Source organism: Pseudomonas sp. NEEL19 (genome assembly GCF_028751975.1).
Lineage (GTDB): Bacteria > Pseudomonadota > Gammaproteobacteria > Pseudomonadales > Pseudomonadaceae > Aquipseudomonas > Aquipseudomonas juntendi.
Genome location: NZ_CP081491.1, coordinates 5275317 through 5332987 on the forward strand (window position 1 = coordinate 5275317; position 57671 = coordinate 5332987).

Consider the following 57671-nt stretch of genomic DNA (forward strand, 5'->3'; position numbering starts at 1 on the left):
TCGGCCCGCAGTATCTGCTGATCATCAGCCAGTGCCTGGTTCCTGGCGAACTTGATGAACCAGTGACGCCGGGCACGTTCATCCGCCAGCACCGCGTCGGGATACAACAGGCCGTTTTCTGCCTCGGTCATCAACAGCTTTGGCGCCTCCCCACCGGCGCCTGTCGCGCCACCAATGGCCGCACCTCGCTCATAGGCGTATTCGAGAAACCGTTGATCGCGGGTGATCACATCCTGACGGGCAAACCCGATGGGGTCGGCATAATCCAGTAGTTCAGCCGACTCCTTGATGCGCAGGTTGCCGATTGGCGCCGGAGTGGACCGCCCCAGGAGAAACAGGTCATCCCCCATGCCTTCTGGTTTCTCACGGCCGATATGCCGGAGCAGGAAGCGCTTGGCGGCACCGGCGGGCGCGATGTCGTAAAGGAACGCGGGAGCATGCTGCAGACGATGAGAACCAAAATCCACCGGCAGCCTCGCGCTTGCCGCCTGGCAGAACAGGCTGTCGTATGCCTCCAGATGGGTTTTGACGTACTCGGAGGTATAGCCGAACTCGCAGGGGCTGGAGAGGCCCTTTTCAGGCTCGACAAAGGCGATGGCAACAGCATCATGCCACTGCGCCTGATCATGGAGTTGAAGCGTGAGTCTGTACATGGTTCACCTGCAATTTACAGCATGCGGACAACCGACTCGGTCGATGAATCTGCATCATAGTGCAGTTTCCTTGATGTTTCAGTTTAAATTCTGCAATTTAATGCAGATATGGCCCAAGATTCACGCTATTCCTGCATTAAAATGCATATTCAACCCCAAAAAAAGGGGAGCATCCGCTCCCCAGAGGTAAACCGCTTGTAGATGAGGGCCTGTATCAGCCCTCGATCTCGATCAGGATCTCGCCCGGTGTAACGCGATCGCCCTTGGCCACGTGGATGGCCACGACCTTGCCGGCGATGGCCGCCTGCACTTCGGTCTCCATCTTCATGGCCTCGGTGATCAGCACCGCCTGGCCGGCCTTGACCATGTCACCTTCCTTGACCAGCACATCGACGATGTTGCCGGGCATGGTGGTGCTGACGTGGCCTGGGGCACTGGCCTGCTTGCGCTTGCTGCTGCCGCCGCCGACAAACTCGTTGAGCGGCTCGAACACCACCTCTTCCGGCATGCCATCGATCGACAGGTAGAAGTGGCGTTTGCCTTCGGCCTTCACACCCACACCGGTGATGTCGACGCGGTAGGTTTCACCGTGCACATCGATGACGAACTCGGTCGGTACGCCTTCACCGCTTGGGGCGGCAGCCACACCGGCTTCCGGAATCGGCAGCAGGGCTTCCGGGGTCAGGGTGCCGGCTTCGCGCTCTTCGAGGAATTTGCGCCCGATATCCGGGAACATGGCGAAGGTCAGCACGTCTTCTTCGCACCGGGCCAAGGCACCGATATCGCCACGCAGCTTGGTCATCTCCGGCTTGAGCAGATCGGCCGGGCGCACGTCGATCACCTCTTCGCTGCCGATGGCCTGGCGGCGCAACTGCTCGTTGACCACGCCCGGGGCCTTGCCGTAGCCACCCTGCAGGTAAAGCTTCACCTCGTTGGTGATGGTCTTGTAACGCTCGCCGGCCAGCACGTTGAAGAACGCCTGGGTACCGACAATCTGCGAGGTCGGGGTGACCAGCGGCGGGAAGCCAAGGTCTTCGCGGACCCGGGGAATCTCGGCCAGCACTTCGTTCATGCGGTTGAGGGCGCCCTGCTCCTTGAGCTGGTTGGCCAGGTTGGAAATCATCCCGCCGGGAACCTGGTTGACCTGCACGCGAGTGTCCACCGCGGTGAATTCGCTTTCGAACTGGTGGTATTTCTTGCGCACCGCGTAGAAGTACAGGCCGATTTCCTGCAACAGCTCCAAGTCCAGGCCGGTGTCGAACTCACTGCCCTTGAGCGCAGCGACCATCGATTCGGTACCTGGGTGGCTGGTGCCCCAGGCGAAGCTGGAAATGGCGGTGTCGATGTGATCGGCGCCGTTTTCCACTGCCTTGAGCTGGCACATGGCAGCCAGGCCAGCCGTGTCGTGGGAGTGGATGAACACCGGCAGCGACTGCTCGGCCTTCAGGGCCTTGACCAGTTCACCGGTGGCGAACGGCGTCAGCAAGCCGGCCATGTCCTTGATCGCGATCGAGTCGCAACCCATGGCCTCCATCTGCTTGGCCTGGTTCACGAAGGCTTCGATGGTGTGCACCGGGCTGACGGTGTAGGCAATGGTGCCCTGGGCGTGCTTGCCAGCGGCCTTGACCGCTTCGATGGCCACGCGCAGGTTACGCACATCGTTCATGGCGTCGAAAATACGGAATACATCGATGCCGTTGACCGCCGCCTTGGCCACGAAGGCCCTGACCACGTCGTCGCTGTAGTGGCGGTAGCCCAGCAGGTTCTGGCCGCGCAGGAGCATTTGCAGGCGGGTGTTGGGCAGCGCGGCGCGCAGCTTGCGCAGGCGCTCCCACGGGTCTTCCTTGAGGAAGCGCACGCAGGCGTCGAACGTGGCACCGCCCCACACTTCCAGCGACCAGTAGCCGACCTTGTCGAGCTTTTCGCAGATCGGCAGCATGTCTTCGGTACGCATGCGGGTGGCCAGCAAGGACTGGTGGGCGTCGCGCAGGATCGTGTCGGTTACGTGAATTTTCTTGGACATTGTTATCTCCTCGTAGCGGCAAGCTTGAAGCTACAAGCTGCAAGAAAAAGCTGATCTGCTTCTACTTGCAGCTTGCCGCTTACAGCTTGCTGCTGCATTCATAGGCCTGCGTGGGCGGCGATGGCGGCGGCGATGGCCAGGGCCAGCTCTTCGGGTTTGCGCTTGATCGAGTAGTTGGTCAGTTCAGGGTGGCTTTCGACGAAGCTGGTGTTGAACTGGCCGCTACGGAATTCCGGGTTACGCAAAATTTCCTGGTAGTACGCAGCGGTGGTCTTCACCCCTTGTACACGCATGTCATCCAGGGCCCGCAGGCCGCGGTCCATGGCTTCTTCCCAGGTCAGCGCCCAGACCACCAGTTTCAGGCACATGGAGTCGTAGAACGGTGGAATGGTGTAGCCGGTATAAATCGCCGTGTCGGTGCGCACGCCCGGGCCGCCAGGGGCGTAGTACCGGGTGATCTTGCCGAAGCTGGGCAGGAAGTTGTTTTTCGGGTCCTCGGCGTTGATACGGAACTGCAACGCGTAGCCGCGGTGGTGGATGTCTTCCTGCTTCACCGACAACGGCAAGCCTGAAGCAATGCGGATCTGTTCACGAACGATGTCGATGCCGGTGATTTCCTCGGTGATGGTGTGCTCCACCTGCACCCGGGTGTTCATTTCCATGAAGTACACCTCGCCATCGGCGAGCAGGAACTCCACGGTGCCGGCGTTTTCGTAGTCCACTGCCTTGGCAGCGCGCACCGCCAGGTCGCCGATATAGGCGCGCTGCTCGGGGGTGAGCTGTGGGCTTGGGGCGATTTCGATGAGCTTCTGGTTGCGGCGCTGGATCGAGCAGTCGCGCTCGAACAGGTGCACCACATTGCCGAAGCTGTCACCGAGAATCTGCGCCTCGATGTGCTTGGGGTTGACGATGCACTTTTCCAGGAACACTTCGGCCGAGCCAAATGCCTTGGTTGCCTCGGAAATGACCCGCGGGAAGTTCTGCTCCAGTTCTTCACGGCTGTTGCAACGGCGGATACCCCGGCCACCGCCACCCGAAGTGGCCTTGAGCATGACCGGGTAACCGATGCGGTCACCTTCGCTCAGGGCTTCATGGATATCGGCAACGTTACCTTCGGTGCCCGGGGTTACCGGCACACCGGCGGCGATCATGGTACGGCGTGCTTCGGTCTTGTCGCCCATGCGGCGAATCACGTCGGCGGCCGGGCCAATGAACTTGATCCCGCGTTCGGCGCAAATTTCCGCCAGCTCGGCATTTTCCGACAGGAAGCCATAGCCCGGGTGCAGGGCATCGCAACCGGTTTCCACCGCCAGGTTCACCAGTTTGCGCGGGTTCAGGTACCCGGCCAGCGGCTCGGCACCAATGCTGTGCGCCTCGTCGGCACGCTTGACGTGCAGGGCGTGGCGGTCGGCGTCGGAATAGATCGCAACCGAGCGAATGCCCATCTCGGCGCATGCACGCACGATCCGAACTGCGATTTCACCTCGGTTGGCGATCAGGATTTTTTTTATCACTGGAGTCTTCCCAAAGCCGTAGGAACAGTCGAGCCGGTTCTACCGGTCGGCGCGTGACCAGACGTTGCTGGCCAGTCGCGTATTCACCCTAGCGCCATGGGTTGATAAACAAAAATCAATATTTGTTAGGGGCTGTATTAGCAAAAGCTTATAGTTGGGTAACAAGGTATTGCCGATGAGCTCAAGACTATGCGTAAGTCCTTGATGCGTATGACTTTACGACAATTGCAGATCTTCAACGAAGTGTGTGATTTGCGTTCGTACAGCCGCGCTGCGGAAGAAATGGCGCTCACACAACCCGCCGTTAGTCTACAGATCCGGCAGCTCGAAGAGCTGATAGGCCAGCCACTGTTCGAGTACGTTGGCAAGAAGCTCTACCTGACCGAAGCAGCCGAGGCCCTGCAGCGTGCCAGCCGGGATATCTTCGGCCGGCTGGAGAGCCTGGACATGCAGCTGTCGGACATGCAGGGCTCATTGCAAGGTCAGTTGAAGCTGGCGGTCGAGTCCAGTGCCAAGTACTTCGTTCCGCACTTGTTCGCGGCCTTCAAGCAACGTCACCCGGAGGTCAACCTGACCTTGACGGTGGTCAACCGTGCCCAGGCCATTCGGCGGCTTTCCGACAACCGCGATGACCTGATCATCATGTCCATGGTGCCGCAGGACATGGGCCTGGAGTTTCTGCCCTTCCTCAACAACCCGATCGTGGCCGTGGCGCCGCCACAGCATCCGCTGTGCAAGCTGGAACAGCTGCGCCTGCAGGATCTGGAACCTCATACCCTGCTGGTCCGCGAGCAAGGCTCAGGGACGCGCAAGGCCTGCGAGGAGTATTTCAAGGACAAGCGTGTGCATTTCACCCAGACCCTGGAAGTGGCGTCGGCCGATGCCCAACGCGAATGCGTGATCGCAGGTCTCGGGGTGGCGTTGCTGACCCGCCACGCGGTGAACCTGGAACTGGCCACCGGCGTGCTGACCGAACTGCCGGTGGAAGAGCTGCCCCTGTACCGCAGCTGGTGCGTGGTGCAGGCCAAAGCCAAGCGCCAGTCGCCGGTGGCCTTGGCGTTTCTGGCGTTCATCCGCGGCGAACGTGCGCTGATCAGCGGGCTTGTTGAACGTTTTTCGGGGAGGCTGCCGCAGACGCCTGCCACACCGTGAGCGCTTGCAGGTCTGGGTAGTCCGCCAGCTCGCGGAGCAATTGACGCTGGTCGCAATAGCTTTCGATCGCCCGCCGATATTCCATGCGGCGCTGATCCTTTTCCAGCTGCTTGCGAGCCTTGGCGTTGGGTTGGTACGTACCGTCGAAGTCACGAGCCATTGCCTGTCTCCCAGATAGGATGCGGGAGTTTCAGACTGGCCTGGCAGGTTTACGGTTTAGCGGTGAAATGGTGACAAAACAGTGAAATCTGCTTTGCCGGTGCCGGCCCCTTCGCGGGCTTGCCCGCTCCCACAGGCATTGCGCCCATTGCAAAAGGTGCACATTACCTGTGGGAACGGGCAAGCCCGCGAAGGGGCCGGCACAGACTGAATTCAGTCGTCTGTAGCCTTGATCGACTTGGGCGACAAACGCAGGCTGCGCAAACTGCGTTTCACGCTTTTCAGGTGGTTGACCAGGCTCGGCCCACGCGCCATGGCCACACCCATGGCCAGCACGTCGATCACCACCAGGTGGGCAATGCGCGAGGTCAACGGGGTATAGATTTCGGTGTCTTCATGCACATCGATCGCCAGGTTGACCGTCGACAACTCGGCCAGCGGTGTCTGGCTGGGGCACAGGGTAATCAGGTTGGCCCCGCTCTCGCGTACCAGGTTGGCGGTGATCAGCAGGTCCTTGGAGCGGCCGGACTGGGAGATACACACGGCCACATCGCCCGGCTTCAAGGTCACCGCCGACATGGCCTGCATGTGCGGGTCGGAATACGCCGCCGCGCTCAGCAGCAGGCGAAAGAACTTGTGCTGGGCATCTGCCGCTACAGCCCCCGAGGCACCAAAGCCGTAGAACTCCACACGCTGGGCCTGCGCCATGGCGCTCACCGCCTGCTGCAGCGCCAGCGGGTCGAGGTGCTCGCGCACCTCCATCAGGGTGTGCAGGGTAGTGTCGAAGATTTTCAGGCTGTAGTCGGCGACCGAGTCGTCTTCGTGGATGGCGAACTGGCCGAAGCTGGCCCCGGCGGCCAGGCTCTGAGCCAGCTTCAGCTTGAGGTCCTGAAAGCCCGTGCAACCGATGGCCCTGCAGAAACGCACGATGGTGGGTTCGCTGATACCTACGCTGTGCGCCAGGTCGGCCATGGAGCTGTGCATGACGGCAGCCGGGTCGAGCAGCACGTGGTCGGCCACTTTCAGTTCCGATTTGCGCAGCAGGTGGCGCGATTGGGCGATATGTTGCAACAGATTCACGGGCTGGACTCGGTTATGATCGGCTGGCCGGGTTGTAGCTTTCTTGTAGTTATACTACATGGACGCCAACCCGCCCAGTTAAACGAACGTGGAGAGTGGTGGTTTGACTATTCCTTGCGACATTCTGGTATTCGGCGGCACCGGCGATCTGGCCCTGCACAAACTGCTTCCGGCGCTCTACCACCTGTTCCGCGAGGCCCGCCTCAACCCTGCAGTACGCGTCATCGCACTGGCCCGCCGCAACCTGCCACGCAATGACTACCTGAAGCTCGCCGAGCGCCACTGCCGGGCACAGGTTGCCCGCACCGACTTTGACGAAGAAGTGTGGCAGCGTTTTTCCGCACGCCTCGACTACTTCCCCATGGACGCGTCGCAGAGCGCCGATTTCGGCCGCCTCGCCCGCTACCTGGGCGAACCCGGCGGGCTCACGCGCATCTTTTACCTGGCCACCGCACCCAAGCTGTTCGTCCCCATTGCCAACCACCTGCACACGGCCGGCCTGGCCGATGGCGAAGCGCGCATCGTGCTGGAGAAGCCGATCGGCCACTCGCTGGAATCGGCCACCGCCATCAACGAGGCGATTGGCGCGGTGTTCGAAGAATTCCAGGTATTTCGTATCGACCACTACCTGGGCAAGGAAACCGTGCAGAACCTGATGGCGCTGCGTTTTGCCAACGCCCTGCTGGAGCCGGTGTGGCGCAACAACCAGGTCGATCACGTGCAGATCAGCGTGTGCGAAACCCTGGGTATAGAGAACCGGGGCGGCTATTACGACAAGGCTGGCGCGATCCGCGACATGCTGCAAAATCACTTGCTGCAGTTGCTGTGCCTGGTGGCGATGGAGCCACCCGCGCAGTTCGAGGCCGAAGCGGTACGCGATGAAAAAGTGAAAATACTGCGCGCGCTCAAGCCGATCACTGGCCAGGACGTGCAGGACAAGACGGTCCGTGGCCAATACGGCCCGGGGCGCATCGGCGGCCAGGAAGTGCCGGCCTATTACTTCGAAAAAGACGTCGACAATGACAGCGACACCGAAACATTCATCGCCATCGAGGCACACATCGACAACTGGCGCTGGGCTGGCGTGCCGTTTTACCTGCGCACGGGCAAGCGCATGGCACGGCGCTCGTCGCAAATCGTCATTCAGTTCAAGCCGGTGCCCCATGAACTGTTCAACGGCGGCCAGGTGAACCAGCTGCTGATCCAGTTGCAACCAGAGGAACGCATCAGCCTGCGCATGATGACCAAAAGCCCTGGCAAGGGCATGCGCCTTGAGCCGGTCGACCTCGACCTGAACCTGGCCCAGGTTTTCAGCCAGACGCGCCGCTGGGAGGCTTACGAGCGCCTGTTACTGGATGTACTGGAGGGCGACTCCACGCTGTTCATGCGCCGTGATGAAGTAGAAGCCGCCTGGGCCTGGATCGACCCCGTGATCAAGGGCTGTGAAGAACACTTCCAGGCCCCACGCCCGTATGCGGCTGGCAGCAACGGGCCAGAGCAGGCTACCAGCCTGCTGGCACGCCATGGCAGGGTCTGGCATAGCTGAAAAGTTTCATGCTGTGGCTGGGCTGGGGCTTGTTGCACGCTCTGGTCGGAAGGCGCATTTCGCCCTTCGCACGAATGGAGCTGCAGACATGATCAACAGCAAGAACTGGAAAGCCCAACATGACAGAATGCCCCCAGGGGCGCGTGTGCGGGTTGCAGGTACCGTCACCGTCGCCAACCCTGGCGTCGACCCCGTGCTGGTCAAGCGCGACGGGCAACCGGGTACCCTGGCCCTGGACCTGGAATTGAAATCGGAAGGCGGCAGTTTCATCCAGGTGTTGTGTGACAAGGAGGTGCATTTCGAGATGCCAACCGGCACTGAAGCCATCGCCAGCGTGGAAATTTTCCACGAAGGCACGCTGCTTGCCGAGATCGACGAAATCCTGATCACCGCTTGATTTCGCTGACAACCGCCACGTCGGCTTGCACGCCCGGCGCGGCGGCCTTGCGCATGCACCGTTCGGCGCTTGGGCAGGTGAGTATTTATACAGTACCATTTACCCCTTCCCTGCCGCGCCCTAGAATGGTCGGATGCACACAGACGACCTCTCCCTCCTGCTGAACTCCCTCAACGATGCCCAACGCCAGGCCGTAGCGGCCGCGCTCGGGCGTCAACTGGTGCTTGCCGGCGCCGGTTCCGGTAAAACCCGCGTGCTGGTGCACCGTATCGCCTGGCTGATCCAGGTAGAGCAGGCCTCGCCGCACTCAATCCTGTCGGTGACCTTCACCAACAAGGCCGCCGCGGAAATGCGCCAGCGGATCGAGCAATTGCTGGGCATCAACCCAGCTGGCATGTGGGTCGGCACCTTCCACGGCCTGGCCCATCGCCTGCTGCGGGCACACTGGCAGGAAGCGCGGCTGGTGCAGAACTTCCAGATCCTCGACAGCGACGACCAACAGCGCCTCATCAAGCGGGTAATGCGCGAGCTGGGCCTGGATGAACAGAAGTGGCCGGCCCGCCAGGCCCAATGGTTCATCAACGGCCAGAAGGACGAGGGGCTGCGCCCGCAACATATCCAGGCCGGTGGCGATCTGTTCCTGGCCACCATGCGCGAGGTGTATACCGCCTACGAGCAGGCCTGCGAACGCGCCGGGGTCATCGACTTTTCCGAGCTGCTGTTGCGCGCACTGGACCTGTGGCGTGACCACCCGGGCCTGCTGGAGCATTACCAGCGGCGCTTCCAGCACGTGCTGGTCGATGAGTTCCAGGACACCAACGCCGTGCAGTACGCCTGGCTGCGCCTGTTGGCGCGCGGTGGCGCCAGCCTGATGGCGGTGGGCGATGACGACCAGTCGATCTACGGCTGGCGCGGCGCCAAGATCGAGAACATCCACCAGTACACCGCCGACTTCCCCGACGCCGAAATGATCCGCCTGGAGCAGAACTACCGCTCCACCGGCGGCATCCTCAAGGCTGCCAACGCGCTGATTGCCAACAACAGCGGGCGCTTGGGCAAAGAGCTGTGGACCGACCTGGGTGAAGGCGAACCCCTGACCCTGTACGCGGCCTACAACGAGCACGACGAAGCGCGCTACGTGGTGGAAACCATCGAAGGCCTGATCAAGCAGGGTAACGCGCGCAACGACATTGCCATCCTGTACCGCTCCAACGCCCAGTCACGGGTGCTGGAAGAAGCCTTGTTGCGCGAACGCGTGCCGTACCGCATCTATGGCGGCCAACGCTTCTTCGAGCGCGCGGAAATCAAGAACGCCATGGCCTACCTGCGCTTGATCGAAGGGCGTGGCAACGATGCCGCACTGGAGCGGGTAATCAACGTACCCCCACGCGGCATTGGCGAAAAAACCGTCGAAGCCATCCGCGAGCACGCCCGCCACAGCCAGCTTTCCATGTGGGGGGCCATGTGCCAGCTGATCGCCGCCAAGGCGTTGAAAGGCCGCGCCGCCAGTGCATTGGGGGCCTTCATCGAACTGATCGAAGGGCTGGCTGCCAAGGTTGCGGACATGCCGCTGCATACCATGACCCAGACCACCATCGAGCAGTCCGGGCTGATTACCTATCACCAGGAAGAAAAGGGTGAAAAGGGCCAGGCACGGGTAGAAAACCTTGAGGAACTGGTCAGCGCAGCGCGCAACTTCGAATCCACCGAAGAAGATGCCGACCTCTCTCCGCTCTCGGCTTTCCTCGGCCATGCTTCGCTGGAAGCCGGCGACAGCCAGGCGGACGAACATGAGGACAGCATCCAGCTGATGACCTTGCACAGCGCCAAGGGCCTGGAGTTCCCCTACGTATTCCTGGTCGGCATGGAAGAAGGGCTGTTCCCGCACAAGATGAGCCTCGAGGAACCTGGCCGCCTGGAAGAGGAACGTCGCCTGGCCTATGTCGGCATCACCCGTGCGATGCGCCAACTGGTCATGACATATGCCGAGACACGCCGCCTGTATGGCAGCGAAACCTACAACAAGGTGTCGCGCTTCGTTCGCGAAATTCCACCGGGGCTGGTTCAGGAAGTACGCCTTTCCAACAGCGTCAGCCGCCCGTTCGGCGCCCCCAAGACAGCCACCAACAGCCACCTGTTCGACAATGCCAACATCCCGCAAACCGCCTTCAACCTCGGCCAGCGGGTGCAGCACGCGGTGTTTGGCGAAGGTGTGATCCTCAACTTCGAGGGCTCCGGCGCCCAGGCACGGGTGCAGGTGAATTTTGCCGAAGGCAGCAAATGGCTGATGCTGGGGTATGCCAAACTCGAGGCGATCTGACGCCTGTGCCAGTACCGTTCCTTGCAGCGGCTGCCTTTTTGGGGCGCGCTCAAGGGCGGTTGTGCCGGCGTTGTAACATTCAGGCAAAAGCTGGAAACATTATGTCGCTGGTCATGTGCCCGGGAACCTGTGCACCATGACGCGCGTGCAATCCACAACAGGGGATATCCCAATTATGCAACGTTTTCTTAGCATCGCACTGGCGCTTTGCGTCGGCCTGACGCTGAGCCTGGACGCCAACGCCAAGCGTTTCGGCGGCGGCAAGAGCTCGGGCTCCGCGCCTATTCACCAGACCCGCCAGGCCACACCAACCGCGCCAGCCGCCGCGCCGACCGCACCTGGTCGTGCCGCCCCGGCCGCCAGCGGTGCTTCGCGCTGGTTGGGCCCACTCGCTGGCCTGGCCGCCGGCGGCCTGCTGGCGTCCATGTTCATGGGCGACGGTTTCGAGGGCTTCCAGATCATGGACTTCCTGATCGTGGCGCTCATCGCCTTCCTGGTGTTCCGCTTCATTGCCGCGCGGCGTCGCCAGCAACAACCGCAAATGGCCATGCCAGGCCACGCGCCGATGCAGCGTGAAGCCCACGGCCAGCCTGCCCAGCCGTCGGTGTTCGGTGGTTCGGCCGCGCCTGCCGCCGCCCCGGTGATCAACGCCCCCGCCTGGTTCAACGAACAGAGCTTCCTGGCCGCCGCTCGCAACCACTTCCAGTCGCTGCAGCAGCACTGGGATGCCAACGAGATGGACAAGATCGCCGAGTTCGTCACGCCGCAGATGCTTGAGTTCCTCAAGCGTGAGCGCGCCGAGTTGGGTGATGGCTTCCAGTCCACCTACATCGACAACCTCGAAGTGCAACTGGACGGCGTCGATGACCGCCCGGACCGCACCGACGCCACCCTGACCTTCCGCGGCGTGTCGAAAAACTCGCGCTTCGACCAGGGCGAAGTGTTCAGCGAAAGCTGGCACATGGTGCGTGCCCCAGGTGAGAACCAGCCTTGGCTGGTAGCCGGTATCCGTCAAAACAGCTAACCGCTGCGCGCCGTACCAAGAACCCCGGGCCTGCCCCGGGGTTTTTGCTTTTGTCAGAGTGGCCTACTAGGGTATAACGCGCAAAGTTGTCATCTAGGTCAGAGGAAGTGAACCGTGGAAGAAGTGATCGAACAACTCCGTGAAGCCAACGAGCCGGTACCGGTACCTTTGGAGCTTCCCGATGAGGACCAGCTGGTGGAGATCGAAGAGCAGCTGTTCATCAACATTCCATACGTGTTCAAAGAGTTTTTGCTGACTGTGAGCGATGTGGTGTACGGCTCACTGGAGCCGGTAACTTGCACCGATCCACAGTCGCACACCTACCTGCCCGATGTGGCGGCCAACGCCTGGGATGCCGGCGTACCGCGTGAGCTGATCCCGTTGTGCCAGGACGGCGACAACTACTACTGCGTCGAGGAAGATGGCACCGTGGTGTTGTGGGATGCCGAGGAAGAGCTGGTCGGTGAGGACAGCTGGGAATCGGTATGGCACTGGGCACGGGATGTGTGGCTGGAAAGCTGATCTTCCCCACCAAATCCGGTGCAGCGGCGCCTACAGGTACCCACAACGGCCAAGCGTGTGGTGAACCGGTAGGCGCCGCTGTGGCTGCGGCCGGGTGGCACTCAGTGCGAGTTCTCGCGGCTGTTCTCCAGCGTTTCCAGCAAGGCGATCTGCATGCGAGTGTGCACGCGAATGAGCCAGCGCCACAGCAAGGCCACCACCACCGCAGCGACCACGGCAATCACCAACAGCAATTCGTTGGTCGGCAAGATGCTCGCTGACAATGCCGACAACAGCAGGAAAATCACCAGTAACGACAACAGCGGAATCACTTCGGCAATCACCCGCCGCACCCGCTGGGTATGCCGCCCGGCCATTTCCGGCTTCACGCCCATCTCGGCCAGCAGCATCGACAGCGCCTTGAGCTTGCGGTAGGCCGCGATCAGGAACGGCAGCGACAGCAATAACGCCGCGCCCCAGATCATCGCCTTCTGCTGGCTGATGTCGCTGACCCATTCGCTGAGCCAGTTACCGATGCGCCCGGCAAAATAGCCGCCGCTGAAGAAGATCGCGATCACCAGCGCCAGGTTCACCCCAACCTGCAGGAGGATGCGCCGGATCATTGCCGCGAGCATGGCACCCTCGCCCTGCGGTTGAATGTTGCGCAACCACTCGCCATACAACGACAGCACCCGCGCCAGGCGCCCGGGCACGACATTGCCCAGTTTCTGCGAAAGCGGGTCGGCTGCGCGGATCAGGTAGGGCGTAAGCAGGGTGGTGATAGCCGATACGGCGACCGCCACGGGGTACAGGAAGTCGCTGGTTACCTGCAGGGTCATGCCCAGCGCGGCAATGATGAAGGAGAATTCGCCAATCTGCGAAAGCCCCATGCCCACGCGCAGCGAGGTACGCCCATCGTTACCGGCAATGAACGCGCCCATGCCGCAGGACACCATCTTGCCCAATACCACCGCCAGGGTAATGACCACAATCGGCCAAGCGTATTCGACCAGCACCTGCGGGTCGATCATCAAGCCGATGGCGACGAAGAAAATGGCGCTGAACAGGTCGCGTACGGGTTCGATCAGGCGCTCGATCTTCAGCAACTGGCGTGACTCGGCCATGATCGCGCCAATCAGGAAGGCGCCCAGGACCATGCTGTATTCCAGCTTGACGACCAGCAGGCAGAAGCCGAAGCACAGCCCCAGCACGGTAATCAGCAACATCTCGTTGCTCTCGAACCGGGCCACGTAGGCCAGCAGGCGCGGCACCAGCAGGATACCGATGACCAAGGCAACGATCATGAACAACGACAGCTTGCCGACAGTGGAGAATACCTCCCCCGAGCTGACCGTGCCGCTGACGGCGATACCTGAGAGCAGGGCAATGATGCCAATGCCAAGAATGTCCTCGACAATGAGCACGCCAAAGATCAGCTGGGCAAAGCGCTCGTTCTTCATCTTCAGGTCGTTGAGCGCCTTGACGATGATGGTGGTCGAGGAAATGGCCAGGATGGCACCCAGGAACAGAGAGTCCATGGTGTTCCAGCCAAACCAGCGGCCGATCTCGAAGCCGATCCAGATCATCAGCACAATTTCGAGGAACGCCGCGATGAACGCCGTGGCGCCCACCTTGAACAACTTGCGCAGGCTGAACTCGAGCCCCAGGCAGAACATCAGGAAGATCACCCCCAGCTCGGCGAGGGTCTTGATGGTGTCTTCGTCGTGGATAAGGCCGAATGGCGGGGTGTGCGGGCCGATGATGAAGCCGGCGACAATATAACCAAGCACGACCGGCTGTTTGAGGCGGTGAAACAGGATGGTGACCACGCCAGCGACCAGCATGATGACTGCCAGGTCCTGGATGAAGCTGATGGCATGCATGGCGTGATACTCCTTTTCTCGTCTTTTATGAATGCCTGGGCAAACCGCTCCTCTGCCGGGGCAAACCTGAGCGAGCAGCAAGTACATACTGTATTGAATGCAGGAACGCCCATGGTGCATGGGCGTACTCAGGTTAACATCGCGATCGGCTGCAAAAGGCCGGCGCAATATGCAGAAACAGATCGGCTGGAAAAGCGCCGCTGATGGCATGATCAGCGTGACCGCTACGCCCCCGGCAACGTCCCGTAGCAACGAGGCAAATTCACAAGAGGGAAAAACCGTGTCAGCAGATCACCCCCTCCATTCGCCCGATTCAGCGCAAACTAACCGTGAGCACCTTATGGAACCTGGAAACGCCCAGCTGAGCATGACCGTCCTGATGACCCCGGACATGGCCAACTTTTCTGGCAACGTACATGGCGGCACCCTGCTCAAATACCTCGACGAAGTGGCCTATGCATGCGCCAGCCGTTATGCAGGCAGCTATGTGGTGACATTGTCGGTGGACCAGGTGATCTTCCGCGAGCCGGTACACGTGGGCGAGCTGGTGACGTTCCTGGCGTCCGTCAACTACACCGGCAATACCTCGATGGAAGTGGGCATCAAAGTGGTGACCGAGAACATTCGCGAGCGCTCGGTGCGCCACTCCAACAGCTGCTTCTTCACCATGGTAGCGGTGGACGACAATCGCCGCCCTGTGCCGGTACCGCCGCGTCAGCCGCAAAGCAGCGAAGAAAAGCGCCGCTTCCTGCAGGGGCAGCAGCGCCGCCAGATCCGCCAGGAACTGGAAAAGCGCTACCAGGACCTGAAAACCGACGCTATCTAAAAAGCCAGCAACTGCGCTTCGAAGCGCACACGCGGGTGGGCGATGCGATCCTGGGCCCGTACCAGCTGCAGCTCGTAGCTGGCACAGGCCTGGGTTTCCAACAGCACTTCATGCACCGCGGCGGCAGTGAACTCGAATGCCTGCACCCAGCTGTCGCCCAGCAATACCCTGGCCAGGAACAGCCCGGAAGTCAGGTCGCCGACCCCCACTGGCTGACGCGGAAACGCCAGCAGCGGGCGCCGCAAGTGCCAGCAGTGCTGGGCCGTCACCAGCAGCATTTCGAACTGGTCCTCGCACCGCCCGGGGTAGGCCAGGTGCTTGACCACGACCACCTGCGGCCCGCGCTGCAGCAAGCTGCGCGCCATGTGCACGCAATCCTCCAGCGACTGCGCGCGGCGCCCACAGAAGCTGTCCAGCTCCAGCTGGTTGGGGCACAGGATGTCGGCCTTGACCACCGCTTCGTCGAGCAGGAACTGGCTGACCTCTGGCGGTACGATACAACCTTTCTCAGCGTGCCCCATGACCGGGTCACAGAGGTACAACGCCTTGGGGTTCACCGCTTTGATCCGCTGTACCCCGGCCAGGATCGCCCGCCCTTGTTCGGCACTGCCCAGGTACCCGGAAAGCACCGCATCGCAGTGCCCCAGTTCACCGATGTTGGAAATACCTTCGACCAACGCAGGAATTTGCGCTGGAGCAAGCACATCGCCCGCCCACTGGCCATACTGTGTGTGGTTGGAGAACTGCACGGTATTGAGCGGCCACACGTTGACCCCGATCCGCTGCATGGGGAACACCGCGGCGCTGTTGCCGGCGTGGCCGAACACCACATGGGACTGAATGGCGAGCAGGTGCGGAGTACGTTTCATGCGGGTGTTTTCCAAAGCTGTTTCAAAGAATGGTGCGCGACGCAGTATGAACTCGATTGTTACCTGTACGACAGGCCAGGGACGCAGTTAAGCTGGATCTACCTGTTTGGAGCATAAGCAAATGTTGACCCTGGAGAACCTCTTCGTCCTGATGCTGGTAGCCACGGCAGGCGCCTGGTTGTGGCACAACCATGGGTTGCGCGAGAAAGCCCTGGAACGGGTCAAACAGCATTGCGCCAAACTGGACCTCGAGTTGCTTGACGACGCCGTGGCGCTCAAGCGCATCGGCTTTGTGCGCGATGCCAATGGCCGCAAGCGCCTGGCCCGCATCTATGCCTTCGAGTTCACCGTCACTGGCGAGCAGCGCCACCCCGGTAGCGTGACACAGTTCGGTGCGCACAGCGTGCAGATAGAACTGGCACCCTACCCGTTCGAGATCAAGACCCCGCCGCGCACCGACAACGTTATCGAGATGCAGCAATGGCGCCAGGAACACAACCGCTGGCGTAACTGATCAGCTGATGCAGCATTCACGCAAAGCGGCCTGCAGCGCCGCTTGCGATTGCGCCTGATCGAAAATCAGCTCGATGCGGCTGTCCCGGCGCCACTCGCTGGGCTGCCAGGCGGGCAAGCCCCCATCCAGCCCGTTGAAAGCCTGCCACCCCTCCGGGCTGTGGATAACCCCCTTGGCGCGTCGCCAGGGCAAATTTTGCAAGAACGTGCTTAGCCGCTGTGGATAAAACTGCTGGCTGGGGTGCCAGCGCCAGCCAATACTCCAACCACCCTCACCTTGCTGGGCCAGGCAGACCGGCTGGGTGGGGTCGGCCCAGACCGCACCTGTGGTTATTTCCAGATTGTCGACAATCCTGACAGCGGAAAGCGGGCTGTCAACAATCTGTGAAGGTGCTTGGGGTAGGCCACAAAACGCTACTTCACCCTGCACCGCCCACAGCACTCTCCTGCCGCTAAATTTATTACTTATCAACAACTTAGCTGATTCATCCACAGCCTCTGACTTATTCAGAATCACACATTCGCAGGCGTTCAACGCCTGCTGTTGCGCATCGGAAAGCCGCTGGTTGCGAACCACCGCCTGAGCATCCAAAACCATGACAAGTGGCTGAATTGTCAGCACTCCAGCCCATGGCGCTGCCTGCAGCTGTGCCTGCAATTGCAACGGGTGACCCAAACCTGAAGGCTCGATGAACAAACGGTCAGGGCGTGATTTGCGCAATAGACGCCCTAGCCCGACCTGAAACGGCATACCGTTCACGCAGCACAGACAACCACCGGCCACTTCACCAATGGCAACACCGTCTTCATCCCGGCTGAGCAACGCCGCATCCAGGCCAACCAGGCCGAATTCATTGATCAGCACCGCCCAGCGCTCATTGGGCGGCCGCTGCGCCAGCAAATGGCGGATCAGGGTGGTTTTGCCGGCGCCGAGCGGGCCGGCAATCACGTGGGTAGGTATGTTCTGCAGCATGGCCTGGTTCAAACAGTGGCAAAGCCTAACTATGCGCCGTCAGGCCAACCAGTCAAGGCTCAGCAGCAGACGCCCCTGCTGGCCCGAAGGCGAGCGGTGAACCAGACCTGCGCCTTCATTGCCTTGCCAGTTCTCGCCCTTGAGCAGCGCGACATCACCGGCTTGCAGGGTTTGAATTTTATCCACAGGGGGCTGTGCTGTGTGTAACTCCCGCCGGTGGCTGATCGCCTCAGGCAACCATTCACTGCCCGGCCCCACGTAGGTTGTGAGCAAGCGTAATGGTACGTTATCCACATGGAAGCGCGGACACATGGGGCCATCCAGCACGCGCAGGCGTAAACCCACACGGCGCGCACCCACCAGGCAGGTGTAGGCCGCGACCAGCCAGGTCACATCGGCTACAAATGACTCATAGCCATGCAGGTCAGCGGCTTCGCGCAGCAGGTCCGGCAGGACCGGCGCGTGCTGCTCGTGCACCTCGATTACCCGTTGGTCGGTCAAAGGCTGGCCAAGGCTGAGTACCAGTTCGGCAAAGTCCTGCAATTGCGCCGGCAGCCGCCGCCGCCACACGGCCAGGTTGACACCATCCTGCAGGACCTCAGCCAATATTTGCGGCGTTTCGCCAAACACCTGAAAGATATCCACAGGCCTGAATGCCAGGCTCATGCTGCGGACTCCGCATGCCACGGTCCGAACGGATCGGGCAGCCGCAACCAGCCCATATGCCCAAGCTGCATTTCCTGGTCGGTCAACAAGCACGCGTCAAGGGCTGTGGATAACTTGGCAAAGTCGATGTTCTGCCCAATGAACACCAATTCCTGGCGGCAATCGCCGGTTTCAGCGGTCCAGTGTTTAAGGATTGCACTGGTGTTATCCACATCCTCAGGCCACTGGTCGCGCGGTACGAAGCGCCACCAGCGCCCCGCTAGCCCATGGCGCATCATCCCGCCCGCTTGCGACCAGCTACCGGCTTCCTGGTACTTGCTGGCCAACCAGAAAAAACCTTTGGAACGGAGCAAGCGGCCGTTGCTCCAGTGCGTGTGGATAAAGTCGTAGAACCGTTGTGGATGCAGCGGGCGCCGCGCTTGCCAGGTCATGGCTGCAATCCCGTACTCTTCGGTTTCCGGTACGTGCTCGCCGCGTAGCTCCTGCAACCAGCCTGGCGCCTGGGCCGCCTGGTCGAAGTCGAACAGGCCCGTATCGAGAATGCGCTCCAGTGGCACCTGGCCCATGACCATCGGCACGATCTCTGCCCGCGCATTGAGGCTGCGCAAAATGGCCACGAGCTCTTCGCGCTCATGCTGGCTGATCAGGTCGATCTTGCTCAGCAGCAGTACATCGGCGAATTCCACCTGTTCGATCAGCAGGTCGCTGATCGAGCGCTCATCGTCCTCGCCCAGTGTTTCGCCACGGCTAGCCAGGCTGTCTGCAGCCTGGTAATCGCGCAGGAAGTTCAGGCCATCGACCACCGTGACCATGGTGTCCAGCCGTGCCATGTCGGACAAGCTGCGGCCTTGTTCGTCGCGGAAGGTGAAAGTCTCTGCCACCGGCAGTGGCTCCGAAATACCCGTGGACTCGATCAGCAGGTAGTCGAAGCGCCCTTCTGCGGCTAACCGCGCTACCTCTTCAAGCAGGTCCTCACGCAGGGTGCAGCAGATGCAGCCGTTGCTCATCTCTACGAGCTTTTCTTCAGCGCGGTTGAGGCTGACGTTGCGCTGCACCTCGCTGGCATCGATGTTGATTTCGCTCATGTCGTTGACGATGACGGCAACCCGCAGGTTGTCACGGTTACGCAATACATGGTTGAGCAACGTGCTTTTGCCGGCACCCAGAAAGCCGGACAGCACAGTAACGGGAAGACGATTGGACATGGCGAAACCCCTTCAGGCGAGCGCATTCGAAACGATGCATTGCATAATGTTATAAAGTAACAATACAATTTCGCCAAGTCGTTCTCGACGGACGAATGCTCACCAGGGACAAAACATGAAACTGTCACGCGCCATGGCATTGGTGTTGTTCGCCATGCCCACCTCACTGGTTGCCATGCCGCAGAGCACTGCACTGGCGTTGTGTACCCGCAGCGCCACGCTGCTCTCCTGCCAGGACGGCAAAGGGAGTTACTACAGCGTACGCACGCACGGCACTGAGCTTTACCTGCGCGGTTTCGACTCGGTCACGCGGCGGCTATGGGCTCAAACCAACAGCCGTTACGGTTCGTTGACCTTCTTCACCGGCCTGGCCAGTGACGGCGAAGCCTGGGTGGGTTACAGCCGCCGCGTAGGCTGGACCACGTTGAACCGGGTGTCCAGTTCCAGCGGGCAACGTTTCAATTTGCATTGCAGCATGATCGGCGGCTGCCGCTGACACCTTTTTCTGTGGAAACCCAATGAACCAGCATACGCTCCCCGATATCGCCTCACAGACTCATGCGTTCGCCTTGCCACTGAACTGGGTGGGCATGTGTGGCATAGCCCTGCCCGTGCAGTTCGAAGGGCGCCCCGCTGCTGCCACCGTCGACGCAGGCGTCAGTTTGATAGACGGCCATTCACGTGGCATCCACATGTCGCGGCTCTACCTTGCATTGGAGGCCCTGGAAAACCAGCCCCTTACGGCGCTGGCAATTCGGCAGCTTTTGGCGGATTTTTTGACCAGCCACGAAGGGCTGTCTTCCGCTGCTTATCTGCGCTTGGGCTTTGATCACCTGCTTAAAAGACCAGCCTTGATCAGCCCATTGGCAGGCTGGAAGAGCTATCCCGTGACCATCGATGCACGCATCGAGAATGAAATGTTCCACGTGGAACTATCCGTATGCGTGCCCTATTCGTCCACCTGTCCATGTTCGGCGGCGCTTGCCAGGCAACTGATACAACAGCAGTTCCAACAGCAATTCCCCGGGTCGCAGGTCGACACTGCGGCGGTAATGAACTGGCTAGGCACTGCCGAAGGCATCGTCGCTACCCCACATAGCCAACGCAGTAGCGCGAAAATTCAGGTACGGCTGCGCAGCAGCCAGCGTGAGCTGCCGATTACCGAGCTGATTGATTGCATCGAAATGAGCTTGGGCACAGCGGTACAGACTGCGGTCAAGCGTGCAGACGAACAGGCCTTCGCTTTAGCCAACGGGCAGAACCTGATGTTCTGTGAAGATGCTGCCCGGCGCCTGCACCAGGCGCTGCGACAATTGGAGTGGAGTGCCGCTTTCAGGCTGCGGGTGGAACATGCAGAAAGCCTGCATGCCCACGACGCTGTTGCCACCAGCCAGTGGCAGTGGGACCTCAACTGCGCGGTTTGACCGTACCGCAATCACTGCCCAGCCACACCGCACGGGTGTTCATGCTGCCTTGCTGCTGAACACCCGACGCGTTGAAGGTGCCACTGACCTGGGTGGTGAACTCCCGATCACTGAGGAACGTCGCCTGGCCACTGCCCTGTGCCTTCGGGCAACTGAACTCGAACTTCCACACGTTGCCGGTACGGTCAGTGATTTTCTGCGTGCAACCGGATTTGGGATCCTGCAGCGGGATGTCGTTGGTCGCCACCTGTTCGGCGGTCAGGCAGGAACGCACGCCATTACCAGCCACCGTCACCCCTTGTTTGGCCAGCACGCCTTCCATCATCGCGCGCTGCTCCGGCGGCAGGTTCTTGAGCTGGCCCAGCATGAACCCCATGTCAGGTAACGGCTTGCCATCGACCTGCATGTTGCTGGTGGTCAGCTCCCACAAACCCGGTTGCAGCATCTGGGCATGCACCAGCGGGCTGCTCATACCGAGGACCAGGGCCAACAGTGGCAGACGAATCTTCATGGGTGAACACTCCTGAAAAAAGCCGGCCAAGCGGGCCGGGCTGAGCCTTAGACGCCAAAACCATCCGCAGGTTGCAAGGTGCACCGGGAACGTGTTCTGTTAGCCAACAGTACTCGGTGAGCAGGATGCATATGGATTACCACAGCCCCTATTTCTTTGGTTATGTAATTGGCCTGATTCATCTACTGGGTATCGTAGCCGCACTGCATGCGTTGTTCACGGTGCGCACGGCCCAAGGCGCAATTGCCTGGGCGATGCCGTTGTTCTTCATTCCTTATTTCACCCTTATACCGTACCTGGTGTTCGGCGCCCGTTCGTTCAATGCGTATATCAAGGCGCGCCGCCAAGCCAACCAGGAAATGCACGTTGCAATGGCCAACCTCAACTGGCGGCCATGGGTTGAAGAAGCCCTGACCGCCCGCGAGTCGGAAAGCTACGCCGCGCTACGCGCCATGCCCAAACTGGGGCGCATGCCTTGCCTGGCGAACAACCAGGTGAAGCTGCTGATCAATGGCAAGGCCACCTTCGATGCCATTTTCGCGGCCATCGAAAAAGCCCGCGATGTGGTGCTTGTGCAGTTCTTCATCATCCATGACGACAAACTCGGCAAGGCATTACAGCACCTGCTGCTGCGCAAGGCGGCTGAAGGGGTTCAGGTGTTTGTGCTGTACGACCGTGTCGGTAGCCATGCCTTGCCAGCCAGCTACAGCCAGGCGCTGCGTGATGGCGGCGTACAGGTTCACGCTTTCGCCACCCGGCGTGGTTGGTTCAACCGCTTTCAGGTCAACTTCCGCAACCATCGCAAGATCGTGGTGGTGGATGGCTTGGTCGGTTTCATCGGCGGGCATAACGTAGGTGACGAGTACCTGGGTGAAGACCCGCAGCTTTCACCGTGGCGCGATACTCATGTGCAGATCGGCGGGCCAGTGCTGGCCTGCCTGCAAGAGTCGTTCGCCGAAGACTGGTACTGGGCCTCGCGCCAGCTGCCGCCGCTGATTCTGCCAGATGCCTACCCGGACGACGGCGTGCTCTGCCAGGCCTTGGCCAGTGGGCCGGCGGACCCACAGGAAACCTGCGCACTGTTCTTCCTTGAAGCCATCCACTCCGCCACGCGCAGGGTGTGGATAACCACCCCCTACTTCATCCCTGACGAAGCGGTGTTCGCGGCATTGCGTCTGGCAGCACTGCGTGGGGTGGATGTGCGCGTATTGATCCCGGCACGCCCCGACCACCGGGTTGTCTATGCCGCCTCCAGCCTGTTTGCCTTCGAAGCGGTACGCGCAGGCGTACGCATGTTCCGCTACCAGCCGGGTTTCCTGCACCAGAAGGTGGTGCTGGTAGATGACGAGGTCAGCGCAATCGGCAGTGCCAACCTGGACAACCGTTCATTCCGCCTGAACTTCGAGATCACCCTGCTGACGGTCGACCGTGGCTTTGCCGACCAGGTGGAACGTATGTTGAATGAAGACTTCGAGCAGGCGCGAGAAATAACCGTTGAGGACAGCCGCGACACCCACCGGCTACAGCAATTGGGGATGCGCATCGCACGCTTGATATCCCCAATCCTGTAACCGGTGCCGCCGACCAGAGGTAGGTGTCAGCGGTACAGATCCTCGCGTGTCCAGGGCAGGTCGTGATGCCCGTCGGCATAGGGCTTCACTGCCAGAATCTGGTGCAGGTTGATCCAGCCCTTCTGGAACGCATAGGCACACCCGGCCAGGTACAAACGCCAGATGCGCAGGGTTTTCTCGGGGACCAGTGCCGCCGCCTTGTGCAGCTGGTTCTCCAGATTCTCGCTCCAGTGGTGCAGGGTCTTGGCGTAGTGCAGGCGCAAGCTCTCCACGTCCACCACCTCCAGCCCTGCTTCGCAGATGCTGGCACTGATCATCGACAGGTGGGGCAGCTCACCATGTGGGAACACGTAGCGATCGATGAACTCGCCTGCACCTCGCCCCACCGGCCGACCATCGACATGCTTGGCGGTGATGCCGTGGTTCATCACCAGCCCCCCTTCCCTCACCGCACCGAACAGCTTCTGGCAATACAGCGCCAGGTTGGCATGGCCGACATGCTCGAACATGCCCACGCTGACAACCTTGTCGAAGCGGCCGTCTTGCGGCAGGTCGCGGTAATCGAGTATCTGTAAATCGACCTTGTCGCTCAGACCCTCTGCCTTGACCCGCTGGCGGCCAAGCTTCAACTGTTCTTTGCTGAGGGTGATGCCGAATACCTTGGCGCCATACTCACGGGCAGCGAAACGCGCCAGCCCTCCCCAGCCACAGCCCACATCGAGCAGATAGTCGCCCGCATCGAGCCGCAGCTTGCGGCACAGGTGCTCGAACTTGTCCTGCTGCGCCTGATCGAGGGTGTTGTCCGGCTCGCGAAAATAAGCGCACGAGTACACCATGTCCTGGTCCAGCCACAGCTGGTAAAACTCATTTGAAACGTCGTAGTGATAGGAAATGGCCTGGGCGTCGGTAGTCTTGTCATGCGCCAGGCGCTGGGGCGGCGTGTCGTCTTCGTCGGCAAGCAGTGCCTCACTCAGCTCATCGCAAACGCGTATGGCCTCACCGATATCGCCTTCCAGCTCCAACTTGCCTTCGACGAATGCCGTACCCAACTGGTCCATGCTCGGGTGGGTCAGCTGGCTGATCAACTGGGGTTCTCTGACCAGGATGGTGACCTGCGGGCTGGGCCCGAGATCGAAGTGGTTGCCGTCCCAGAGTTTCAGCCGCAGCGGCAGATGCAAGCTCTGCAGTGCCGGTGGAAGTTGCGCAAGCATGAACGACCCTCCTATCCGTAATTGGCCACGACGCCCGAAATTTCGAACGTCGTCGAATCAGAGTAGTTCATCCATGGGATGTTTCCTCCCGATCAGACCATGGTCTAGACCCTGCTGCGCTGGTATGCGCAGCAAATTGTATACAATTCTAAAGGCTCAGCCTAACCTAATGCCCCTGTCGCGTTTCTACATCCCTGGAGTTGAACCATGAAAACCTATGACGTGGTGATCATCGGCGGTGGCCCTGGCGGCTACAACGCAGCCATTCGCGCTGGCCAACTTGGGCTCAGTGTCGCCTGCGTGGAGGGCCGCTCGACCTTGGGCGGCACTTGCCTGAACGTCGGCTGCATGCCGTCCAAGGCACTGCTGCATGCTTCCGAACTCTACGAAGCCGCCAGCGGTGAGGCGTTCGCCCACCTCGGCATCGAAGTCAAACCCACCCTGAACCTCGCCCAGATGATGAAGCAGAAGGACGAGAGCGTGGCCGGCCTGACCAAAGGCATCGAGTACCTGTTCCGCAAGAACAAGGTCGACTGGGTCAAGGGCTGGGGGCGCCTGGATGGCGCCGGCAAAGTGGTCGTGAAGGCGCAGGACGGCAGCGAAACCACGCTGCAGGCCAAAGACATCGTCATCGCCACCGGTTCCGAGCCGACGCCGCTGCCAGGCGTGACCATCGACAACCAGCGCATCATCGACTCGACCGGCGCGCTGTCGTTGCCGCAGGTGCCCAAGCACCTGGTCGTCATCGGTGCCGGGGTGATCGGCCTCGAATTGGGGTCGGTGTGGCGCCGGCTGGGTAGTCAGGTCACGGTCATCGAATACCTCGATCGCATCTGCCCTGGCACCGATAGCGAAACCGCCAAGACCCTGCAGAAGGCATTGGCCAAGCAAGGTATGGCGTTCAAGCTGGGCAGCAAAGTGACCCAGGCGACCGCCAGCGCCGACGGCGTGGCCTTGACCTTGGAGCCTGCAGCGGGTGGCGCGGCAGAAACACTGCAAGCCGATTATGTATTGGTGGCGATCGGTCGCCGCCCCTATACCAAAGGCCTGAACCTGGAAAGCGCAGGCCTGGAAACCGACAAGCGCGGCATGCTCAGCAACGAACACCACCGCACTTCAGTGCCCGGGCTGTGGGTAATCGGCGACGTCACTTCCGGGCCGATGCTGGCGCACAAGGCCGAAGACGAAGCGGTGGCCTGTATCGAGCGCATCGCCGGCAAACCGCATGAGGTCAACTACAACCTCATCCCTGGCGTGATCTATACCCGGCCGGAGCTGGCCAGCGTGGGCAAGACCGAAGAGCAGCTGCAGGCCGAAGGGCGTGAATACAAAGTGGGCAAATTCCCCTTCACGGCCAACAGCCGCGCCAAGATCAACCACGAGACCGAAGGCTTCGCCAAGGTGCTTGCCGATGCCAAAACCGATGAAGTGCTGGGTGTGCACCTGGTGGGCCCGAGCGTCAGCGAAATGATCGGTGAATTCTGCGTGGCCATGGAGTTCTCGGCCTCGGCCGAAGATATCGCCCTCACCTGCCACCCCCACCCCACCCGCTCCGAGGCGTTGCGCCAGGCAGCGATGAATGTGGATGGCATGGCCATGCAGGTTTGAGTCGACTTCGCCGAGGGTAACAGCGAGCGGGAGCTTGCGTCCGCTGCTTCCCCCTTCGGCGCAGGCAAGCGTTTGGTGCGTTGCAGTTACTCGATCCTGCTGGTTGATGAATACTGCTCAGCGCTGCCTTGCAGACCCCGGCAACAGATACGCTGCACCGCCGGGGTCGGCAGGCTTCAGGCCACCGAGGCTTGACGCGGCACGCGCACGCTCAGCATGCCCGACAACGAGATCAACCAAAGCACCAGAAACACGCAGGCAATTGCCAGGTTCGAGGTCAGCGGCAAAGCGCTGACCAGCGCCGAGGCCAATGACCCGAATACCAGCATCAGGCAGCCTTGCAGGCTGGCGGCAACACCGGCGCGGTCGGGGAATAGCGACATCGAGTTGGCCATGGCGTTGGAGAAGATGAAGCCCTGACCGAACGCGACCAACATGATGCCACCCAAGATCGAGACCAGGTGAAGGTCCTTTGCCTGCGTGGCGATGGTCACCACGCCGAGCAGAAACACCGCCATTCCTGCCCACATCAGCAGCCGTGGCTTGACCTGCCGGATCAGCGCACGGTTGACCAGAGTGCCGACCAGGTAGCAGCTACCCACAGCCAGCGCGGTGGTGCCGAAGTATTGCGCGCTGTGCCCCAGGCGTTCCTGGACGATGTGTGGGCCGAACACGTTCCATAGCAGAAACCCCGAGAAGCTCGAGCCGAGCACAACCACCGAGGCCCGAAAGCGGCTGTCCGCCAGGATCGGGCGGTAGCCGGCACAGGTGTGCAAGGCGCTGCGTCTGTTCATTGCGGGCAACGACTCCTTGAGCCCTGCCAGCACGAAGGCCAACACGATGACGGCGTATACGGCGTACAGGACGAAGTTGTAGCGCCAGCCAAGGTGCACTTCGATCACCCCGCCAATGTACGGCGCGATCACCGGCCCCAGGCCGAAGGCCAGGCTCAGGTAGATGATCGCTACGTAGAAACGCGGCCCTTTGACGATGTCCACCAGCAGCGCACGGGCAACTACCTGACAGGCGCCGATGGCGAAGCCTTGCAGGGCGCGGGCGAGCAGGAGCATCTCGATGGACGTGGCCACGGTTGCCAGCACGCTGCCCGCGAGGAACACCAGCAGCCCCAATTGCACCGCCGGCCGCCGCCCACGGGCATCGGCCATGATGCCGAAGAACAACTGCCCCAGTGCATAGAACAGGAGGGTGATGGTGATGGTGTTCTGCATCAGCGCCGGGCTGGCTGACAGTTCACGGCCAATGGAGGGGATACTCGGCGCGTACAGGTCGATGGCGATACCGCCCACGCTGTTGATCAGCGGCGCCAGGAAGACAATGAAATTCTCGTAACGCTTGGTCGCGTTCATGCTTACCTCCGGCGCACCGGGCAGCGGATGCCCGGCGCGCGTCGTGGTCAGGCCGAGGCCTGGCGGTTGAAAGTGGGCAGGGCCTTGTTTGTGGTAGGAACCCCGATTGACCTGCGGATCCTTGACCCGGGCTTGATCGGCGCTGCTGGCGCTACGAAACGAAGCGAAGGCTCGGGGGGTGGCGTCGTAGTGCCTGAGGTAGTAGGTACGCGCCGCTTCCTGGAGACAACGAGCCGTGCCGGCCTTTGTAGAAATTGCGCACGATGTGCATGGGGCTGATCGAATCGCTTACACGCATGTAGCGATCGACCGCAATGGCACACTGGAAGCCGTAGCACGGCGTCGGTTGTTGGAAAAAGGGAAATACCACAGGTGGGCGTACGCCAGCATGACTCATTCCTCCGTGAAACCGTGGAACTCAGGTAGGTCTTGCGCTACCCGATGACCACACGATAAGAGAAATGAGCGGCTGGCTGGTTTTAAGAAATCTAAAAGCGTGGTGAAAATTTAAAAGCCTGTTTCATGGTGCCGTCAACAACACCTCGGCCACCTGTTCGATCAACTTGCGCAGGCTGGCTATATCTTTGCTGTCCCGACGGTCGCGCGCCCAGATCATGTCCAAGGTGAACGTTGGGAAACCCAGCGGCGGCTGACAGACTTTCACTGATGACGGAATGCGCAGGTGCGGCAACAGGCGCGCCGGTAGTGCGAGCGTGGCCGGTACCGCGGCTACGATGTTCACGCACGCTTGGTAACCATTGGCGCGCACCAGTACATCGCGCGAACGGCCGACTTTATCCAGCCAGCTGTCGACCATGTTCTTTTCCGAAATCCACGGTGTGGGGAATACGTGGGGCGAGGCGCAGAATTCATCCAGGCTCATGGCCGCGTCGTTGGCCAACCCGTTTTGACTGGTCAGGCAGACAAAGTCGTCGTTGACCACCGCTTGCCATTGCAACTCCGGGTGCATCTGGTGATAGCCCGGACCGAAGCCGATCGCGATGTCGATTTCCCCTGACATCAGCTGATCCACAGGCAGGTCGCGGCTCAGGCGGTCGAGGTGCAGCGACGTATTGGCATGCGTGTGCGACAGCATCGCCAGGGTTTGCGGCAGGAACGACAACTCGAAATACTCCGGCGCGCAGAGCCGCCAGATCTTACGCACGGCTTGGGCAGATGCTTGATATTCGTCTTCCGCGCAGCGGTTGACCGACTCGACCACCACGCGCAAATAAGGCGCGATCTTCTCGGCCTTGCTGGTCGGTTGCAGTACCCCTTGGGATGAAGAGAACAACGTGTCGTCAAAGCAGCCGCGCAGCCGCTTCAAACAATAACTGACCGTCGGCTGGCTTACGCTCATCAGCTCGGCGGTGCGTTTTGCACTGCGCAACTCCAGCAAGTTGAGAAATACCACGATGTCCTGCAGATCCAACTGTTTGAGGTAGTTGCTGTGGAGCATGGAAATTCCTTCTGAGCCTGCCCAGGCCGCACAGCTGGCCACAGCCAACCAAGAGCACTGGTGCCAGGATATGTAGGAGTACGACCGCAGGGAGCGGCTCCATGAGATCCTGGCCACTACCCTGGTGCTGGCGTGACTGCCACCCCTCTGTGGGGAACTTGGCTGGGGCGCTGCTGCGCCCCGCGGCAGTGCCAGTGGTGCAAGTGAGCGGAGCCTGGATCACGAGGAGGCCGCGATCATGCATGACCGCTTTTAATGTCGCGGTACCACTTTTATCGCCGGAAGCCAGTGAATTGAGAGAATTAAAACTGTCGCAACCGACCCAGAGGATACGCGGCCTTCAGCCTCCTTTGAACAAAGCACAAAACTGTCGCAAGGGAGCAAAACGTCGATCCGGCCTGATTGCTTAGAGAATTAAAACTGTCTCCGCCAGAAATGACGCAGCTTGCAAGCGAGTTCCAACGCCACAACGGCTAGTCAATCGCCCTAGCATTGCTGCGAGGTCACGCACGCGCTTCTTGCTATTGGATGTAAATCCCAATGAAATCCCTGAAAATCGTCTCCTGTGACGCATCCAGAACCTTGACTTCCATCGTGTGGAGGCCTCGATAACGGGTTCCTTCACTAGCACTGACGGTACGTCCGGCAAAGAAGGCTTGGTACCAAGGCTTCTGCTCGACGATGATCTCCTCACTGAGTACAGGAAACTCGCCTTCCGACTTGTCTTGCTTAGCCTCTGAGCCATGGTTCCGCTTTGTAAATACTACCTTCAGCGGAAAGGCCGCGCTCCCGAATACACGCTTGTCGATTGTTACTCGGAAGTCTAAACCCTGCTCTTTTTGCAGTACACGAGAAACCGATGGGTAATGATGACTGGCGTTATCCCCCTTCGTATAGCACTTGAACTCTATTCCATCGTAACTAACGACCTTCGATCCCGGAAATTTCCCTTTAAATTCGGCCGGGAACGGAAGCAAATCTCGATAAATATCAGCCTTGAGCTCACGAACTCTGTATTTATGCTGCACCCCATCTCGATCCGAATAAGTTTTATTCAGTGTATCAATTTCTTTCCACTCACCATTTTCGAGAATACGCTTCTTCTGAACAAATGCATCAGGAAAATCCATCACCCCTATGATATTGGAGCCCATCATAACTGCATTCTTTTTTGCCATACTTTGCAACTTCGCCGCGACATCAACATAGAAAGATGTGGCAGTGACTTCGAACACACTAGAAAAGCCGTAAGAGCTCCAGAGCACTTGTTGATCACTTCCGTAATCGAGCCCTACACGAAAGCCGATGTCTCGCGCATCGAATCCCTCTTCCCCGAGAACTGGAATGATAGTGCGCTCCATCGTAGCCTGGAGGACCGATGTGCAATTGATTGCGTTCACTACACTATCATCACGTTGAACGCTTTTACTGCCGAAAAAGGCGAGTAAGGCATCTCCCATGAAGCGGTGGACGTGTCCATCCATCGCGCGCACCGTTTCTGATGCCACGCGCAGAATCAGGTTCTTAATCCAGTAAACATCATCTAGTTCGTATAAAAAGGATAACCGAGTAGAATTTTTTATGTCAAGAAACAATGAACAAACGTGATGACGGTCCGTAATTGAGGTGCCGGCCAGATGTCTAAAATCAGGGTGTGCGCCAATTGCGGATGTGTTCACAGCTAGCTTACCAAAAGCAGGACGAACCTGCTCTTGGATCGAATACTCGGTGTCCACGCCCCCTAATGGAAAGCGCTCTGAGCGAGATGTGTTGTCGAGCATCGCATCAGCCGCATAACCCTCGAAACTCTCGTTGGCCTGGTAAGACTCAAGCGCAGCTTTCGTGATATTGCGTTTTGATCTGGCATCCTTCACCAAGCTTCGGAATGCTTCCTTGCCGATACCTTCCATCATTTTACCACCCCCAAGGCAGCATCCAGTAATCCCATAAGTAGCAATAATGCCACCGGGAGGAAATTTGACCAAATCAATACTAGCATCAAGGACTTAATTGCCTGGAATTTACCCGACAAAATTTTCGACACCGTAAATATTTGCTGGGATAAATCCTTGACCAGTTCTTCTGCATTTAATGCACTGACTTTTCCATGGTATCCACCACTTCCACCTTTGGTAGCTGAAATGTCCCCATAGAAAATTAGAGAGTCATCTATCTGGCGTTCCATGCTGCTATTTGTAACTGGAAAAAGTATTTTTGCAGCCAACAATAGCGAGATACAGGAAGAAATAATGATGACAAATAGCAAAGCAACGACGCACATGCTGATCCAGCCGTGGGTAACCAAGCCAGTGATCTTTCCTACATTCAACGACAGCCAGCCCAAAACTGCCGCGCAGTAAGAGATTATGATGGCGACCTTCTGATTCGTGGACACCAGGTAGGTGTCAATTCTTTTGAGCACTTCGAACAGGTTCTTGATTCGGTCTTCGGTTTGCATCTACTCATCCTAGAGGTATACGCCAATAACACCTGCCGACTCGCGGCCAGAGACAACATCATTGCGCCATTATCCGCCGCATGCAATGGTAAATTTTATTTACAAACCAAGCACGTAAAATCCTAGTAATTCTGCGCGCCTACCAATAATTATCCCCATGAGCAAGACAATTTAATTTTTCGCTTAACCCAAAAAAAACCTCCAAGCCTAAGTATCGGCCTGGAGGGTTATAAGGAGCGCCAAACTATCCATTTGTAGGGGTTGATTGCCCGGGACACACAAGTTCAAATCCTAATGCCATTGAGGTTCGGCCGTTAGGGGCTCTCGCCATCGGTTACTCGATGAATGGTCCGGAAACCCACGTGGGAGGTAGGCATATCAACCTCTTGTCGCTCGCGTGCAGAGGTTCGAAAACGCGCACAATAGGACGCCGCACATAGCCATGAACCACCTTTGATCACTTGGAAACGAGTGCGGACAGGTGTTCCACGAGTGAGGCCAGGATCGCCGTTGGCGTGACTGAAGATCGGCCCCTGTTGACTATCGGCAGTCCATTCCCAGACATTGCCGATCATGTCGAATAGGCCATAGCCATTAGCTTTGAAGCATCCCGTTGGAGCGACGCCTTTGAATCCATCTTCTCCAGCGTCTTGAACGGGAAACACGCCTTGCCAGTAATTAGCTGTTGGCTTCCCTTCTCTATCCACCGGCTCTTCGCCTAGACGCTGTGAAGGTTCACCTGCGCGTGCGGCATATTCCCACTCTGCTTCTGTTGGCAGTTCATTGCCGCGCCACTCAGCGTACGCACGTGCGTCGGCAAGTGTGACTTGAGTTACTGGCATCGCATCAATCTCGGCGGGCGCGCCCTCCGGCCCGTCAGGATGACGCCAGTTGGCGCCTTTTACGAAGTGCCACCAAGGCAGTGCCGAGCCATCAGGTGCGTTCTCAAGCGGAGCCTTGAATACGGCCCCCCCACCGCTGCGCTCAGCTTCAGTGACATAGCCGGTGGCTTCCACGAAAGCAGCAAATTGCGCTCTCGTCACCTCGGTTCGATCAATCCAGAAGTCGCCAACGATCACCGGTGTAAACGGTCGCTCATCGGAGTACCCACCTTCGGTACCCGGAGTGAAGCGACCACCAGTGATTCTTACCATCCCAGCGAGCGGTTCGTTTTTCCAGTTGGCAGGCATTCCACTATAGGCCTGGCATCCTGTGACACTGCCAAGCACAGGGATATCTCGACCCCATGCAAGGTAGGCGCATGCCATCACTACGACCAGCCCCGCTGAACCGATCAGTGCTTTTTTCATGGCGCTTTAGCCGTCTGTGCTGGAGGGGCCACCACACCTACTTTCCGCGCGTAATCTGCCCAAGCTTGCTTCAGGCGCTCCAAGACTTCTGGCTTTTCCGCAGACAGGTCATTCTGCTCGCCGCGGTCATTTGCGATATCGAACAGTTGCCAACGCGGCGGAGCTGGGTCAGCTGGATTGCGGGAAGGCAGTAATGCTAGTGCCTTCATATCACCTTCGCGGTAGTAGCGATTCCCAAACATTTCGCCACCTCTAGCAGGAGCCTGCGTCTGTTTACCTTCGAGCATCGGCAACATTGATTGCCCTGTAATCGGATGCTTAGGCTCACTCTTCCAGGTGCTTCCTGGGTCCGGAAGACCAGCGACGGCGAGGAAGGTCGGAGCCAAGTCGTCCACTCGCGCAACGCTACGCTCCAACCCCTGACGGCGTAATCCTTCCGGGAGTTGCACGATAGCAGGCACGCTAATGCCGCCCTCGGCGGTCGTGCCTTTGAAGAGACGCAGAGGGGCCGCACTGACTTCAGCCCATCGCACACCATAGTCGACCTGCGAACCGCGCCGGCCAATGTTTTCCAGGCTGTTGTTAGTGTGAGGCCCTGCAGGATAGAACTGCTCGTGAGGCTCTGCGGCTGGGCCGTTATCGGACATGAAGACGACCAAGGTGTTTTCGAGTTCGCCAGACTTACGAAGGTAGTCGAGAAGACGCCCAACGTTGTGGTCCAGGTTGCTTACCATGGCCGCATAGACTTCCATTTTCCGGGCCTGAATTTTACGCTGTTGTGGATCAAGCTGTTCCCAGGTTGGGGCTTTGGGATTAGCTGGAAGCGTCGCTGCGGGCTTAAAGTCAGCTGCCAAGAGCCCCTTATCTTTCATACGTTGGATGCGAGCTAAGCGCACGGCGTCATAGCCAGCATCGTAGCGACCGCTGTATTTATCGATCCAGGCGTCAGGTACCTGCAACGGCCAGTGTGGTGATGTGTAGGCCGCGTACGCGAAGAATGGCTTCCCGCTGTCCTTGCCAGCTTGAAGATAGGAGATGAGCTTATCCGTGTAGAAGTCTGAGTCGTAATAGTCGTCCGGCACATCAGCGGGTTTTCCATCCTCGCGGAACGTAATTTGTTCAAGCTTGGTCGGTGATTCAGTCGCTGGCTTGAAATGCACTCCACCGCCTTCAAGCATGGTGAACGAGTGCTCAAAGCCACGGCGGTTCGGTCCCTGCTCCGGAGCCATGCCCAGATGCCACTTGCCGACCATGCTGGTGCGATAGCCACCATCGCGCAACAACTCAGCGATGGAATAGGACTGTGAGTTGAGGTAACCCTCATAGCCCGGCTTACCGCGTTGCCAAGGCAGCAGAGCCTCAGCCATGGTGCCTAAGCCAGCTTGGTGATTGTCAGTGCCCGACATCAACATCGATCGCGTTGGTGAGCAGGTCGGAGCTGCATACATGCTGGTCAGTAGCAAGCCATTGGCAGCGAGACGATCCAGGTTCGGTGTTTCGATCTCGCCGCCGAAAGCGCCCAGGTCAGAATAACCAAGATCGTCGGCGAGGATCATAAGGATGTTGGGTCGTTCGGCAGCACCAGCGATCAGCGGCATCGCCAGAACCAGTGCACTCAGCAGATGGGGAAGACGCATAAACATGGCTCCGTTCTTATTCTTCGAATATCGCTACAGCACGGACAAAACCGGCCGATGCGTGCTTGATTTTGTAAGGGAAGCATGAGACCTCAAAGCCGCTCCCCGGCAGGCTCTCTAGGTTGGATAGCTTTTCCATTTGTCCGTATCCAATATCTCGTCCGGCCTTGTGTCCCTCCCAAATCAATGAGGCATCACCGGTATCGGCGAACCGTTGTCGGGTGTACTTGAAAGGCGCATCCCAGCTCCAAGCATCGGTACCGACTACACGTACGCCGCGCTCCAGCAAGTAGAGGGTGGCTTCACGACCCATACCAACACCAGCCTCCAAGTAGCCAGGCTGACCGAACAAGCTACCGGCACGAGTGTTGACCAGAACAATGTCCAGCGGACTCAAGATGTGGCCAATACGTGACAGCTCTGCTTCCACTTCGCTAGCCGTCACCACATGTCCATCAGGGAAATGACGGAAATCCAGCTTAACGCCTGGTTGCAAGCACCATTCCAATGGAAGCTCGTCAATGCCGAAAGCGGGCTTGCCTCCGTCAGTGGTTGAAGCGTAGTGCCATGGTGCATCCATATGAGTGCCGCTGTGCGTGGTGATACTCAAGCGCTCGGCAGCCCAAGACTCATCACCCGGCAACTGATCTTTGCGCAAACCTGGGAACATCGCCGCCATCTCTGGCCAGCCTTGTTGATGATCGGAGTACTCAATCTTAGGTAACAGCGGCGGTGGATCCGTGTATGGATTGTTGTCCAAAGTCACGGACAGATCGACGAGGCGACGTTTCTTATTAATACCCATGGTCTAGATCCCTACGATGGTGGTTGCACTCCGTAGAGCGCAGCGTGAGTTCGAAAGATTGAGAGCGTTACGAATCAGGGCGCGAGCCGAGCCATCGTGATGGAAACCCTGTGCTTTGGCTTGAGGTGCGCGTAGGGGTGGATAACGCCCGAAAAGCCTCTCCAGTTCGGGCTCCGGTGCATACTCGATGAGTCCCCGACGGTGCCCGCCGAAGGAGGCTGATAACGAATCAACTATCTGTTTGATCGAGAGATGGAGCACGGGTAGCTGGCACACCCTCAAAGAGAGCGCACTGAGCTCGGCGGCGTGGACAAGGTTGTCGACGCAGCAACGCGCTGACATCCACCAAGCCGTTGCCTCGGCGGAAACCGGACAAACATAAGGCTCCCCATCGGCAAAGGCGTGCATTAGATTGCTCATAAACGCCGATTTCAGGCCATTGCCCCCCCTCGGCCGGGCCACGATCCCTGGTAGGCGAAGAGCGATTCCGTCGATATCTCCTCGCCGTGTCAGATCAACGAGCAAGGTTTCTACCATCAGCTTGTGGCTCGCATAGGACAGGAGTGGCGATGCTTCGGTACCTTCGTCAACTCGTGCCCGAAGTTCACTACCATAGACAGCGACGCTGCTGGCATAGACGACCCGGGGAGGCCTTGCTCCATTTCGCAACTGCTGTAACAGCTCCAAACTTGCCCCTAAATTGACTTCGTAGCCCAGATCATAGTCGGCTTCCGCTGTAGAGCCGGGAATGCTAACAAGGTGAAAAACAATGTCGATGCCATCTGCCAGCGCACGGCGCAGCAATGACGCATCCGTGACGCTGCCGATATACGGACGTATTCGCTTGTTCTCAGGAAATCCGATAAGTTGCTGATCCAGGAGCAGAAGTGCATCAATTGGTTGGCCCCGCAGCATACCGACCGCCAACAAGCGCATGGCCAGGCTTCTCCCGATGAAGCCGTTGGCTCCCGTGATCATCACCCGCATGAGGAACGCTCTTGTGATACTCGTTGCTCAATGGCACCGAATAATGGTGATCCATCGGCACAGCATGCCTCCATCCGGATGTGATCGCCAAAGTGCATGAAGCGGGTCTGCGGAGTACCGTGAGCAATCATCTCGATCGCACGCCGCTCTGAGATGCATGCCGAGCCGACACTCCGATCATGGTTGGAGACAGTGCCGGATCCGATCAAAGTGCCCGCACTCAAGCGTCGAGTGAGAGCCGCATGAGCAATTAGTTCGTGGAATCCAAAATGCATGGCGCCACCGTGCGGATGGCCGAACCACTCGCCGTTCCATTGTACATTCAGTGGCAAGTGAACCCGTGCGCCACACCATGCATCGCCTAGCTCGTCCGGCGTAACTGCCACGGGGGCGAAGCTTGAAGACGACTTAGCCTGTACAAAGCCAAAACCAGTGCGCATTTCACGCGGAGCCAGTGCACGCAAGCTGATATCGTTGACCTGCAGCAGTAAGCGGATATGCTTTTTCGCCTGCTCCGCAGTGCATCCCATCGGCACTTCATCAACCAAAACTGCAAACTCGCCTTCGAAATCAATGCCGTGGGCTTCTGTTGGCAGGCGAATATCGTCGCAAGGGCCAATAAAGTCATCCCCGGCGCCTTGGTACATCAAAGGTGTTTCCTCAACTCCTTCGATGGGGTCGAGATTGAAGGCTCGCTGCATCAACTCGCTATGACTCAGGAATGAAGAACCGTCTAACCATTGCCACGCGCGCGGAAGCGGAGCCATCACCTCGGTAGGAGCAAAAGAAATGGATTCCTTCAATATGCGTTTGTTGAGGGCGTCGTAACGACTTTGTAAATCCGCCTCAACCTTCTCCCAATTATCGATAGCTGCCTGCAAGGTTGGCGCAAGGTCGACGACTTCGACAGCCTGTTTGAGATCGCGGGAAACCAGTAACAGGCGGCCGTCGCGGCTACCATCGGCAAACGTTGCGAATTTCATTGCAGAACCTCCAACAGTTCAGATGCGTATCGGCCATCGAGCAGGATGAAGACCATCCTTGCCATCTCCTTTGTACGGTTGCTCCAGGCATGGTTTGTACCTCGATGCACGACAATATCTCCGCGGCTAAGACGGATCTCTTCATCGTCTAGTACGACCCATACCTCGCCTTCCGTAACGATGCCGTAGTCGTGTGTTTCTGTGCGATGCATCAACTTATGTTCGGAGTTAGGTTTGCCGGTACCGGCGTGAACAGCGCCGATTTCAGCAGAAGCCTCGTTCCCGGCACAGACTTGAGCGCGAAGACCTGTGGCGTGGTTCCGACAAAAGCAGCGAACGCCTGACCCACTTCCGAATGGCCAGTCACTACTCCTTTGAAAGGCGGAAGGGATTGCATAAAGCCTCCATACAAGCCAATTAGATAATCCGGCAAGCCTGTTCGAAAGACAGCCTTGGGCCTACAGGCCGGAGACTACTGTCATCGCCGTAGCCCAAGCAGCAGAGGAAATTGCTCCGCCAGCGACCATCAGGGAAAAAGGCATCGTCGACCTTTGTGTTATCGAATCCAGACATTGGGCCGCAGTCCAGACCCAAGGCTCGCGCCGCCAGCATCAAGTAAGCACCCTGCAAGCTACTGTTACGAAGCGCAGCAGGTGCTACCAACGAGGGATTTTCTCGATAGAGAGCAGCCGCGTCGTATACGGGAAAAAGCTCGCCCAGATAGTCGTGAAAGCGGCTGTCCCAAGCGATAATCGCAGTTACCGGGGCCTGCAGCATCTTTGGGCCGTTATGTCCTTTGAGGGATGGCAATAGTGCTTGCTTGGCCTCAGCGCTTCGAACGAAGACCAATCGCGCTGGGCTGCAGTTGTTGCTGGTTGGGCCCTGACGTAGAAGCTCGTAAAGCTTATGCAATAGTGCATCTGGCACCTGCCGGTCTAGCCAACTATTGTGCGAACGGGCTTTTAGGAATAGTTGGTCCAGTGCATCCGTATTTAGTTCATGGGCCATATGGAATCTCGCTGAATGTTAAAATTTGATTCAGGTGAAGACATCGTACAGCAAACAGTAGAGCAGTGCTTTGCGCAGCATCACCACACCTTCCTGACAAGGTCTTCGGGCCGTAATGCGCAGATATTGTCACGAGCATGATTGATTAAAACAGTGCATGCGATGACTCGTATTGATCGCCCATTCAAAATCTAAAGGTGGTACGAAGCGCAGCGTATGAAACATCGTCGGCGCCAATATCGCGCATCGCGCGACTCACATCGAAATACTGCACATCAAAGTCAAATGTTAGATTCTGGCTCGCTAACCAGCGGGTTCTGGCACGATAAGATGTACCGACGCGCCGTCCATCCATCTGAGTGCTTCCAGGCAATACTCCCATACCAGGAACGTATACACCATCTTCATCTGATTGCTTCCAAATCATGAATGCACCAGGAAGTACAATTAAGTTACGTACCGGCGAAAAGCGCAATTCAGGACCGACAAGCACAATGTTCGAAAGTTGTGTTACCACAGCGCCACCATAATAACCGTTCAAACCAAACATCGGGTCGAATGTACCAGCCTTGCCATCCCTGGGCTGCTTATCACCACTGGCAACCTCGGTCCTCAAAGACAATCGGACATATGGGCGAGTGTTGAGGCGGTAGCCAATATCTCCGCCTACCGCCCAAGCGCTGATATTTGCATCGCCAATATGACCTGTTTGTCTTGTGAATTCGTACGACCAATCGAATTTACCCGCCTCACCGAAGAACCTGGAGCCTACGGTGTAACGCTTTTCGTCACCTCGCTCAGCATCCCAGACACGTTCCTTCGTTCTCAACTCCATCACATACAGGTCAAGACCCCAGTGCTGGCTTGGCTTAAGGGTTGCGTATGCACCAGAAAAACGCACCTTCGAATTAGGTTTGTCATCGAAAGACTTCATGTCGTTCACAATCGGGCGTACGTTGAAGAGACTAATATCAAAACCGCTTTGGCTATAGCCGAGACGCGTCCCCTGAAAGGCAGTGCGGACGTTGGCCGAGTCACGAAAACTTACCAATGAGCCCCTACCAAACTCCATTTCCTGACGGCCATATCGAGCGTAAAATTTATTGCCGCTATCCGTGTAGTAATTCCAATCAGCAAATGCTTGCTGAAATTCAGTCCTATTTTGGTCTTTTACGCTAACAAGATCTTTACCCCAACTTTCAGTGTTCTGAAGCTGAGCGAACACCCTGAGGGAATCGTTCAAAAAATGCCCGTCTGCGTGCACCTGTAACCGTTGCAAAAAATAGGAGTCATTATCGACACCGCGCAAGCCGTAACCTGGATTTTTTACGGCTTCTGCTGAGTATCTAGCCTCAGCACCAAATTGAAACCAGTTATCATCATTGATTTCGACGTATCGATAAGGATCAAAATGATCGGTCCGTTTAGATGGGTCGGAAAGGAATCTATAGTCCTCTCCCCATCGTTCCAGTGGAGGTTGCGAAGGCCGCGTTTTTTCAAGGTCTGAGGCAAGGAATGAGGCTGCCGAGGAGCCAGTAGACGCCACGCAAGCTAAAATTACCCAAGCACATTTTTTATAATTAAAATTCATTACTGCGCGCTCATCGTTTGATTATTTTTATATTGACCCCAGTGTTACCTGGAATGCACCATCAAAACAGCAAAACTGCAATCCGTGCTACCCAGTTTCTACCCGGTCCGAAGGTGGCCTTGGGTACGTTCTCCAGATAGTTAAGGAGTACCTTGAGCCCTTAACTTTTCGTCAGATAGAGTCTGGCCAGTCAGACGGCTGTTCTCGGTGTCGGCTCTGCCAGGCTGCGGAAAATTCGGGGAAGTCCTAGGCAGAGGAGTGCGAGTATCAATTGGCCAATGGCGATGAACGTCAGTGCCAATGGAAGAGATGTGAGCTCGGCACCTTTGAGCGCCATGACCACAAGGGGACTTATAAATTCGCCGGCAAACAGTGCTGCGGTGAACCCGCCACTGGCGCGACCGCGCTGGGCAAAACTTACTCGGGTCATCACCCAGGTGATCAGGGTAGGCAACATGAGGCCGATCCCCAGACCGTTGACCAATACAGCTATGACCATCATAGAGTGATTGCTCGCCTGAGCCATCAGCAAGCCCCCAATACCGGCAGTGGCGAAGGCTGAGAGCAGCAAGTTCTGACGACGCAGTCTTCCCATCAGACGGAACATCAGTGCTCCAACCAGCACACCGAACTGATTGGCGCCCATGGTCATTCCTATTTGCTGCGGAGCGTCCACGTGCAAGAGATTGAGTAGGTAACCTGCCTGCACCGGCACAATGAACAGACTTATCCCAGCCAGAGTAGTTAAACCATACAGAGGGAGCAGCGCACCCCAAGGAAAATACTCAGGGACCTTTGCCTTTGGCAGGTCCACAACAGGTTTAGGCTCCCACAGCAACCAGGCCATAACCGGGAGCAGCATCAAACCTGCAGAATAGAGGACGAAGGGCACTCGCCAATCTGACTGACCCAAAGCACCACCGACGGCGATGAAGATTGCAGCGCATAGAGACGTTGCGACCATCTGAAGGGCGAACAGACGCTCACGTCGAGCTCCTTGGTAATAGTCAGCCATCAAAGCGGTGGAGCAGGTCATAATGCCCGCTTCGGCTAGACCCAGTCCGGCACGACTGGCAACGATCCCCGGCAGCGTCTCCAACCATAAAGGCAGAAGGCCACATATCGCATACAGCATCAAAGAACCAAGCAGCAGCGGCTTGCGACCCAGGCGATCAGCAATCATTCCCGCAAAAGGGCCTAGCAGAGCTATTACGAGTGCAGGAATGGTCAATGCAATCGGAGTCAGCACTTCCACCCCAGGGGTTCCATCGAAGTGCTCTTGCATGCGAGGTAGTACGGGGGCTATCAATACTGCCCCCAATACGGGCAGGCAACTACCGAACAAGAGAAGCAAGGACTGTGGCAGACCCGCCTGACGTTCAGCGCTCATGGCGCACCTCCTCCATAGGATTAACCCAGAAGATAGCGCCGAAGACGATCAGCCCGTCATAGAGTTCTTTGAGCAGCGAGGGCAATACTTTCATTTCGAGGTTCCCATTGTTTTTTTCGTAGCTTGGGATGTCAGCCGTAAACAGTTCGCGGCAACGTTATTTCAATGATTTAGTTGCACAGCCACGCTCATCGGTTTCGTAACGCACAAGAACGAGTAAAACAATGGCTGAAGGATTAGCTTCAAAGTTCGCCGCAATGAGCTTGCGAGTACAGGTTTGGCATGATCACCGCTGCGCTCACTGTGATGAGTAATGGGGCGCGGCTGGTATGCATCACCACGATGAAAATGGAGTTTGATAAGGTAATTGAGCTTCAGTGAAGCGGCTTGCGCCGAACTACGAGTGCAATGCTGAATGATACACTCAACGTGGGTGCTATTCGCTTCGACCGGCCGAACTTCAATCAGGGTGAAGCCTCGGGTCTTTTCAATATGACGAATCGAATCATCAATATCGAAGCGAGACAGATGGCCATGGCGGGGGCGCTCTACAAGTATCCCGGCCCCGCTCTTGCGAGCGGAAAGAAAACTGCCGCTGAACTGATCCCGAGATGTGGCGAGCTCTCGATTCAACATCGATGTAACCCTCATTATTATTCTTGTAGAGCATTTGGAAATTTTCACACGGCGGACATGGATATTCCGGCCGCGCAAAGCGCCGTTGTAGATCAGGCAGACAATCGGCTCGTGCTGCTGCGTTTAAACTACTTTCAGATTGGCCGCGCGGTGACCTCTAACATCTCTTTTACTAGCCCGATACGGTCAAAATCGCGATCACGTGCCATTTCCTTTTCTCCAGCGAGTAAGGACTTTTCACCGATGTATTTGCAGCGCTGGAATCTACGGTCCATAAACCGTTCGAGTTGTTCTTGGATGCTGCCACCCGCTGTGAGCTCCTCGCTGAGAACAAGTGCATCCTCAATCGCCATCCCCGCGCCCTGGCCCAGGTGTGGAGTGGTCGCATGTGCAGCATCACCAATGATCAGTACTCGACCGCAGTACCACGGCTCGTTTACAAACACAGCCTCAAGCGGCTTATAGACAACTTGCTCATTGTCGACGATCTGCTCACGCAGCTCGGCGATTGGTCCACCCATATTTATGAGCCGCTCGCGCATTTCCGCAGCCAAGCTCCTTTGAGGTATTCGTGGATTACCTGGCTCGTGCGAGGTAGTAAACATGTACATGAGATCATTCGACAGCGGCACCAAGCCCGCATTGCCACCAGGCCCTACGTAATTAGCTAAGTGGTCAATCTGAAACAGGCGTGGGAAGTTGTAACGCCATACTGACTGGCCGGTGAATCGAGGTTCGTATTTATCGCCGAACAACATGCCCCGCACTTTGGAGTACACGCCATCGGCTCCTACCACTAGGTCATAGCGAGCACGAGTACCATCGGTGAGCACTACATCGACGCCATCGGGGTCTTGGGTGAAAGATTCAACGCTCATGCCCAGACGGACATTCGTACCCAGCTCAAGCGTTGTGTCACTCAGTACCTTGTGAAGGGCACGACGTGAAATTCCCACGTTTGCTGGGTACTGAGGGCCCGCCAGCCGTTGACCTGGGATGCGAACCAGCTGTTGACCTTCTGTCGTGTAGATAACAACGTCTTCGAAGGCATAGGCTGCTTCCAGATAATCATCCAGCAAGCCTAAACGCGACATCTCACGCACAACGTTGCTCTGCTGGATGATACCCACGCCGTAGACGGTCCATTCCAGTTTCAGTTCGACCAAGTCGACCGCGATACCTTGACGGCGAAGAGCGATAGCAGCACACAGTCCACCGATGCCTCCTCCGACTACCAGAACCTTCTTAACTGCGTCCATGGGATTTCTCACGTTTGTTCTTGTGGTGTTAATCAGCCACCTGATAGGAGGCTCACTGGGTAGGAGCTATCTTCCGGCGTTCACCAGGCTCTGACTAATTGCATGTAAAGATCCAACGTATCGCGGATCGCGATACCTCAACTCATGCCAATGCAGCTTCGTCCACCATCATCCATCCGCCCCTTTCAATCCAGGGAACCGCCGTCAGACGCTCTCCTATGCATGGTCCGTATACACACAGGCCATTCTTCGGAAGGAACTGCGCACCATGCGCATAACATATGATTTTCGAGCCATCGGCAGACATGTATCGATCCTTGCGATACTGCAAAGGCACATCCAAATGGGGACAGCTGTTGCGGTAAAGCTGGACTTCGCCACCACTTCGCAGAGCAAAAAGTGTGTCCTTTCCGCTCTGGCTTGGATCAAGTCCCCGCGCACAGCCGTCAGCCAGCTCTTCCAATCGAAAGAGCGCGATCAACACGATCAGACGCCTTTCGGAGGTGGGCCGCCTGGCGCCCATTTTTCGCGAGAGGTAAACAGGAATAGCTGCGAGTTGTCAGCCGACATCGGCGCTTGACGGGCGACCCACTCGTTATCGTGGGTATCCATGTCAGCGTCGTATTCGATATGGCAACCGAGTGGGCTGTTGAAGTACCAAAACCAGTTGGAGCCAAACAGATGCCGTCCTGGCCCCCAAAAACTCGTCCAACCTTTCTGCTCGAAACGTCGACCAGCGAGAAGCACTTCAGTGCCACTGCCCATGTGGAAAGTGAAATGCTCGCAGCCCTTCATGTGCGGCGGGGTCTGAATCATGAACAGGCAATGATGATCGTCCATGGCACCAGTTCGCATGAACGGACCAACGCCTAAGAAGGTGTCTGTGGTTACAAACCCCAGGCGGTCACAATAAAACGCTTCTCCCTTAGCTACATCGGGCACAAAGTACACAACATGCGAAAGAGTGCGCGGAAGCGCAGGCATATTTGGGCTAATGCCAAGCTGGTTGACGGGGCGTTGCGGGGCGGTGCCTGGGGCATTTGTTAGATCCGCCTCGGCTTCGAATGGCCGGCGGCAGGTGACTTGGAAGCCCAATGCAAAACCCAAATCATCGACACTGTGAAGTACACCTTGTGCATCCCGTACAACGCTTCGGTCACGACCCAGTTCTTCGGTAATCGCGTCCAGATCTTTTGAGGACTCTACACCGTAGATGGTCTCACGCAACGATGGGGCTGGGCCCATGGCCGGGGGTAGTGCCGGATCGTCGTGACGACGAATGATAATGCCAGTGCCATCGAGAGCTTCGAAACGCCCCCCTTGCTCGTTTAGCTCTATCACGCCTAGGCCGTAATCGCGCAGGCAATCAGCGCAGGCCTGGATGTCATCGACGCCGAATACAAGGGCGTCAAGACCAATGATTTTCATGGCTACCACTCCGTTTAAATTGTTGTGCCAGCGATGGTTGACCATGCCGGTGGTGGAGATCGGGCAGCACGGACTGCCCTGACTGAGGTACACGATGGGGTACGGAGTGAGCTCAAACAAATCGCGAGTAGGGATGCGACCTATCGCCAAACGCGATACCTAATCAAACGTGCATTGCCGGGCGCTATAGGAGGGTTGCTGCGCCTCGACGGTTGACTAATCGATAGCTATCCGCAAAGGTATTTTGAAAATAAATACAACAAGTGGACCGTGCTATGCGCTTCAACCACCTCGATTTGAACCTTCTGGTTGCGCTGGACGTGCTACTGGAAGAGCAAAACATCACTCGAGCCGCTGAGCGGCTGCATATGACTCAGTCAGCGACGAGCGGTGTGCTGGGCCGCTTACGCACATTTTTTGAGGATGAGCTTCTAGTGCAGGTGGGCCGCAAGATGCAGCCGACTCCCTATGCACTTGAACTCGCAAAACCGGTACGAGAAGTTTTGCTGACCATTCGCTCTTCCATCACCACCAAGCAGGTCTTTGATCCGGCGTCGAGCAAGCGCAATTTCAAGCTCATGGCCTCCGACTATCTGATCACTGTACTGTTTTCACAGGTAATCCAGAAAATTCATGATCAAGCTCCCAATATAACCTTCGATATGATTGCCCCAAGCGATGCCGACCTGCTGGTCCGTGGTGAGATCGACCTGATGATCGTTCCGGAACGCTACATCATCGCTGGTCACCCGTCACAACTGCTGTTCGAAGAGGACTACGTCTGCGTGGTATGGCAGGGCAACACTCTAGTAGGTGATCATTTATCGCTTGAACAGTACATGGATTTGGGCCACATCTCCGTGGGGTTGGGACGGACCCGGCATCTCAGCATTGAAGATTGGTTCATGAACCAGTACGGCTTCAACCGTCGTCTCGAAGTGATCACTCATGACTTCAATACACTACCCCAATTGGTCATTGGCACCCAACGAGTGGCCACCATGCATCGTCGTCTTGCCCTTCTGTATGCCCAATATCTTCCGCTGCGAATACTGCCAGCACCAGTACATATTCCACCTCTCCGGGAGTTCATGCTCTGGCATCGCAGCATGGATGGCGATCCAATGCACCGTTGGTTGCGCGAACGCATTCAGGAATTCATAGCTAGAGTAGACGCCGCCAAACCTAGCATCGCAAAGCGCGATACCTTCCATCCCAAGTAACGATTGGCCAAATGGCTTCGTTCGTCCCTAAGGTGGCCTGCGCCATCACGCCCGTATGGCGGGCGCGTATAGACAATCATCAAGGACAACAAAAAATGTTCCGTTACTTCCCCACCAATTACGTTTGGGACCTGTCTATCAACCTGGCCATCGAAATGGGCGCGCGCATCGGCGAGATCGAGGAAATGTGCAAGCCTCTGGTCGAAGCGGCCAAGCAGCCAGATGCTGCAGGTGTTCAAGCGTTCCGCGAAACCTGGTCGAAAATGGCCGATAAACTCTGTGACATGGCGAAGGAAGACGAGGCCATAGGCCGTCTCCTTTCTGCTGGCGAAAAGTACGGCCGCGCAGCAACTTACTACCTTACTTGCGAACGCCTTCAAGCTCACGGTGCGCCTGGGCGTGTGGAGCTTTATCAGCGCTTCCTCGAAACCTTTGCACGCGGCATCAAGCTTTCCAAAGAAAATTGCGAACGTGTTGAGATCCCCTACGAGGGCAAGCACATCGCAGGACTTTACGTGCGAGCGGAAGGTGTGGAAGGCCCCGCGCCGCTGCTCCTGCAGGTCAACGGCCTCGATTCAACTAAGGAAATGAAGTATCGCGTTGGTCTGCCGGCGTGGCTGGCCAAGCGCGGAATTTCCTCACTCATTATCGACCAACCGGGTACTGGTGAAGCTCTCCGCCTACAGAATTTGACTGCCCGGTACGACAGTGAGCACTGGGCTAGCCGAGTTGTGGACTGGCTGGAAACCCGCGATGACGTTGACTCCAAACGTATCGGCATGGAGGGCGTATCTCTCGGTGGTTATTACTGTCCGCGAGCTGTCGCATTTGAACCACGGTTCGCTTGCGGGGTGGTGTGGGGTGCCAACCACGACTGGCGCGAAGTACAGAAACGCCGCCTGGAGAAGGAAGGCAGTTTCCCGGTACCGCACTATTGGGCTCATGTCCGGTGGGTCTGGGGCGCCAAAGATATGGACGACTTCATGGCTATCGCTGAGAACGTGCATCTTGATGGTGTGCTAGACCGCATCAAGGTACCTTTCTTGGTTACCCATGGTGAACAGGACTCGCAGATCCCGCTGAAATGGGCTCACCGTACCTACGAGCAGCTTGTTAATAGCCCCAAGAGAGAACTCAAGATCTTCACCTCTCGTGAAGGGGGGGTTCAACATTCAAGCTTCGACAATAGCGTCAATGCGGGTCAATTCATCGCTGACTGGGTGGCAGAAACTCTGGGCGGACGTCTGGCTTGATCATCAATGCAATCTTTTTTCGCGTCCGGATAATGATCTCGGTACGTTCGCATATTATCCATTGACTAAGTTTCGGGCTGCTGGAGAAGTGCATTGCCTTCCACGACAAGGCTGATAGCACGACGTCCAGCGGCCCTTTTTTTCGTCAGAAATCTTCACTCTCTCTAAATCAATCTGGCTGGTCACTTCGGTGAAAAGGCTAATGCACGCGCACGGCTGTTCCCGCATTGCCAAATGCAAATCGAATAACAGGACCACGACCTCATTTAATGATTACTTAGCGCACTCATCGGCCGAAAGGCAAAGGATGCAAGCCATTCGAGCCCGGAACTGAGCCTTTCCCACATTTTGGCAATCGCTGGGCACCAATGCGGTCCTTTCAACTTGTCAGGTATTGCGGCTCTCCATAGGTTACATCTGAACAAGCGATTAGTCACAGCAAATTCATCGAGTCAATCTGTCGCAAACGCCGGGTTTATCCCTACCCGCGAAGGAATTGCGTCAAGGCCGTGCCGGCCCGAGATCACTGGATCAACAGAGAATCCAGTGAAAGGAATGCCAACACAAAAAAAGAGGGGTTGATCAATGGAATTTCGTTACCAAGCCGATTCTCGACATGCGCCGCTTGCTGTGTCAATCGCGCAGGCTTCGTCTGCGGCTTATGAAGTGCACAGGCATTTGAGATTCAAACTGGCTCACCTGATCTCTCCCTTCGGTGGGCCTAGTTTCGTACCTTTTATAGGCCCGTTATCTACTCCTCTAGGCTTGCCGTGACATCCGAAGAATGCGGCGTCGCCAGTACCTCGAATAACACTATGTTCAAACTCCAGCCGCATGCGCACAAGGTTAGAAAATTTCGGAGCCTACGCATTGCGGCGTACTGCTAGGTTGCATCGAGAACCATGAAGATTGCCGGCTATAAGCCTTCGTGGGCGTAGCATTTCGTCTCCGGTACCTATGCCCCAGCTTCCAATCGACTCAATACTAGTACTATGCTTGCAGCTAGCCCTTAGCCATCAGCAGATATCATTTCACGAGTCGCTCATCGTTGAGTGACCCGCTCGATCGGATCGGAACGACACAGGTCGTGGCGTGGAGAAATTCAAGAGCGGGCTCAGCCAGGACAGCAGTCACTATGGTGCAGAAGGGATTGTGATCGTATATCCATGGACAAGGCTCTGCCCCGACAAACGGGCCATGACAGAGCCTTGTGACAACCTTTCTTAACTTGTGACAACCTTTATTTTTTTGTGACAACCTTTATTCTTTAAAAACACCAGCTCAAGTCCCCCCGCTCACGCGTTACTCAACCGTAACCGACTTGGCCAAGTTACGCGGCTGGTCCACATCGGTGCCTTTCAGCACAGCCACGTAGTAAGACAGCAACTGCAGCGGAATGGTGTACAGGATCGGCGCCAGGGCATCGGCGATGTGCGGCACCTGGATCACGTGGGTGCCCTCGCCATTGGTCATGCCCGCATGTTCGTCAGCGAACACCACCAATTCACCACCACGGGCCCGTACTTCCTGCAGATTGGACTTCAGTTTCTCCAGCAGTTCGTTGTTCGGCGCAACGGTCACCACCGGCATATCGTTGTCCACCAGTGCCAATGGGCCATGCTTCAGTTCGCCAGCTGGGTAGGCTTCTGCGTGAATGTAGGAGATTTCCTTGAGTTTGAGTGCGCCCTCCATCGCCACCGGGTACTGGGCGCCGCGGCCGAGGAACAGGGTGTGGTGCTTGTCGGCGAACAGCTCGGCGATTTTCTCGACGGTGGCGTCCATGGCCAAGGCTTCGCCAAGGCGCGTCGGCAGGCGGCGCAGCTCTTCGACCAGGTCGGCCTCGACACCGGCCAGCAAGGTGCCGCGGACTTGGCCGAGCGCCAGCGTCAGCAGCATCAGCGACACCAGCTGGGTGGTGAAGGCCTTGGTCGAGGCCACACCGATTTCCGGGCCAGCGAGGGTCAGCAGGGTTAGGTCCGACTCACGGACCAGCGAGCTGATACCCACGTTGCAGATCGCAAGGCTGCCGAGGAAGCCCAGCTCCTTGGCGTTGCGCAGGGCAGCGAGGGTGTCAGCGGTTTCGCCAGATTGCGAAATGGACACAAACAGGGTGTCTGGCTGCACCACCACCTTGCGGTAGCGGAATTCACTGGCCACTTCCACCTGGCAAGGGATGCCGGCCAAGCCTTCGAGCCAGTAACGGGCGACCATGCCTGCGTGGTAGCTGGTACCGCAGGCAACGATCTGCACATTGCGCACTTTGGCAAACAATTCTGCAGCCTGAGGGCCGAAGGCCTGGACCAGAACGTGATCTTTACCCAAGCGCCCTTCCAGCGTGCGCTGAACCACGGTTGGCTGCTCGTGGATTTCCTTGAGCATGAAGTGGCGGTAGTTACCCTTGTCGGCGGCCTCGGCGCCTTCATGGTACTGCACGGTTTCGCGCTGGACTTCGTGCCCGGCCTGGTCCCAGATGGTGACCTGATCGCGACGGATCTCGGCGATATCGCCCTCTTCCAGGTACATGAAGCGGTCGGTCACCTGGCGCAGGGCCAGTTGGTCGGATGCCAGGAAGTTTTCGCCCAGGCCCAGGCCGATGACCAGCGGGCTGCCGCTGCGTGCGGCGAGCAGGCGATCAGGCTGGTGGATGCTGACCAGTGCCAGGCCGTAGGCACCGTGCAGGCGTTTCACGGCCGCCTTCAGCGCATCTGCCAGGTTCGGCACGCTTTTCAGGGTATGGTGAATCAGGTGCACGATGACTTCGGTATCGGTCTGCGAGGCGAAGACATAGCCCAGGCCCTTCAGTTCTTCGCGCAGCTCCTCGTGGTTCTCGATGATGCCGTTGTGCACTACCGCTACTTCGTTATCAGAGAAATGCGGGTGGGCATTGCCTTCGGTGGGTGCACCATGCGTCGCCCAGCGGGTGTGGGCGATACCCAGCCGGCCACTCAGCGGCTCGGCAGCAACGGCCGCTTCCAGCTCGCTGACCTTGCCGATACGGCGGCGACGCTGCAGCTGGCCGTCCTGGGTGAGCACGGCCAGGCCGGCGCTGTCGTAGCCACGGTACTCAAGCCGCTTGAGGCCTTCGATCAGGATGGCGGTGATATTACGTTCGGCGACGGCACCAACGATTCCACACATGAATTATTGCTCCTGGCTGATCGCGGCACAGATCAGGTTGATGCCGCGGGCTTGAATGTGTTCGCGTGCCGCTGCGGGCAGGCGTTCATCTGTAATAAGGGTATGCACGCTGCCCCAGGGCAGCTCGAGGTTGGGGATCTTGCGCCCCACCTTGTCCGACTCGACCATCACGATCACTTCGCGGGCGACCTCAGCCATTACCCGGCTCAGGCCAAGCAACTCGTTGAAGGTGGTGGTGCCCCGCGCGAGGTCGATGCCATCGGCACCGATGAACAGCTGGTCGAAATCGTAAGACCGCAGGACCTGCTCGGCGACCTGCCCTTGGAACGATTCGGAGTGCGGGTCCCAGGTTCCGCCGGTCATAAGCAGTACCGGTTCGTGCTCGACCTCGCTGATGGCGCGAGCCACATTCAACGAATTGGTCATCACCACCAGGCCGGGCTGGCGGCCCAGTTCCGGAATCATAGCGGCGGTCGTGCTACCGCTATCGATGATGATACGAGCATGCTCGCGTATACGCCCCACCGCTGCACGGGCGATAGCCTTCTTGTAGGCAGAGACCGGTTGCGCGGGTTCGCTGAGCATTTCCTGCGGTACCGGTACTGCCCCGCCATAACGGCGCAGCAGCAGGCCGTTCGCCTCCAGCGCGGCAAGGTCTTTACGAATGGTCACTTCCGAGGTTTCGAAACGCTTGGCCAAGGCATCCACACTCACTTCGCCCAGCTCGCTGAGCATGGCCAGGATGTTGTGGCGACGTTGAGGGGTGTTTCGTTTCGACATGATCAGTTAAATTTCGTTTCGAAAGATAATGATTGCAATCAAAACCTAAGATGAGCGATTCGTCAAGCTGTGCGTAACTTTACTGGCGGCAATTTTTCTTTGGGGAGCAGCGGTGCGGCAATCCGACTTGCCCGCAAAGCCGGCACCGCGATGTATGGCACCGGCTTTGCCGGTGTTCGCGGGCTTGCCCGCTCCCACACTGGCCGCGCCCACACATCGGGTTGCATAGCGCACAAAAAAGCCGACTTACTCACATAGGTCGGCTTCGAGGGAAGCAGCTGTGGATAAATCAGCTCTTCTTGATCTTCTCCGGCCGCTTCCAACCTGGGATGTTGCGCTGGCGTGCCCGGGCCACTGCCAGATCACCTGCTTCAACAGCCTGCGTAATGGTAGAACCAGCGGCGGTAGTCGCGCCGGCCTGGATTTCCACAGGCGCTACCAGCGAGTTGTTCGAACCGATGAATACATCCTCACCCATCACTGTCTTGAACTTGTTGGCACCGTCGTAGTTGCAGGTGATGGTGCCAGCGCCGATGTTGGTACGGGCGCCGATTTCGGCATCCCCCAGGTAGGACAGGTGGCCAGCCTTGGCACCCTCTCCCAGGTGAGCGTTTTTCAGTTCTACAAAGTTACCCACATGGGCTTTGGCATCCAGCACGCTGCCAGGGCGCAGCCGGGCAAACGGGCCGGCATCGCTGCCCTCGCCCATCACCGCACCTTCAAGGTGACTGTTGGCCTTGACCACAGCCCCTTTGCGCAGGGTCGTGTTCTTGATTACACAGTTGGGACCGATCTGCACATCGTCCTCGATGACCACTTTGCCCTCGAGTACAACGTTGATGTCGATCAGCACGTCACGACCGACGGTCACCTCACCGCGCACGTCGAAGCGCGCCGGGTCACGCAGGGTTACACCCTGGGCCATCAGGCGACGCCCTTCACGCAACTGGTAGTGGCGCTCCAGCTCGGAAAGCTGGCGACGGTCGTTGGCCCCCTGCACTTCCATTGGATCGTGGGGCTGCTCGGTAGCCACCACCAAACCATCGGCCACCGCCATGGCGATGACGTCGGTCAGGTAATACTCACCCTGGGCGTTGTTGTTTGACAGACGACCCATCCAGTCAGCCAGGCGCGCCGCTGGCAGCGCCAGAATGCCCGTGTTGCCTTCGTTGATCGCTTTCTGCGCTTCGCTGGCATCCTTGTGCTCAACGATGGCGGTGACATTGCCTTGCTGATCGCGAACGATGCGGCCATAGCCGGTCGGGTCGTCGAGGGTGACCGTGAGCAGGCCCAGTTGCTGGTCATTGGACTTGGCCAGCAGCCGCTGCAGGGTCTCCACTTCGATCAGCGGCACGTCGCCGTACAGTACCAGCACAGTATCGGCAGTCAGCGCTGGCAGTGCCTGTGCAACGGCGTGGCCGGTACCCAGCTGTTTATCCTGCATGACGAAATTCAGGTCATCGGCGGCCAGGCGCTCGCGGACCAGTTCGGCACCATGGCCAATGACCACATGAATACCTTGCGGCTGCAGCTGGCGCGCGCTGTGGATAACATGGCCGAGCATGGAGTTGCCGGCGACCGGATGCAGCACTTTGGGGAGCGCCGAACGCATGCGCGTGCCTTGGCCTGCGGCGAGAATAACGATATCGAGGGACATTACTGGCTACCAATCCTGGGCGGTCAGCTGCGTGACCAAAATAGAAATTCGGAAAAAGAAAAAGGGTAGCCGAGGCTACCCTTTAACTCAATCGCACTGGCAGTAAGCGGCCTGGGCCGGATTACTTGCCTCTGCGCATTTGCTGGACAGTACGCAGCTGAGCAGCCGCCTCGGCCAGACGTGCGGCTGCAGCGCCGTAGTCGAAGTCCGAGCCTTTAGTGTTCAGCGCGTTCTCGGCAGCCTTGAGGGCTTCCTGAGCCTGAGCTTCGTCCAGGTCGGCAGCACGTTGCACGGTGTCGGCAAGAACCTTCACCATGTTCGGCTGCACTTCGAGGAAGCCACCGGAGATGTAGAACACCTCTTGAGTGCCACCCTGCTTGGTCAGCGTGATCGGACCTGGCTTGAGATTGGTGATCAGCGGCGCGTGGCCTGGAGCGATACCCAGATCGCCCAGGTTGCCGTGCGCTACTACCATCTCGACCAGGCCGGAGAAGATTTCTCCTTCCGCGCTGACGATGTCGCAATGGACTGTCATAGCCATCTGCTTGCCTCAACCTGATTAGCGCCCCTTGCGGGGCGCCGGGATTACAGTTTCTTGGCTTTCTCGATCGCTTCGTCGATGCTGCCGACCATGTAGAACGCTTGTTCTGGCAGGTGGTCGTAGTCACCTTTGAGGATGCCGCTGAAGCCAGCGATGGTGTCTTTCAGGGAAACGTACTTGCCTGGCGAACCAGTGAAGACTTCGGCCACGAAGAACGGCTGCGACAGGAAGCGCTGGATCTTACGAGCGCGGGCTACCAGTTGCTTGTCGCTTTCGGACAGTTCGTCCATACCCAGGATCGCGATGATGTCCTTCAGCTCTTTGTAGCGCTGCAGAACATACTGAACGCCACGAGCGGTCTCGTAGTGCTCGTTGCCGATCACGTTCGGGTCCAGCTGACGCGAAGTCGAGTCCAGTGGGTCGACCGCTGGGTAGATACCCAGGGAGGCGATGTCACGGGACAGAACGACGGTGGCGTCCAAGTGGGCGAAGGTGGTCGCTGGCGACGGGTCGGTCAAGTCGTCCGCAGGTACGTATACGGCCTGAACGGAGGTGATCGAACCTTCCTTGGTGGAGGTGATGCGCTCTTGCAGAACGCCCATCTCTTCAGCCAGGGTCGGCTGGTAACCTACTGCAGAAGGCATACGGCCCAGCAGTGCGGATACTTCGGTACCGGCCAGGGTGTAACGATAGATGTTGTCGACGAACAGCAGAACGTCGTTACCTTCGTCACGGAACTTCTCAGCCATGGTCAGGCCGGTCAGCGCTACGCGCAGACGGTTTCCTGGTGGCTCGTTCATCTGACCGTAGACCAGCGCTACCTTGTCGAGAACGTTGGAGTCCTTCATCTCGTGGTAGAAGTCGTTACCCTCACGAGTACGCTCACCCACACCAGCGAACACGGAGTAACCGCTGTGTTCCATGGCGATGTTACGGATCAGTTCCATCATGTTAACGGTCTTGCCGACGCCGGCACCACCGAACAGACCAACCTTACCACCCTTGGCGAACGGGCAAACCAGGTCGATAACCTTGATGCCGGTTTCCAGCAGGTCGTTGCCGCCTGCCTGGTCAGCGAACGAAGGCGCTGGCTGGTGGATACCGCGACGCTCTTCTTCGCCGATCGGGCCGGCTTCGTCGATCGGGTTGCCCAGTACGTCCATGATGCGGCCCAGGGTGGCCTTACCAACAGGAACGGAGATGGCAGCGCCGGTGTCGACGACATCCAGACCGCGCTTCAGGCCTTCGGTCGAGCCCATCGCAATGGTACGAACCACGCCGTCGCCCAGCTGCTGCTGAACTTCCAGGGTGGTTTCCGCGCCTTGTACTTTCAGCGCGTTGTAAACACTCGGCACGACGTCACGTGGGAATTCCACGTCGATGACGGCGCCGATGATTTGAACGATACGTCCGCTACTCATAGCTGGATCCTCTGATTTTTTGAACCGTTAAACCGCGGCAGCGCCGCCGACGATTTCCGAGATCTCCTGGGTGATCGCAGCCTGACGCGCCTTGTTGTAGATCAATTGCAGCTCTTTGATCAAATCACCGGCGTTGTCTGTGGCGTTTTTCATGGCGATCATCCGGGCTGCTTGTTCAGCAGCGTTGTTCTCGACCACCGCCTGGTAGACCTGCGACTCCACGTAACGCACCATCAAGCCGTCCAGCAGCTCTTTTGCGTCGGGTTCGTACAGGTAGTCCCAGTGGTGCTTGAGTTCCTGATCCGGGGTTGCCACCAACGGTACCAATTGCTCGACCGTCGGTTTTTGGGTCATGGTGTTGATGAACTTGTTCGAAACCACCGAGAGGCGATCGATACGGCCGTCCATGTAGGCGTCCAGCATCACTTTGACGGAGCCGATCAGATCATTGATCGACGGCTCTTCGCCAAGGTGGCTGATCGCGGCTACAACGTTGCCGCCAAAGATGCGGAAGAAAGTCGCACCCTTGCTGCCGATCACGCACAGGTCGATTTCCACGCCCTGTTCGCGGTTTTCGCTCATGTCCTTGACCAGGGCCTTGAACAGGTTGGTGTTCAAGCCACCGCACAAGCCACGGTCACTGCTCACCACGATATAACCGGCGCGCTTTACAGGGCGCTCGATCATGAACGGGTGGCGGTATTCCGGGTTGGCGTTGGCCAGATGACCGATCACCTGGCGGATACGCTCCGCGTAAGGACGGCTAGCAGCCATGCGCATTTGTGCCTTGCGCATCTTGCTGACCGCCACTTTCTCCATGGCGCTGGTAATTTTTTGCGTGCTTTTGATGCTCGCAATCTTACTGCGAATCTCTTTTGCGCCTGCCATGTATCACCTATCAGGTTAGCAAGCGGGGGCCGGAGCCCCCGCTGCGGCTTACCAGGTCTGGGTGGCCTTGAACTTCTCGATACCGGCTTTCAGGCCTGCGTCGATTTCGTCGTTGAAGTCACCCTTCACGTTGATCTTCGCCATCAGTTCGGCGTGATCACGGTTGAAGAAGGCGATCAGTGCTTGCTCGAAGCTACCGACCTTGGAGACTTCCACGTCAGTCAGGAAACCACGCTCAGCGGCGTACAGCGACAGAGCCATGTCCGCGATGGACATCGGCGCGTACTGTTTCTGCTTCATCAGCTCGGTTACGCGCTGACCATGCTCCAGCTGCTTGCGGGTCGCTTCGTCCAGATCGGAAGCGAACTGGGCGAATGCAGCCAGTTCACGGTACTGAGCCAGAGCGGTACGAATACCACCGGACAGCTTCTTGATGATCTTGGTCTGAGCGGCACCACCTACGCGGGATACCGAAACACCGGCGTTCACTGCAGGGCGGATGCCCGAGTTGAACATGGCCGATTCCAGGAAGATCTGACCGTCGGTGATGGAAATCACGTTGGTCGGAACGAACGCGGAAACGTCGCCAGCCTGGGTTTCGATGATCGGCAGGGCGGTCAGGGAACCGGTCTTGCCAGTGACTGCACCGTTGGTGAACTTCTCGACGTATTCTTCCGAAACGCGCGATGCACGCTCCAGCAGACGGGAGTGGAGATAGAACACGTCGCCTGGGTACGCTTCACGTCCTGGTGGACGGCGCAGCAGCAGGGAGATCTGACGGTAGGCAACGGCCTGCTTGGACAGGTCATCGTAAACGATCAGTGCGTCTTCACCGCGGTCACGGAAGAACTCGCCCATGGTGCAGCCGGCGTATGGCGCCAGGAACTGCAGTGCGGCGGATTCCGAAGCACTGGCAACAACCACGATGGTGTTGGCCAGGGCGCCGGTTTCTTCCAGCTTGCGAACGATGTTGGCAACGGTGGAGCGCTTCTGGCCGACAGCAACATAAACACAGAAAATACCGGAGTCTTTCTGGTTGATGATGGCGTCGATGGCCATGGCGGTCTTACCGATCTGACGGTCGCCAATGATCAGCTCGCGCTGGCCACGGCCGACAGGGATCATGGCGTCGACGGACTTGTAGCCAGTCTGTACAGGCTGGTCTACCGACTTACGCCAGATCACGCCTGGAGCGACTTTCTCGACCGCGTCGGTCTGGGTGTTGCCCAGCGGACCTTTGCCATCGATCGGGTTACCCAGTGCGTCAACGACGCGACCCAGCAGTTCCTTACCAACAGGAACTTCCAGGATGCGGCCGGTGCACTTGGCGCTCATGCCTTCGGCGAGGGTGTCATAGGCACCCAGGATCACTGCACCTACGGAGTCTTGCTCCAGGTTCAGGGCCATACCGTAGACGCTGCCAGGGAACTCGATCATTTCGCCGTACATGACGTCGGCCAGACCGTGGATCCGCACGATACCGTCGGATACCGAAACAACGGTACCTTCGTTACGGGCTTGGGAGCTCACATCGAGGTTGTCGATGCGGCCCTTGATGATTTCACTAATTTCGGAAGGATTGAGTTGCTGCATTGCTCTGCTGCCCCTTCAAACTCAAGATTTCAATGCTTCGGCCAGTTTCGCGATTTTGCCGCGAACAGAGCCATCGATTACCAGGTCACCTGCGCGGATGACGACGCCGCCAATCAGGCTGGCATCCTCCGACGCGTGCAGGCGCACTTCCTGGCCTAACCGTGCACTGAGAACCTTGGCGAGTTTGTCTTGCTGTTCTTGGTTCAACGCGAAGGCACTGGTGACTTCCACGTCCACGGATTTCTCTTGCTCGGCCTTGTACAGGTCGAACAGGGCGGCAATCTCCGGCAGAAGCAGGAGACGGTCGTTTTCCGCGGCAACATGAATGAAATTCTGTGCCTGTGCATTGAACTTGTCACCGCACACGTCAATGAACGTGGCGGCCTTTTCTGCGCTCGTCAGTCGCGGGGCCTTGAGCAGGCGCTGCATGGTGTCGTCTTGCGACACCGCAGCAGCCAGGCCGAGCATGGCTGACCAATTGGCCAGTTGCTGATGGGCCTGGGCGTGCTCAAAGGCAGCCTTAGCGTAAGGTCGGGCCAACGTGGTCAGTTCTGCCATGATCGCCCTCGCTTAAATTTCAGCGGCCAGTTTGTTAACCAGCTCCGCATGCGCGTTTTGATCGATTGTGGCGCCAAGGATCTTTTCAGCACCGCCAACGGCCAGGGCACCCACTTGGGCACGCAGGGCGTCTTTAGCACTGTTCAGTTCCTGTTCGATCTCGGCCAGAGCCTGAGCCTTCACACGGTCAGCTTCGACGCGGGCCTGTTCACGGGCTTCCTCGACAAGCTGAGCAGCGCGTTTCTTGCTTTGCTCAATGATTTCGGCTGCCTGTGCCTTAGCTTCACGCAGTTGCTGACCCGCTTTTTCTTGGGCCAGCTCCAGGTCGCGAGCTGCGCGGTTGGCAGCGTCCAAGCCGTCGGCAATCTTCTTTTGGCGCTCTTGCAGAGCAGTGATGACCGGAGGCCATACGTACTTCATGCAGAAGAGTACAAAAATCAAGAAGGCAACGGATTGGCCAATCAGGGTTGCATTAATATTCACGCCAACACCTCGCTCGGTCTTTGGTTCATCACAGCTATCAACTCGTGGTTACGAGTGATTAGCCGGCGATTTGACCAACGAACGGATTCGCGAAGGTGAAGAACAGAGCGATACCAACACCGATCATGGTTACGGCGTCGAGCAGACCGGCAACGATGAACATTTTAACCTGCAGCATTGGAACCATTT

The 57671-nt window shown here is 58.1% G+C and carries 53 protein-coding genes and 1 pseudogene (2 of these 54 cut by a window edge); 15 read left to right on the forward strand and 39 right to left on the reverse strand.

Going from position 1 to position 57671, the window contains the following annotated elements; genetic code table 11:
• From K4A76_RS23450 to K4A76_RS23460, 3 genes are all read right to left on the reverse strand, one after another.
• On the reverse strand, nt 1-653 hold the start of the coding sequence (locus K4A76_RS23450; RefSeq protein ID WP_274411262.1) for a type II toxin-antitoxin system HipA family toxin. The gene continues 673 nt to the left of window position 1, outside the view; 653 of the gene's 1326 nt are visible here — the first part of the coding sequence; the start codon lies at nt 651-653; its stop codon lies beyond the left edge, outside the window.
• A gap of 214 nt (nt 654-867) precedes the next feature.
• Complete coding sequence (gene oadA / locus K4A76_RS23455) at nt 868-2676, reverse strand: sodium-extruding oxaloacetate decarboxylase subunit alpha (RefSeq protein ID WP_029886450.1); 1809 nt, start codon at nt 2674-2676, stop codon at nt 868-870.
• Between the two features lie 98 nt (nt 2677-2774).
• Nucleotides 2775-4190, reverse strand: coding sequence for an acetyl-CoA carboxylase biotin carboxylase subunit (locus K4A76_RS23460; RefSeq protein WP_009684483.1), 1416 nt, complete (start codon nt 4188-4190; stop codon nt 2775-2777).
• 204 nt (nt 4191-4394) lie between these two features.
• On the opposite strand from K4A76_RS23460, the gene K4A76_RS23465 reads away from it, so the two are divergent.
• On the forward strand, nt 4395-5342 hold the full coding sequence (locus K4A76_RS23465) for a LysR family transcriptional regulator (protein WP_161891643.1): 948 nt from the start codon (nt 4395-4397) through the stop codon (nt 5340-5342).
• Here K4A76_RS23465 and K4A76_RS23470 read toward each other — a convergent pair.
• Both K4A76_RS23470 and hexR read right to left on the reverse strand, forming a co-directional pair.
• A complete protein-coding gene (locus K4A76_RS23470) occupies nt 5284-5502 on the reverse strand; it encodes a PA3496 family putative envelope integrity protein (RefSeq protein WP_274411263.1) in 219 nt (72 codons plus the stop codon). The two genes, K4A76_RS23465 and K4A76_RS23470, sit on opposite strands and share 59 nt — an antisense overlap.
• 212 nt (nt 5503-5714) lie before the next feature.
• Nucleotides 5715-6581, reverse strand: a complete 867-nt coding sequence (gene hexR / locus K4A76_RS23475) for a transcriptional regulator HexR (RefSeq protein ID WP_009683527.1) — start codon at nt 6579-6581, stop codon at nt 5715-5717.
• A 103-nt stretch (nt 6582-6684) separates the two neighbouring features.
• On the opposite strand from hexR, the gene zwf reads away from it, so the two are divergent.
• The 5 genes from zwf (at nt 6685) to K4A76_RS23500 (ending at nt 12390) form a co-directional block, all read left to right on the forward strand.
• Complete coding sequence (zwf, locus tag K4A76_RS23480; RefSeq protein WP_125854442.1) at nt 6685-8127, forward strand: glucose-6-phosphate dehydrogenase; 1443 nt, start codon at nt 6685-6687, stop codon at nt 8125-8127.
• A gap of 88 nt (nt 8128-8215) precedes the next feature.
• On the forward strand, nt 8216-8524 hold the full coding sequence (locus K4A76_RS23485; RefSeq protein WP_054904316.1) for a hypothetical protein: 309 nt from the start codon (nt 8216-8218) through the stop codon (nt 8522-8524).
• 133 nt (nt 8525-8657) lie between these two features.
• A complete protein-coding gene (gene uvrD, locus K4A76_RS23490) occupies nt 8658-10844 on the forward strand; it encodes a DNA helicase II (RefSeq protein ID WP_009683531.1) in 2187 nt (728 codons plus the stop codon).
• A 175-nt stretch (nt 10845-11019) separates the two neighbouring features.
• Entirely contained in the window at nt 11020-11868 is an 849-nt protein-coding gene (locus tag K4A76_RS23495) for a Tim44 domain-containing protein (RefSeq protein WP_115295151.1), read from the forward strand.
• Nucleotides 11869-11982: 114 nt separating this feature from the next.
• Nucleotides 11983-12390 carry an SMI1/KNR4 family protein gene (locus K4A76_RS23500; RefSeq protein WP_054913664.1) on the forward strand — a complete coding sequence of 136 codons (408 nt, stop codon included), beginning with the start codon at nt 11983-11985 and terminating at the stop codon, nt 12388-12390.
• Nucleotides 12391-12491: 101 nt separating this feature from the next.
• On the opposite strand, the gene K4A76_RS23505 is transcribed toward K4A76_RS23500, so the two are convergent.
• Nucleotides 12492-14252: a cation:proton antiporter gene (locus K4A76_RS23505; protein WP_009683534.1), complete on the reverse strand. Its 1761-nt coding sequence runs from the start codon at nt 14250-14252 to the stop codon at nt 12492-12494.
• Between K4A76_RS23505 and K4A76_RS23510 the strand changes: the two genes are divergently transcribed.
• The gene (locus tag K4A76_RS23510; protein WP_156326582.1) at nt 14247-14456 is read left to right on the forward strand and encodes a hypothetical protein; all 210 of its coding nucleotides are present in this window, start codon (nt 14247-14249) and stop codon (nt 14454-14456) included. The genes K4A76_RS23505 and K4A76_RS23510 overlap by 6 nt on opposite strands.
• 136 nt (nt 14457-14592) lie before the next feature.
• Entirely contained in the window at nt 14593-15078 is a 486-nt protein-coding gene (locus K4A76_RS23515; protein WP_009683536.1) for an acyl-CoA thioesterase, read from the forward strand.
• Here K4A76_RS23515 and pdxY read toward each other — a convergent pair.
• Nucleotides 15075-15947 (reverse strand): pyridoxal kinase PdxY, encoded by an 873-nt coding sequence (pdxY, locus tag K4A76_RS23520; RefSeq protein ID WP_274411264.1) that lies wholly within the window; start codon nt 15945-15947, stop codon nt 15075-15077. The genes K4A76_RS23515 and pdxY overlap by 4 nt on opposite strands.
• Nucleotides 15948-16068: 121 nt before the next feature.
• Between pdxY and K4A76_RS23525 the strand changes: the two genes are divergently transcribed.
• On the forward strand, nt 16069-16461 hold the full coding sequence (locus K4A76_RS23525) for a DUF3301 domain-containing protein (RefSeq protein ID WP_009683538.1): 393 nt from the start codon (nt 16069-16071) through the stop codon (nt 16459-16461).
• On the opposite strand, the gene K4A76_RS23530 is transcribed toward K4A76_RS23525, so the two are convergent.
• Genes K4A76_RS23530 through zigA form a run of 3 tightly spaced genes read right to left on the reverse strand, consistent with a single transcriptional unit; the run spans nt 16462 to nt 19304 of the window.
• On the reverse strand, nt 16462-17433 hold the full coding sequence (locus K4A76_RS23530; RefSeq protein ID WP_274411265.1) for a CobW family GTP-binding protein: 972 nt from the start codon (nt 17431-17433) through the stop codon (nt 16462-16464).
• Nucleotides 17434-17472: 39 nt separating this feature from the next.
• Nucleotides 17473-18099 carry a DUF1826 domain-containing protein gene (locus K4A76_RS23535; protein ID WP_144189550.1) on the reverse strand — a complete coding sequence of 209 codons (627 nt, stop codon included), beginning with the start codon at nt 18097-18099 and terminating at the stop codon, nt 17473-17475.
• On the reverse strand, nt 18096-19304 hold the full coding sequence (gene zigA / locus K4A76_RS23540) for a zinc metallochaperone GTPase ZigA (RefSeq protein ID WP_064314234.1): 1209 nt from the start codon (nt 19302-19304) through the stop codon (nt 18096-18098). The genes K4A76_RS23535 and zigA overlap by 4 nt, the downstream gene beginning before the upstream one ends.
• A gap of 115 nt (nt 19305-19419) precedes the next feature.
• On the opposite strand from zigA, the gene K4A76_RS23545 reads away from it, so the two are divergent.
• Together K4A76_RS23545 and folE2 are read left to right on the forward strand one after the other, a co-directional pair.
• Entirely contained in the window at nt 19420-19800 is a 381-nt protein-coding gene (locus K4A76_RS23545; protein WP_054913670.1) for a hypothetical protein, read from the forward strand.
• 22 nt (nt 19801-19822) lie between these two features.
• Nucleotides 19823-20728, forward strand: a complete 906-nt coding sequence (folE2, locus tag K4A76_RS23550; protein WP_274411266.1) for a GTP cyclohydrolase FolE2 — start codon at nt 19823-19825, stop codon at nt 20726-20728.
• Here folE2 and K4A76_RS23555 read toward each other — a convergent pair.
• Nucleotides 20712-21239: a DUF3617 domain-containing protein gene (locus tag K4A76_RS23555; protein ID WP_009683544.1), complete on the reverse strand. Its 528-nt coding sequence runs from the start codon at nt 21237-21239 to the stop codon at nt 20712-20714. The two genes, folE2 and K4A76_RS23555, sit on opposite strands and share 17 nt — an antisense overlap.
• Before the next feature lie 131 nt (nt 21240-21370).
• Here K4A76_RS23555 and cls point away from each other — a divergent pair, with 131 nt between their 5' ends.
• Complete coding sequence (cls, locus tag K4A76_RS23560; RefSeq protein WP_009683545.1) at nt 21371-22810, forward strand: cardiolipin synthase; 1440 nt, start codon at nt 21371-21373, stop codon at nt 22808-22810.
• A gap of 26 nt (nt 22811-22836) precedes the next feature.
• Here cls and cfaB read toward each other — a convergent pair whose 3' ends face one another.
• On the reverse strand, nt 22837-24021 hold the full coding sequence (gene cfaB, locus K4A76_RS23565) for a C17 cyclopropane fatty acid synthase CfaB (protein WP_212623206.1): 1185 nt from the start codon (nt 24019-24021) through the stop codon (nt 22837-22839).
• Between the two features lie 207 nt (nt 24022-24228).
• Here cfaB and lpdA point away from each other — a divergent pair, with 207 nt between their 5' ends.
• A complete protein-coding gene (gene lpdA / locus K4A76_RS23570; protein WP_274411267.1) occupies nt 24229-25629 on the forward strand; it encodes a dihydrolipoyl dehydrogenase in 1401 nt (466 codons plus the stop codon).
• A gap of 176 nt (nt 25630-25805) precedes the next feature.
• Here lpdA and K4A76_RS23575 read toward each other — a convergent pair whose 3' ends face one another.
• The 17 genes and pseudogenes from K4A76_RS23575 to K4A76_RS23655 form a co-directional block, all read right to left on the reverse strand.
• Nucleotides 25806-26996 carry a multidrug effflux MFS transporter gene (locus tag K4A76_RS23575; RefSeq protein WP_274411268.1) on the reverse strand — a complete coding sequence of 397 codons (1191 nt, stop codon included), beginning with the start codon at nt 26994-26996 and terminating at the stop codon, nt 25806-25808.
• 520 nt (nt 26997-27516) lie between these two features.
• Complete coding sequence (locus K4A76_RS23580) at nt 27517-28455, reverse strand: LysR family transcriptional regulator (protein WP_274411269.1); 939 nt, start codon at nt 28453-28455, stop codon at nt 27517-27519.
• A gap of 521 nt (nt 28456-28976) precedes the next feature.
• A complete protein-coding gene (locus K4A76_RS23585) occupies nt 28977-30368 on the reverse strand; it encodes a nucleotide-binding domain-containing protein (protein WP_274411270.1) in 1392 nt (463 codons plus the stop codon).
• Nucleotides 30365-30913, reverse strand: coding sequence for a Pycsar system effector family protein (locus tag K4A76_RS23590; RefSeq protein WP_274411271.1), 549 nt, complete (start codon nt 30911-30913; stop codon nt 30365-30367). The genes K4A76_RS23585 and K4A76_RS23590 overlap by 4 nt, the downstream gene beginning before the upstream one ends.
• Nucleotides 30914-31227: 314 nt before the next feature.
• On the reverse strand, nt 31228-32223 hold the full coding sequence (locus K4A76_RS23595; RefSeq protein WP_274411272.1) for a formylglycine-generating enzyme family protein: 996 nt from the start codon (nt 32221-32223) through the stop codon (nt 31228-31230).
• A complete protein-coding gene (locus K4A76_RS23600) occupies nt 32220-33860 on the reverse strand; it encodes an arylsulfatase (protein ID WP_274412322.1) in 1641 nt (546 codons plus the stop codon). Before K4A76_RS23600 ends, K4A76_RS23595 begins: the two co-directional genes overlap by 4 nt.
• Nucleotides 33861-33876: 16 nt before the next feature.
• Entirely contained in the window at nt 33877-34665 is a 789-nt protein-coding gene (locus K4A76_RS23605) for a cyclase family protein (protein ID WP_274411273.1), read from the reverse strand.
• Nucleotides 34666-34668: 3 nt separating this feature from the next.
• Complete coding sequence (locus K4A76_RS23610; RefSeq protein ID WP_274411274.1) at nt 34669-35652, reverse strand: NAD-dependent epimerase/dehydratase family protein; 984 nt, start codon at nt 35650-35652, stop codon at nt 34669-34671.
• A complete protein-coding gene (locus K4A76_RS23615) occupies nt 35643-36635 on the reverse strand; it encodes a fumarylacetoacetate hydrolase family protein (RefSeq protein WP_274411275.1) in 993 nt (330 codons plus the stop codon). The genes K4A76_RS23610 and K4A76_RS23615 overlap by 10 nt, the downstream gene beginning before the upstream one ends.
• A pseudogene (locus tag K4A76_RS23620) lies at nt 36632-37032 on the reverse strand (cupin domain-containing protein). The gene K4A76_RS23615 and the pseudogene K4A76_RS23620 overlap by 4 nt, the downstream one beginning before the upstream one ends.
• A 20-nt stretch (nt 37033-37052) precedes the next feature.
• A complete protein-coding gene (locus K4A76_RS23625; protein WP_274411276.1) occupies nt 37053-37643 on the reverse strand; it encodes a malonic semialdehyde reductase in 591 nt (196 codons plus the stop codon).
• A gap of 184 nt (nt 37644-37827) precedes the next feature.
• Complete coding sequence (locus K4A76_RS23630; RefSeq protein WP_274411277.1) at nt 37828-39234, reverse strand: alginate export family protein; 1407 nt, start codon at nt 39232-39234, stop codon at nt 37828-37830.
• 190 nt (nt 39235-39424) lie between these two features.
• The gene (locus tag K4A76_RS23635) at nt 39425-40624 is read right to left on the reverse strand and encodes an MFS transporter (protein ID WP_274411278.1); all 1200 of its coding nucleotides are present in this window, start codon (nt 40622-40624) and stop codon (nt 39425-39427) included.
• 162 nt (nt 40625-40786) lie between these two features.
• Entirely contained in the window at nt 40787-41260 is a 474-nt protein-coding gene (locus K4A76_RS23640; RefSeq protein ID WP_274411279.1) for a hypothetical protein, read from the reverse strand.
• A 134-nt stretch (nt 41261-41394) separates the two neighbouring features.
• On the reverse strand, nt 41395-42519 hold the full coding sequence (locus K4A76_RS23645) for an FAD-dependent oxidoreductase (protein WP_274411280.1): 1125 nt from the start codon (nt 42517-42519) through the stop codon (nt 41395-41397).
• Between the two features lie 142 nt (nt 42520-42661).
• Nucleotides 42662-43042 carry a Rieske (2Fe-2S) protein gene (locus K4A76_RS23650; protein ID WP_274411281.1) on the reverse strand — a complete coding sequence of 127 codons (381 nt, stop codon included), beginning with the start codon at nt 43040-43042 and terminating at the stop codon, nt 42662-42664.
• Entirely contained in the window at nt 43006-43947 is a 942-nt protein-coding gene (locus K4A76_RS23655; protein ID WP_274411282.1) for a VOC family protein, read from the reverse strand. Before K4A76_RS23655 ends, K4A76_RS23650 begins: the two co-directional genes overlap by 37 nt.
• A 275-nt stretch (nt 43948-44222) precedes the next feature.
• Between K4A76_RS23655 and K4A76_RS23660 the strand changes: the two genes are divergently transcribed.
• Nucleotides 44223-45170: a LysR family transcriptional regulator gene (locus K4A76_RS23660; protein ID WP_274411283.1), complete on the forward strand. Its 948-nt coding sequence runs from the start codon at nt 44223-44225 to the stop codon at nt 45168-45170.
• A 95-nt stretch (nt 45171-45265) separates the two neighbouring features.
• Nucleotides 45266-46423 carry an alpha/beta hydrolase family protein gene (locus K4A76_RS23665; protein ID WP_274412323.1) on the forward strand — a complete coding sequence of 386 codons (1158 nt, stop codon included), beginning with the start codon at nt 45266-45268 and terminating at the stop codon, nt 46421-46423.
• A 1302-nt stretch (nt 46424-47725) separates the two neighbouring features.
• Here the strand turns inward: K4A76_RS23665 and glmS are convergent.
• The 10 genes from glmS to atpE form a co-directional block, all read right to left on the reverse strand.
• Nucleotides 47726-49561, reverse strand: coding sequence for a glutamine--fructose-6-phosphate transaminase (isomerizing) (gene glmS, locus K4A76_RS23670; RefSeq protein ID WP_274411284.1), 1836 nt, complete (start codon nt 49559-49561; stop codon nt 47726-47728).
• Nucleotides 49562-49564: 3 nt separating this feature from the next.
• Nucleotides 49565-50344, reverse strand: a complete 780-nt coding sequence (locus tag K4A76_RS23675) for a DeoR/GlpR family DNA-binding transcription regulator (RefSeq protein WP_174824181.1) — start codon at nt 50342-50344, stop codon at nt 49565-49567.
• A gap of 286 nt (nt 50345-50630) precedes the next feature.
• Nucleotides 50631-51998, reverse strand: coding sequence for a bifunctional UDP-N-acetylglucosamine diphosphorylase/glucosamine-1-phosphate N-acetyltransferase GlmU (glmU, locus tag K4A76_RS23680; RefSeq protein ID WP_274411285.1), 1368 nt, complete (start codon nt 51996-51998; stop codon nt 50631-50633).
• Between the two features lie 121 nt (nt 51999-52119).
• On the reverse strand, nt 52120-52539 hold the full coding sequence (locus K4A76_RS23685; RefSeq protein WP_029886844.1) for a F0F1 ATP synthase subunit epsilon: 420 nt from the start codon (nt 52537-52539) through the stop codon (nt 52120-52122).
• Between the two features lie 44 nt (nt 52540-52583).
• Nucleotides 52584-53960 carry a F0F1 ATP synthase subunit beta gene (gene atpD, locus K4A76_RS23690; RefSeq protein WP_009684662.1) on the reverse strand — a complete coding sequence of 459 codons (1377 nt, stop codon included), beginning with the start codon at nt 53958-53960 and terminating at the stop codon, nt 52584-52586.
• Between the two features lie 27 nt (nt 53961-53987).
• Complete coding sequence (atpG, locus tag K4A76_RS23695) at nt 53988-54848, reverse strand: F0F1 ATP synthase subunit gamma (protein ID WP_009684663.1); 861 nt, start codon at nt 54846-54848, stop codon at nt 53988-53990.
• A gap of 48 nt (nt 54849-54896) precedes the next feature.
• The gene (atpA, locus tag K4A76_RS23700) at nt 54897-56441 is read right to left on the reverse strand and encodes a F0F1 ATP synthase subunit alpha (RefSeq protein ID WP_009684664.1); all 1545 of its coding nucleotides are present in this window, start codon (nt 56439-56441) and stop codon (nt 54897-54899) included.
• A 21-nt stretch (nt 56442-56462) separates the two neighbouring features.
• Nucleotides 56463-56999: a F0F1 ATP synthase subunit delta gene (locus K4A76_RS23705; protein WP_003253191.1), complete on the reverse strand. Its 537-nt coding sequence runs from the start codon at nt 56997-56999 to the stop codon at nt 56463-56465.
• Between the two features lie 12 nt (nt 57000-57011).
• A complete protein-coding gene (locus K4A76_RS23710; RefSeq protein ID WP_003253189.1) occupies nt 57012-57482 on the reverse strand; it encodes a F0F1 ATP synthase subunit B in 471 nt (156 codons plus the stop codon).
• Nucleotides 57483-57540: 58 nt separating this feature from the next.
• Nucleotides 57541-57671: the 3' portion of a F0F1 ATP synthase subunit C gene (atpE, locus tag K4A76_RS23715; protein ID WP_003097235.1), read on the reverse strand. Its footprint extends 127 nt past the window's final position; the window shows 131 of its 258 coding nt (coding positions 128-258); its start codon lies beyond the right edge, outside the window — the gene reads right to left on this strand; its stop codon occupies nt 57541-57543.

Excerpts from the sequence above, each read along its gene's own strand:
- atpD (WP_009684662.1), bottom strand. The coding sequence starts at position 53,960 with ATGAGTAGCGGACGTATCGTTCAAATCATCGGCGCCGTCATCGACGTG.
- K4A76_RS23510 (WP_156326582.1), top strand. The coding sequence starts at position 14,247 with ATGCATGGCGTGATACTCCTTTTCTCGTCTTTTATGAATGCCTGGGCA.
- K4A76_RS23660 (WP_274411283.1), top strand. The coding sequence starts at position 44,223 with ATGCGCTTCAACCACCTCGATTTGAACCTTCTGGTTGCGCTGGACGTG.
- zigA (WP_064314234.1), bottom strand. The coding sequence starts at position 19,304 with ATGTCCAATCGTCTTCCCGTTACTGTGCTGTCCGGCTTTCTGGGTGCC.
- K4A76_RS23525 (WP_009683538.1), top strand. The coding sequence starts at position 16,069 with ATGTTGACCCTGGAGAACCTCTTCGTCCTGATGCTGGTAGCCACGGCA.
- K4A76_RS23625 (WP_274411276.1), bottom strand. The coding sequence starts at position 37,643 with ATGGCCCATGAACTAAATACGGATGCACTGGACCAACTATTCCTAAAA.
- K4A76_RS23470 (WP_274411263.1), bottom strand. The coding sequence starts at position 5,502 with ATGGCTCGTGACTTCGACGGTACGTACCAACCCAACGCCAAGGCTCGC.
- K4A76_RS23650 (WP_274411281.1), bottom strand. The coding sequence starts at position 43,042 with ATGGGCGCCAGGCGGCCCACCTCCGAAAGGCGTCTGATCGTGTTGATC.
- K4A76_RS23655 (WP_274411282.1), bottom strand. The coding sequence starts at position 43,947 with ATGAAAATCATTGGTCTTGACGCCCTTGTATTCGGCGTCGATGACATC.
- K4A76_RS23530 (WP_274411265.1), bottom strand. The coding sequence starts at position 17,433 with ATGCTGCAGAACATACCTACCCACGTGATTGCCGGCCCGCTCGGCGCC.
- K4A76_RS23640 (WP_274411279.1), bottom strand. The coding sequence starts at position 41,260 with ATGTTGAATCGAGAGCTCGCCACATCTCGGGATCAGTTCAGCGGCAGT.
- K4A76_RS23635 (WP_274411278.1), bottom strand. The coding sequence starts at position 40,624 with ATGAGCGCTGAACGTCAGGCGGGTCTGCCACAGTCCTTGCTTCTCTTG.
- K4A76_RS23595 (WP_274411272.1), bottom strand. The coding sequence starts at position 32,223 with ATGAAAAAAGCACTGATCGGTTCAGCGGGGCTGGTCGTAGTGATGGCA.
- K4A76_RS23705 (WP_003253191.1), bottom strand. The coding sequence starts at position 56,999 with ATGGCAGAACTGACCACGTTGGCCCGACCTTACGCTAAGGCTGCCTTT.
- glmU (WP_274411285.1), bottom strand. The coding sequence starts at position 51,998 with ATGTCCCTCGATATCGTTATTCTCGCCGCAGGCCAAGGCACGCGCATG.
- cfaB (WP_212623206.1), bottom strand. The coding sequence starts at position 24,021 with ATGCTTGCGCAACTTCCACCGGCACTGCAGAGCTTGCATCTGCCGCTG.
- K4A76_RS23585 (WP_274411270.1), bottom strand. The coding sequence starts at position 30,368 with ATGATGGAAGGTATCGGCAAGGAAGCATTCCGAAGCTTGGTGAAGGAT.
- K4A76_RS23505 (WP_009683534.1), bottom strand. The coding sequence starts at position 14,252 with ATGCATGCCATCAGCTTCATCCAGGACCTGGCAGTCATCATGCTGGTC.
- K4A76_RS23605 (WP_274411273.1), bottom strand. The coding sequence starts at position 34,665 with ATGGGTATTAATAAGAAACGTCGCCTCGTCGATCTGTCCGTGACTTTG.
- atpA (WP_009684664.1), bottom strand. The coding sequence starts at position 56,441 with ATGCAGCAACTCAATCCTTCCGAAATTAGTGAAATCATCAAGGGCCGC.
- atpG (WP_009684663.1), bottom strand. The coding sequence starts at position 54,848 with ATGGCAGGCGCAAAAGAGATTCGCAGTAAGATTGCGAGCATCAAAAGC.
- K4A76_RS23495 (WP_115295151.1), top strand. The coding sequence starts at position 11,020 with ATGCAACGTTTTCTTAGCATCGCACTGGCGCTTTGCGTCGGCCTGACG.
- K4A76_RS23590 (WP_274411271.1), bottom strand. The coding sequence starts at position 30,913 with ATGCAAACCGAAGACCGAATCAAGAACCTGTTCGAAGTGCTCAAAAGA.
- K4A76_RS23665 (WP_274412323.1), top strand. The coding sequence starts at position 45,266 with ATGTTCCGTTACTTCCCCACCAATTACGTTTGGGACCTGTCTATCAAC.
- K4A76_RS23615 (WP_274411275.1), bottom strand. The coding sequence starts at position 36,635 with ATGAAATTCGCAACGTTTGCCGATGGTAGCCGCGACGGCCGCCTGTTA.
- K4A76_RS23630 (WP_274411277.1), bottom strand. The coding sequence starts at position 39,234 with ATGAATTTTAATTATAAAAAATGTGCTTGGGTAATTTTAGCTTGCGTG.
- K4A76_RS23545 (WP_054913670.1), top strand. The coding sequence starts at position 19,420 with ATGAAACTGTCACGCGCCATGGCATTGGTGTTGTTCGCCATGCCCACC.
- cls (WP_009683545.1), top strand. The coding sequence starts at position 21,371 with ATGGATTACCACAGCCCCTATTTCTTTGGTTATGTAATTGGCCTGATT.
- K4A76_RS23485 (WP_054904316.1), top strand. The coding sequence starts at position 8,216 with ATGATCAACAGCAAGAACTGGAAAGCCCAACATGACAGAATGCCCCCA.
- oadA (WP_029886450.1), bottom strand. The coding sequence starts at position 2,676 with ATGTCCAAGAAAATTCACGTAACCGACACGATCCTGCGCGACGCCCAC.
- glmS (WP_274411284.1), bottom strand. The coding sequence starts at position 49,561 with ATGTGTGGAATCGTTGGTGCCGTCGCCGAACGTAATATCACCGCCATC.
- K4A76_RS23600 (WP_274412322.1), bottom strand. The coding sequence starts at position 33,860 with ATGCGTCTTCCCCATCTGCTGAGTGCACTGGTTCTGGCGATGCCGCTG.
- K4A76_RS23575 (WP_274411268.1), bottom strand. The coding sequence starts at position 26,996 with ATGAACGCGACCAAGCGTTACGAGAATTTCATTGTCTTCCTGGCGCCG.
- lpdA (WP_274411267.1), top strand. The coding sequence starts at position 24,229 with ATGAAAACCTATGACGTGGTGATCATCGGCGGTGGCCCTGGCGGCTAC.
- K4A76_RS23535 (WP_144189550.1), bottom strand. The coding sequence starts at position 18,099 with ATGAGCCTGGCATTCAGGCCTGTGGATATCTTTCAGGTGTTTGGCGAA.
- K4A76_RS23580 (WP_274411269.1), bottom strand. The coding sequence starts at position 28,455 with ATGCTCCACAGCAACTACCTCAAACAGTTGGATCTGCAGGACATCGTG.
- K4A76_RS23685 (WP_029886844.1), bottom strand. The coding sequence starts at position 52,539 with ATGGCTATGACAGTCCATTGCGACATCGTCAGCGCGGAAGGAGAAATC.
- K4A76_RS23555 (WP_009683544.1), bottom strand. The coding sequence starts at position 21,239 with ATGAAGATTCGTCTGCCACTGTTGGCCCTGGTCCTCGGTATGAGCAGC.
- uvrD (WP_009683531.1), top strand. The coding sequence starts at position 8,658 with ATGCACACAGACGACCTCTCCCTCCTGCTGAACTCCCTCAACGATGCC.
- folE2 (WP_274411266.1), top strand. The coding sequence starts at position 19,823 with ATGAACCAGCATACGCTCCCCGATATCGCCTCACAGACTCATGCGTTC.
- pdxY (WP_274411264.1), bottom strand. The coding sequence starts at position 15,947 with ATGAAACGTACTCCGCACCTGCTCGCCATTCAGTCCCATGTGGTGTTC.
- K4A76_RS23610 (WP_274411274.1), bottom strand. The coding sequence starts at position 35,652 with ATGCGGGTGATGATCACGGGAGCCAACGGCTTCATCGGGAGAAGCCTG.
- K4A76_RS23645 (WP_274411280.1), bottom strand. The coding sequence starts at position 42,519 with ATGGACGCAGTTAAGAAGGTTCTGGTAGTCGGAGGAGGCATCGGTGGA.
- K4A76_RS23465 (WP_161891643.1), top strand. The coding sequence starts at position 4,395 with ATGCGTATGACTTTACGACAATTGCAGATCTTCAACGAAGTGTGTGAT.
- K4A76_RS23515 (WP_009683536.1), top strand. The coding sequence starts at position 14,593 with ATGGAACCTGGAAACGCCCAGCTGAGCATGACCGTCCTGATGACCCCG.